The sequence below is a fragment of the Micromonospora gifhornensis genome (assembly GCF_016863515.1).
GTDB classification, from domain to species: Bacteria; Actinomycetota; Actinomycetes; order Mycobacteriales; family Micromonosporaceae; genus Micromonospora; species Micromonospora gifhornensis.
On sequence record NZ_BOPA01000017.1, the window covers coordinates 115,344 to 172,041 of the forward strand.

A 56,698-nucleotide genomic window follows, 5' to 3' on the forward strand; every position below is an offset into this window, starting at 1 on the left:
TCCTACCGGAGGGCTGCCTGGAGCAGATGGTGCGGGTCTCCCACGCCATCGCTGAGATCGCAAACATCGCCCCCGACACCCACCAGGCGTATGCAGGGGCCGCAGCCTTCGCTCACAAGGCGGGACTGCACGCGAGTGCGATCAAGGTGGATCCGCTGCTCTACAACCACGTCGAACCCGAGGTGGTGGGCAACGACATGCGGATCCTCGTCACCGAGATGGCCGGCCGGGCCAGCATCGAGCTCAAGAGTCGCGAGCTCGGGCTGGATCTGGCCGGCCATCCGGAGGCGCTGTCCCGGGTCACCAACCGGGTCAAGGAGCTGGAGGCCGGCGGCTGGTCGTTCGAGGCCGCGGACGCCTCGTTCGAGCTGCTGGTCCGCTCCGAACTGCCGGACGCCGCGCCGGTACGGCCGTTCGCGCTGGAGTCGTACCGGGTGCTGGTCGAGCACCGCGAGGACGGCGCGGTGGTCTCCGAGGCGACTGTGAAGATCCGGGTACGCGGTGAGCGGGTGATCGCCACGGCGGAGGGCAACGGTCCGGTCAACGCCCTCGACGAGGCGCTGCGGGTCGGCCTGGGCCGCCACTACCCGGAGTTGCGGGAGTTCGAGCTGGCCGACTACAAGGTGCGCATCCTGGAGGGCAGCCACGGCACCGGGGCGGTGACCCGGGTGCTGGTCGAGACGGCGAACGGCCGTGGCGGCGGCTGGACCACGGTCGGCGTGCACCCCAACGTGGTCGAGGCGAGCTGGCACGCGCTTGTCGACGCCCTCACCTACGGCCTCGGCAGGGCGTGAGGAAGGGCCAGTTCGGCCAGGATCATGCGGTGGTCGCTGCCGGGCAGCGGGCGGACGCTCACGTCGCGTACCGCGATGCGACGGTCGACCAGCACGTGGTCGATCGTGACGGGCGGGATGCGGTCGCCGTCGTACGGCCCCCAGGTCCCGACGAGCCCGGCTCCGACCGCCGCGGCGGCGTCGACGTAGCCGGTACGCAGCAGCGCACGTAGCGGCCCGTGGTCGAGGGTGGCGTTGAAGTCTCCGGCGAGGATGCTCAGCGCCCCCTGCGGGGTGGCCGGTGGTTGGGCGGCCAGGTCGGTGCGCCAGTAACCGTTCTGGTCCAGCGCGTACGGTGCCGCCGGGTGCGCCGACTCGACGCGTACCTCGGGTGCGCCCGGAACGGCGACCGTCGCGTACGCCTGGGTGAAACCCCAGGCACCGCGCAGCGGGCGGATGCCGCCGCCGCTGATCGGATGCCGGGCGTACAGACCCGAGCCGGGCGTGCCCACCACCGGGTTGAGGTGCCGGTACGGCAGCAGCCGGTCGAGGCCGAGCCGGTCCAGTTCGGCCTGCGCCGACGGGGTGAACTCCTGCACGACCAGCACGTCGACCCGCTCGGTGCGGACCAGGTCGACCACCGCGGCCGGGTCGGCGGCGCCGGCCAGCAGGTTGGCGGTGAGCAGCCGTACCGTCGGACCGGTGACCGCCGGCTGCGTCGACGGCAGCGCCCGGGGCGCCACCACCGCGACAAGCGTCGTGGTGACCACTGCCGCGACCACCGCCGGCCAGCGACGCCGCAGGGCGAGCGCGAGCAGCAGTGGCACCAGACTTCCGAGCAGCGCGTACGGCGTGAACGCCAGCAACTGCACAAGCGCTCCGCGGTCCAGGCCGGCCACTCGGGCGAGGGCCCAGCCGGCGCCCGGTGCCACGGCGAGCCAGCAGATCGCGGTGCCGATCCGTCGGCGTCCCGCGTCGGTGATCTTCACAGCGTGAGGCTACTGGGTCGATGCCGCGCATGGTGCCGACGAGAGAACGGCAGCGGGCGGTCGGGCGCGATCAAACCAATTTCATGAATGAGCGATCCTTCGCTTTTCATTATTGCCACGGGAATTCGCCCGGTTGATTCTGTCCATGATCGAACGTTGACCATTGGCGTTTTCCGGTGTTACGTTTCTGCTGGTCGGGCGGTATGTCGGGGGTGGAAATCCCAGGTCAGGCCCCATGTTCGCCACTATTTGGTCGGTCCTCTGAAGGCGTGATCCCCACCGGGTTTCCGCTCATTGTCGCCCGCCTGGAGTCAGGCAATATCCGATCCCCATCTGGTGGGTCGGCCGCATCCCCACGGTCACAAGGAGATTTGTCATGACCGGTTTTTTCCGACGTAAGGCGGCTGCGGTGGCGATCGCAGCCCTGGCGCTGGCCCTGGCCGGTGGCGGGATCGCTGCGGCGAAGCCCACGACCGGTGCAGTCGAGACGGCCGTTCGTGGTGGCCAGCAGCCGGCGGTCACCGCAGCGTCGCTGAAGAGCGCCAAGGCCACGTTGGCCAAGGGCGACTCGATCAGCACCCAGGCGGTCGGCTTCTACGCCACGGCGGTCAACGGCAACGGCACCAAGGCGCGCGGTGACGGCGTGGTCATCAAGTACGGCGTCGGGCAGTACGAGGTGCAGTTCGGTTCCAACGTCACCGGCGGCGTCTACGTCGCCACGATCGGCCGGCCGGACGCGTGCTGCATCCCGGCGGGTGGGGAGGCCGTGGTGGCCGCTCGCCTGCAGACCCCCAACGGCGTCTTCATCCAGACCCGCAACTCCACCGGCAGCCCCGCCGACCTGCCGTTCCACCTTCTCGTACACCGCTGATCCAGCCGTGCCCGGTTACCTCCTCGACGGTGCTGCCCGACCGGCTCTGCGTGCTCCGGCCCGATCCAGGTCGTAACGGCGTTGCCGCGCGGTCTGGGTGCGTGAAGGCCGGAAATTCCGACGTTTGTCCGACGCCCGGCTCGGGAAGCAAGCACCGTGACGGACATCTCGGACACCATGGCCAGCCTGCCCAGCCCGGCCGATCCGGACGCGACCGCGGCCGAGCTGGAGCAGACGCTCAACGAGGTCAGACGGGTGATCGTCGGGCAGGATCAGCTCGTCGATCGCCTGCTCACCGCCCTGCTCGCCGACGGGCACTGCCTGTTGGAAGGCGTTCCCGGGGTGGCCAAGACACTTGCCGCGCAGACCCTCGCGACGGTCGTCGGCGGCACCTTCTCCCGGATCCAGTTCACCCCCGACCTGGTGCCCTCGGACATCGTCGGCACCCGCATCTACCGGGCCTCGAAGGAGAGCTTCGACGTCGAGCTCGGCCCGATCATGGCCAACCTGGTGCTGGCCGACGAGATCAACAGGGCTCCGGCGAAGGTGCAGTCGGCGCTGCTGGAGGCGATGGCCGAGCGTCAGGTCTCCATCGGTGGGCGCAGCTACCCGGTGCCGGAGCCCTTCCTCGTGCTGGCCACCCAGAACCCGATCGAGTCGGAGGGGGTCTACCAGCTGCCCGAGGCGCAGCGGGACCGCTTCCTCATGAAGATCGTCGTCGACTATCCGGACGGCGCCGACGAGTTGGCCATCCTCTACCGGATGAGCGCCGACCGCCCCCGGCCGCACCAGGCGCTGCGGCCGGACCGGTTGCGGGAACTCCAGCTCCAGGCCCGGCAGGTCTTCGTCCACCACGCCATCGCCGAGTACGTCGTCCGGCTCATCCTGGCCACCCGCGACCCGGCCCGGTACGGCATGCCGGAGATCGTCCCCCTGCTCGCGTACGGTGCCAGCCCGCGCGCCACCCTCGGCCTGGTTGCCGCCGCGCGGGCCCGCGCCCTGCTCCGTGGCCGGGAGTACGTGCTGCCGGACGACGTGCGGGACCTGGCCGTGGACGTGCTGGCCCACCGGCTGGTGCTCTCCTTCGACGCGGTCGCCGACGGGATCAGCGCCGAGTCGGTGGTGCACCGACTGGTCGAGGTGGTGCCGCTGCCGAGGGTGGCCAACGGTCAGCCGGAGTACGTCGCCGATCTGGCGGCCGCGTGATGAGACGCGGGCGCGTCCCGGTGCCCGTGGCGGCGGACCCGACGCTCACCGACCTCACCCCGAACCAGCGGCTGCGCCGGCTCGAACTCACCGTCACCCGCCGCCTCGACGGCCTGCTGCACGGCGAACGTCGGGGGCTGCTGCCCGGACCGGGAAGTGAACCCGCCGGCAGCCGCGAGTACCGGCCCGGTGAGGACGAGGTACGCCGGATGGACTGGTCGGTGACCGCCCGGACCACCGTCCCGCACGTGCGGGAGGTCGACGCCGACCGGGAGCTGACCACCTGGCTGCTTGTCGACGCCAGCCCCAGCATGGAGTACGGCACCGCCGAACTGGACAAGCGGGAACTGGCCGTGGCAGCGGTCGCCGCCATCGGCTTCCTGACCGCCGGGGCGGGAAACCGGCTCGGCGCGCAGGTGCTCACCCCGTACGGGCTGCACCGGGTGCCGGCCCGGGGCGGACGCAGCCACCTGGTCGGGCTGCTGCGCGGGCTGCTGGCCGCGCCCCGACAGGCCGGTGAGCCGGACGGCCACCGGACGGCCGACGAGGTCGACCTGTCCGCGGCGTTGGCGGCGGTGCACCGGACGGCCAACCGGCGAGGTCTGGTGGTGGTGATCTCGGACTTTCTGGACGGGCTGCCCGACGATCCACGCTCACCGGCCACCTGGGAACGTCCGCTGCGCCGGTTGTCGGTGCGGCATCAGGTGCTCGCGGTGGAGGTCGTCGACCCCCGTGAACTGGAACTGCCGGACGTCGGACTGATCACGCTCGCCGATCCCGAGACGGGCCGGCGACGCGAGGTGTGGACCGGCGATCCGGGGCTGCGCGAACGGTACGCGGCAGCCGCCGCCGCGCAGCGCGACCAACTCCGGCAGGCGCTGCGCCGGGCCGGGGCGACCCACCTCGCGTTGCGTACCGACCGGGACTGGGCGGCCGACATCGTGCGGCACGTGCACACCCAGCGTCGCCTGGCCCTGGCGCCGGCCGCACCGAGGCGGGGAGGCGCGGCATGATCTGGGAGTCGCCCATCCGGCTCTGGCTGCTGCTCGGCGTGGCCGCCCTGGCCGTGGCCTACCTGATGGCGCAGCGCCGCCGCAGCCGGTACGCCGTCCGCTTCACCAACCTGCGCCTGCTCGACCGGGTGGCACCCCAGCGCCCGACCTGGCGTCGACACCTGCCGGCCGGTCTCTTCCTGGCCATGCTGGCGTTGCTCGTGGTCGGCTTCGCCCGGCCGACGGCCGAGGTGCGGGTGCCCCGGGAACGCGCCACCGTGATGGTCGCCGTGGACGTCTCCACCTCGATGCTCGCCACCGACGTCGACCCGGATCGGCTCAGTGCGGCAAAGAGCGCCGCCCGGGACTTCGTCGACGGGCTGCCCAGGGAGTTCAACGTCGGGCTGGTGGCCTTCGCCGGCAGCGCCGCCGTGCTGGTCCCGCCGAGCACCGACCGGGAGGCGCTGCACGACGGGATCCGGCGTCTCGCCGAGGGCATCACCGGGGTGCAGGGCACGGCGATCGGGGAGGCGATCAGCACCTCGCTGGGCGCGGTCAAGGCATTGGACGAGCAGGCCACCACGCAACCGCCGCCGGCCCGGATCATCGTGCTCTCCGACGGTGCGAACACCTCCGGCATGGATCCGATGGAGGCCGCCGCCGAGGCGGTCGCCTTGGAGGTGCCGGTGCACACCATCTCGTTCGGTACGCCGGGTGGCTTCGTGGACCGGGGCGGGCGGCCGATCCAGGTGCCGGTGGACGGGGAGACGTTGCAGGCCGTGGCCGAGCAAACCGGGGGCGCCTTCCACCAGGCCGACACGAGCGACGAGTTGCATGCCGTCTACGACGACATCGGCAGTTCGGTGGGCTGGCGCAAGGAACGGCAGGACATCTCGGCCCGGTTCATCGGGCTCGGGTTGGTGTTCGCGATGGGCGCGGCGTTCGGCTCGATGCGCTGGTTTTCCCGCCTGCCCTGACCCGGCTTGACCGGCATCGGCCGGCGGGACCGGTGTCGGCTCGCCGGCGGCAGCGGCCGCAGACGTGAGGAGCGTAGGTATGGCAGTGCAGACCGGGCTGGGCGAGCCCCGTGGGCCCTGGTTCGTCTCGCCGGAATTCGACCCGTACGGCCGGGACGGGGCGGGGCAGGCCGCCGGGACGCGCGACGGGGCGGCGTGGGGTTGGCGTCGTCGGCTGATGGCCGGGCTGGCGGTGCTGGCCCTGTCGACCGGCTCGGGGGCGGTGGCCGGCGGTTGGGTGGCCAGTAGGGGATTGCCCGAACCGGCCGCGGCGTCGGCCGCGCCGGTGCCGGCCGAACTGGTCACCGCCGCCGAGAAGACCGTGCCCGGGGTGGTGTCGGTGCTGGTGGGAGGCGCCACCGGTTCCGGCTTCGCCGTCGACTCCGAGCAGCACATCATCACCAACGACCACATCCTGGCCAAGGGGCGCAGTGGCCCGGTGACCGTGGAACTGCCGGACGGCCGCCGGTTCGGCGCCGAGGTGGTCGGTCGGGAACCGGGCAGCGACCTGGCGGTGCTGAAGGTGCCGGCGTCCGCCGGGCTGGCGTCGCTGCCGCTGGCCAAGCCGGGCTCGACCCGGGTCGGTGAGCCGGTGCTGGCCGTCGGGTCGCCGCTCGGGCTGTCCGGCACGGTCACCGCCGGGATCGTCAGCGCGCTCGACCGTCAGGTGCGCCTCGGCGACAACCGGCACCGGGCGGTGCAGACCGACGCCTCGATCAACCCCGGAAACTCCGGTGGCCCACTGGTCAACGCCCGAGGCGAGGTGGTCGGGGTGAACACCGCCATCGCCACCATCGACGGCAACGGCTCGATCGGCATCGGCTTCGCCATCCCCATCGAACAGGTGCAGCAGACCGCCGACACGATCATCGGCAAGGGCGGCTGAAATCACGGAGGGTAACTGTCCGATTACGGGGAGATCGGGCGAACTGTCGGGTTCCAGCGATCAGTGATCGGAGAATGGAAATATTACGCTGAGTATGGATACTGGCGTGGGTGGAGCGTCCTCTCATCGCGGTCCTCCTGCTGGTGGGCCTCATCATCGGAACTGGCGTGGGCTCGTCGTACGCCCGCGCGCGGCGGGGGTGGAGCGACTACCAGACCGCCAAGAAGACCGTGCCCGGCGCCCGCCGTGCCGCCTGGCTGCTGATCAAAGTGGTCACCACGAAGATCGGGGTGATCCTGCTGCTGCTGATCGGGGCGGTTGCCTACGCCGCAGCCGGTGGCGACGACGGGTCGGAACCCGCGCCACCGAATCCGAGCAGTACTCCCGACGAGCGGCCGGGGCGCTAGCCTCAGGGCGTGGACGACGGACTGCGGGTGACCGATCGGTGGGTCGTGCCCGCCGCTGAGCTGCGGGAGCGCTTCTCCCGGTCATCCGGGCCGGGCGGGCAGGGCGTCAACACCGCCGACTCCCGGGTGGAGCTGAGCTTCGACCTGGCCGGCTCGCCCAGCCTGCCGGAGTCGCTGCGGGCCCGGGCGCTGGACCGGCTCGCCGGGCGGCTGGTCAACGGCGTGCTGACCATCGCCGCCAGCGAGCACCGGGCCCAGTTGGCCAACCGGGAGGCGGCCCGGGAGCGGTTGGTGGCGCTGCTGCGTGAGGCGGTCGCCCCACCACCACCGCCGCGCCGGCCGACCAGGCCGTCGCGTGGGGCCAAGGAACGGCGGCTGGCCGACAAGAAACGCCGTTCCCAGCGCAAGCGCGACCGCCGGGTGGACGGCGACTAGTCACGCGGCGCTACCGGCCAGCTGGCCCCGCAACCTCGGGCCGGCTCGGCGTCGGCGCGACCCGCAGCCTCGGTTCGGCCCGGCGTTCGCGCGTCAGGCCGGCGTCGGTTGCTCCACTGTCTCCAGCAGCGTCGCGCAGACCTCGATCAGCCGAGCCCGGAGTCGACCGGCGCGCTCCGCGAACTCGCGTTGCCGCGTCACGTACTCGGCCTTGCCCTCCGGCGTCTCGATGGCCACCGCCGGCTCCCCGTAGGACGAAAGGTCGTACGGCGACGCCTGCATGTCCAGCAGCCGGATGTCCCGGGCCAGCTCGAAGCAGTCCAACGCCAGCTCGCCAGGGACGGCGGGGCCGAGCTTGGTCGCCCACTTGTGACAGTCCATCGCGGCGTGCAGGCAGCCCGGCTGGTCGAGATCGACCTGGCTGGCGCGGGTGGGCCGCAGCCGGTTCAGGCCGACGGCCTCGGGGGTGAAGAACCGGAACGCGTCGAAGTGCGAGCACCTGATCTGGTGCGCCTCGACCACCGCGTCGGTGCCGTCCTGGCCGAGTCGCAGCGGGAGCGGGTGCCGGTGCTCGCGTTGGCGGTAGACCATCGCCCACTCGTGCAACCCGAAGCAGCCGGTGAAGGCCGGGCGGGTGGCGATCGCGGAGAGCAGGCGGCTGATGAAGCGTACCGATTCGGCCCGGTCGGCGAGGAACGCCGCTGCGTCGAAACCGACCACGCCGTCGGAGTCGGTGACGTACCACCGCCACTGCCCGTTCGGTGCCGGGCCGTCCGGTCCCGGCTCCAGCCGTACGCCCACCCCGGGATGCCAGCGCCGCAGCACCGATGGCCTGGTGCCGTAGTACTCGTACAGGAAGTCGTCGATCGCGTGGCGTTGCCGCGCGGCCCGACGCCCGCGGTGCGCGGCGGTGAGGCCGTCGGCACGCTCCTCGTGCGCCCGTGCGCGGGGCAGCCAGACGGCAGCCGGCAGGCGGTCGGAGCCGGCGGGGGCGCAGGCGGCGGTCACCGTCCCAGGGTACGACCGCCGCCGGCCCGCTGATCAGGGCACGTCCACCCGCACTCCGGCGGAGAAGACCCCGCTGCGCAGTTCCAGTCGCTGCGGCGCCTCGTTGCCGTTGACGGTGAAGACCAGCGGCAGCACCAGCCGGCTACCCGCCGCCATCGGCTCGGCGAAGACGTCCCGCCCCTGGTTGGCCCGCCGGGTGGCCTGCTCGTCGGTGGTCACCCAGTTGCCGTTCGCCAGGTACGCCCGTTGCAGCTTGCCGTGCCAGCTGTGGTGCTCCGGGGCCAGGTTCCGGACCCCGACCGTGGCCTGGCACTGCCGGGCACCCTGACCCGGATCGCAGGTCATCCGGTAGACGGTGAACTCGAACGCGTCCTCGCGCAGCGGCACGCCCAGCCCACCGCTGACCCCGCTGCCCTTCCACGCCCCGTTTGTCGGCTGGCTGTCGGTGTCGATCGCGGCGACCCGCCGGGTGGCGGTCCACGCGGCGGTGCCGAGCGTGGCCGCCAGCACCGTCGCGGCCACCGGCACGATCAACCAGACCGGCGGGGTACGCCGACGTGTGGTGGGTCGGGGCGCGGCCGGTCGGGGATAGATCCGCCCCGGCCCGTCCGAGGCCAGCGCGGCCGCGACCGGGGGCCGCCGACGTCGCCAGGTGACGAACCCCACCACGGCGAGGGCCAGCAGGACGGCCGCGCCGGCCAGCAGCGCGGGGACCTGACCGCGCCACCCCGAGTTCTGCGTCGAGGGGGCCGCCGCGGCAGCGCCCGGGGCCGTCCAGGTGGCGGTCGCACAGTCGTACGGCTGACGACCGTCGACGGCGAAGGCGCACGCCGGGGCGGTCACCGGTTGCCGGGCCGCCGCTCCGGTAAGCGTGGTGTCCAGCGTGGTGGTGCTGCGCGGCGGCAGCTTCACCCGCCAGGTCACCTCCGTCGCTGCCGACCCGCCGGGGCGTACCTCCCGACCGCCGTCGCTGATCGCGGTCGCCGACACCCCCTGGGGTAATTCCTGGCGCACTGTGGTGTCCACCGGGGCGTTGCCGGCGTTGCGCACCTCGATCCGGTAGCCGGGTTGCGGGGTGCTCGCCGGTGCGACCATCACGCTGACCTTCGGCTTCGGCGCCGGCGAGGCGACCCTCGTCGGAGTCGGTACGGCCGGCGGCGCCGAGGGCATCGTGGGTTCCGCCGTCGCCGCTGCCGGGTGCGGACGCCCGGCCGCCGCGGCGTCCGCGGTGGTGAGCGCCGGCAACGCCGGTACGGCGGCGGTGAGAAACCCCACGCAGTGCACGATCGCCGCGAGGGCCCTTTGGTGTCGTGTCGATGCAGGCATACGAACGAACCTCCGCCGCCGACGCTAGGTGGGCGACGTCGTCGGGCGGGTACGAAGCGGTGAATCCGGCACCGAGGGTGACTGTCGGGGGTAAGCTGCCGCAGCTGGTCCGGGGGCGGGGCTAGATTGGCGGGGTGCGTATCGCTCGTTTCGCTCATGCCAAGGGAATGTCGTTCGGGGTCGTCGAGGGAGAGCCGGAGGCGGGTCCGGAAGGGCTCACCATCGCCGAGATCTCCGGGCACCCGTTCGGCCAGATAACGTTCAGCGGCGCCCGGTGGGCGCTGTCCGACGTCCGCCTGCTCTCACCGATCCTGCCCAGCAAGGTGGTCTGCGTCGGCCGCAACTACGCCGAGCACGCCGCCGAGCACGGCAGCGAGGTGCCGAGTGAGCCGCTGCTGTTCCTCAAACCCTCCACCTCAGTCATCGGTCCCCGCGACGCGATCCGGCTGCCCGAGTTCAGCAAGCAGGTCGAGCACGAGGCGGAGCTGGCCGTGGTGATCGGCGCTCCCGGCGCCCGCCGCGCCGATCGGGCCGCAGCCCAGCGGGCCATCTTCGGTTACACCTGCGCCAACGACGTCACCGCCCGGGATCTGCAACGCTCCGACAGCCAGTGGACCCGCGCCAAGGGATTCGACTCGTTCTGCCCGATCGGGCCCTGGATCAGCACCGGCCTCGACGTGAGCGACCTGGAGATCCGGTGTGAGGTGGGACCCGACCCGGAGGAGATGGAGGTCCGTCAGCTGGGCCGTACCCGGGACATGGTCTTCGACGTGCCCGCTCTGGTGTCGTACATCTCGCACGTGATGACCCTGCTGCCGGGCGACGTCGTGCTGACCGGCACCCCGGCGGGGGTTAGCCCGCTCGTGGACGGGGATACGGTGACCGTCCGGATCGAGGGGATCGGCGACCTGACCAATCCGGTGGTATCCGCGACCTGACCGGGGCGTTTCAGCAGGTCAGATGCGGTTTGGGGAAGTCGATTTGGCCTCCCGGTGCCGGGAGGGTAAGGTTTGATCCCGGCGCCGCAAGGGGCCGATGGGGTATGGGGTAATTGGCAGCCCAACTGATTCTGGTTCAGTTAGTCTAGGTTCGAGTCCTGGTACCCCAGCGCAGCCGAGGTTCGTGAGAACCGAGGACGCTGGATTCTGGTAGGAATCCGGCCGAAGATCCGCAAGGGATTCGGCCGGAAGGTCTGGTAGAGTTCGGCGGCACCACCGCTAAGGTGGTGTCGCATTTGTTCTGGCCCCGTCGTCTAGCGGCCCAGGACGCCGCCCTCTCAAGGCGGTAGCGCCGGTTCGAATCCGGTCGGGGCTACAGGTAACAGTCACGGCTCGTCCCACTCGGGACGAGCCGTTTCGCTTTCCGGCCCCCCCAATGCTCCCTGCCCCGACTGGCCAGGTTCCTCGCGTTCCGTTCCCCGGCTGGCCAGGTCCCTCGCCGGATGGGCACGGATGCAGAAAGACCAGCTCAGGCAGACCCTCCGGTACCGCTCACGGCCGGCACGCCGATCCCACCCCACCCCGATGATCCAGCGCGCGGAAACGCCGCTAGACTACTGCCGCACCGCCGGAGACGGCGGTGAACCAGGAAGTTCTGGCCCCGTCGTCTAGCGGCCCAGGACGCCGCCCTCTCAAGGCGGTAGCGCCGGTTCGAATCCGGTCGGGGCTACAGGTAGTAGGTCACGGCTCGTCCCCACCTCGGGACGAGCCGTTTCGCTTCCCCCACCCCACCCCTGCCCACCGCGGACGCCCCCTCCTCCGGCTGAGTTGATCAAGAGGTTTGCGTCTCGAATCGGCTGTTCGTAGACGCAAACCTCTTGATCAACCGGGGTCTGGGTGGGTGGGAGGGGAGGGGAGGGGTGAGGTCGGGTTAGAGGCCGGAGAGGCGTTGGCCGGCTCGGACGACGGCCATGGCGTGGCGTTCGCCGGGGCGACGGCCGAGGCGTTCGATGGGGCCGGAGATGCTGATGGCGGCGATCACCCGGCCGGTACGGTCGCGGATCGGGGCTGAGACACTGGCCACACCCGGCTCGCGTTCGGCGACGCTCTGCGCCCAGCCTCGGCGGCGTACCTCGGCCAGGGTGCGGCCGGTGAACTTGGACCGGGGCAGCAGCGGCATCACCGCCTCGGGTGGCTCCCAGGCGAGCAGGATCTGGGCCGCCGATCCGGCGGTCATCGGCAGCACCGAGCCGACCGGGACGGTGTCCCGTAGGCCGCTGGCCCGCTCGGCGGCGGCCACACAGATCCGTTCGTCCGCTCTGCGAAGGTAGAGCTGGGCGCTTTCGCCGGTGGCGTCCCGCAATGCGGCAAGCAGCGGCTCGGCCGCGGTCAGCAGCACGTCCGGCGCGGCGTTGGCCAGCTCACCCAGGCGTGGGCCGGGGCGCCACCGCCCCTGGGTGTCCCGGACCAGCATCCGATGGATCTCCAGCGCCTGGGCCAGCCGATGTGCGGTGGCTCGGGGCAGCTTGGTGCGTTCAACGAGTTCGGCCAGGCTGGCGCCGTCGACACAGGCGGCCAGGATGACCACCGCCTTGTCGAGAACGCCGACACCGCTCATACTGTGTCCCACAAGCCGAAATTTACCTCCCAGAATTTAGGATGTCCAGATGGTGGGAGCCACTACTCAGCCGAGAACCTTGGCCGAGAAGGTCTGGGACGCGCATGTCGTCCGGTCTGTCGCGGGAGAGCCCGATCTGCTCTTCATCGACCTGCACCTGCTGCACGAGGTGACCAGCCCGCAGGCGTTCGACGGGCTGCGGCTCGCCGGGCGCCCGGTGCGCCGTACCGACCTCACCCTCGCGACCGAGGACCACAACACCCCGACCGGGTACGCCGATCCCTCGTTCCAGCAGCGCCGTGGTGACCTGCTCACCATCGCCGACCCCACCTCACGTACCCAGATCGAGACGCTGCGCCGCAACTGCGCGGAGTTCGGCGTGAAGCTGCACCCCCTGGGCGACGAGAACCAGGGCATCGTGCACGTCATCGGCCCGCAGCTCGGGCTCACCCAGCCCGGCATGACAATCGTCTGTGGCGACTCGCACACCGCCACCCACGGTGCCTTCGGGGCCCTGGCCTTCGGCATCGGCACCAGTGAGGTCGAGCACGTGCTGGCCACCCAGACGCTGCCACAGGCCCGGCCGAAGACCATGGCGGTCACCGTCAACGGTCAGCTCAACCCCGGCGTCACCGCCAAGGACCTGGTCCTCGCGCTGATCGCCAAGGTCGGCACCGGTGGCGGTCGCGGGCACATCGTCGAGTACCGCGGTGAGGCCATCCGGGCGCTGTCCATGGAAGGCCGGATGACCATCGCCAACATGTCGATCGAGTGGGGTGCCAAGGCCGGCATGATCGCGCCGGACGAGACCACCTTCGCGTACCTGAAGGGGCGGCCGAACGCCCCCACCGGCGCCGACTGGGACGCGGCGCTCGCCTACTGGCGGACCCTGCCCACCGACGAGGGGGCGACCTTCGACGCCGAGGTGATCCTGGACGCGTCGGAGATCACGCCGTTCGTGACCTGGGGCACCAACCCGGGTCAGGGCGTTCCGCTGGGCGCGACCGTGCCGGACCCGGAGGACTTCACCACGGACGCGGAACGGGCCGCTGCCCGTCGTGCCCTGGAGTACATGGACCTGCGACCGGGCACCCCGCTGCGGGACCTCGCGGTCGACGTGGTCTTCGTCGGCTCCTGCACCAACGGCCGGCTGGAGGACCTGCGGGCCGCCGCGGACGTGCTGCGCGGCCACCGGGTCGCCGAGGGCGTACGCATGATGGTGGTGCCCGGCTCCGCCGCCGTGCGGGAGGCCGCCGAGGCCGAAGGGCTGGACAAGGTCTTCACCGACGCGGGTGCCGAGTGGCGTTTCGCCGGCTGCTCGATGTGCCTGGGCATGAACCCGGACACGCTCTCCCCGGGGCAGCGCTCCGCCTCGACCTCCAACCGGAACTTCGAGGGTCGCCAGGGTCGGGGTGGGCGTACCCACCTGGTCAGTCCGCCGGTCGCCGCCGCGACCGCAGTTGCCGGCCGCCTGGCTGCTCCCGCCGATCTGTAGAAGGGCTTGCGACAGATGGAGAAGTTCACCGTGCACACCGGCACCGCGGTGCCGCTGCGTCGTTCCGACGTGGACACGGATCAGATCATCCCGGCCGTCTACCTGAAGCGGGTGACCCGTACCGGTTTCGCGGACGGGTTGTTCAGCGCGTGGCGCGAGGACCCGGGATTCGTGCTCAACGATCAATCTTATTCCGGAGCATCGATTCTCGTCGCCGGTCCGGAGTTCGGCACCGGATCCTCGCGCGAGCACGCGGTCTGGGCGCTGCGCGACTACGGGTTCCGAGTCGTGATCGCACCCGGCTTCGGTGACATCTTCCGCGGCAACGCTCTTAAGGAAGGGTTGCTTCCGGTAGAGCTGGAATTGAAAGCCGTCGAGGAGATCTGGGGTCTGGTCGAGGCCGACCCTGGCACCGCGATCACCGTGGATCTGGCCACCCGCCAGGTCCAGGCCGGTGCCGCCACGTGGTCGTTCCCGCTCGACGATTTCAGCCGCTGGCGGCTGATGGAGGGCTTGGACGACATTGGACTCACCCTCCGGCACGAGGCCCAGATCAGTGCCTTCGAGACCACCCGGCCGTCCTTCCTGCCCCGGGTCGCATAGCCCGTTCGCCGCGTTCCATCGCCGATTTCGCCCCCACCGGTGCCACCGGTGGGGGCGAATCCGTTACGACACAAGGGCTTTTTTCCACCGAATGTTTGTGTCCCGGCAGCACAGGGCATACCGTGCGCGCAGAATGGCTCGCGTCGAGTCAGTTGCACAATCAGGAGGAAGTCGTGAACAAGGCCGAGCTCATCGAGGCGCTCGCCGTTCGCCTGGGGGACCGGAAAACGGCGACGGCCGCGCTAGACGCGGTCCTCGCTGAGGTCCAGGCGGCGGTCACCAAGGGCGAGAAGGTGGCGATCACCGGATTCGGAGCGTTCGAGAAGCGCGTTCGGGGCGCTCGAACAGCGCGCAACCCGCGTACCGGCGAGGCGGTGAAGGTCAAGAAGACCTCCGTGCCGACCTTCCGCCCCGGCGCCGGGTTCAAGGAGATGGTGGCCAGCGGCAAGGTGCCGAAGGCCACGGCGGCGGCGAAGAAGGCTGCCGCAGCCACCGCCAAGACCACCGGTGCCAAGGCGACCGGCGCAAAGGCCGCCGGCGCGAAGGCGACCGGTGCCAAGGCGACCGGTGCCAAGGCGACCGGTGCGAAGGCGACCACCGCGAAGAAGACCGCCGCCGCCACCAAGACCACGGCGGCCAAGAAGACCACCGCGACGAAGACGACCGCAGCGGCCAAGAAGACGACCGCGGCCAAGACCACGGCGGCCAAGACCACCGCGGCCAAGAAGACCACCACCAAGAAGGCCGCTCCGGCGAAGAAGACCGCCACCAAGAGCACCACGGCGGCCAGCAAGACCACGGCGGCCAAGAAGGCTCCGGCGAAGAAGGCACCGGCCAAGAAGGCGGCAACCCGACGCTGAGCCGGTCGTACGACGAGGGCGCCCACCATGCCGGTGGGCGCCCTTCGCCGTGTCCGGGCCCGATCGCCTTGCAGGCGTTGACCGACGCGCCGTACGGCACCAGAATCGCCGCACACCCTCGGCGAAATGAGAACCGTGCTGCGCCACCGTCACCTCGCCACCGTCACCCTGGCGCTGGGCCTCGTCGTCCTCACCGACGTGCTCCGCGTCTTCCTGCCGTCGGTCATCACCATCTTCGGGCAGGCCGCGTCGACCCCCGCCGAGCTGCTCGGCGCGTTCGCGCTCGGCTGGTTCGTGCTCGCACTCGCCGCACCGGTCCTCGTCGTACGGGTCGGTGCCCGCCCCGTCGGGCTGGTGGCCCTTGTCGTACTGGGTGCTGCCCGACTGGCCCTCACCGCGGTTCCTGGCGGCCGTACGCAGCTCTGGCTGGCCACCGCCGGCCTGCTGGCCGGACTGGTGTGGCTGGCAGCGGCCGCGAGTCAGGTCACGCATCCGGTGCCCGGACTGGTCTACGGACTGACCGCCGGGGCGCTCGGCCACGCGATGTTCGGCACCCACGACCCGGTGTGGTGGGGACGGTGGGAGGCGTGGCTGCCAAGCGTCGCCGTGGTGGCGCTGCTGCTGGTCGCGGCGGTCGCGTCCGCCCGGCAACCAGACGTCGCCGGGCGGGACGGCGACGCGGCGACAATGCCGCCGGCCCGAAGCTGGCTGCTCGCCGGGCCGTCGTTGCTGCTGGGCGGCATGCTCGCGCTGTCACCGGCGGTCGCCGGCACCGCGAATTCGTTCTGGTTCGGCCACGCCGGCACCGCCGAACCGCCCCTGTTCGCCCTGGCACCGCTGACCGGCGCGGTGGCACTGTTCGTGTTCTGCGCGTTGTTCCCGCCGCCGCAGGGCCGCCTGCGTCTGCTGTTCCCGGTGCTGCTGCTGGCCGGAACGCTGCTGTTCGGGTACGGGCCACCGTCGGCCCTCGGTGTCGCGATGCTGCTCGCGGCAGCCGGTCTCGGTGGCTGCCTGGCCCTCACGACCGTCCAGCGGGGCCCGTCGACCGTTGCCCGGCGCGGGTACGCGGCGATCGGCGGCATGCTGGTCTTCGCCGTCGCGACGGTGCTCTTCTACGCCGCCTACGACATCGGCTACCCCAACGGATGGCTGCCCGTCGTGGTGGCGATGGTGGTGGGTGCCGTCGCGCACGGTGGGCGGCAATCGGCGTCAGGTGCCGCTGTGGCCCCGGTCGACGCCACCACCGAGCTGACGCGGCCGGTGACGGCTGCCCGGCCGGTACGGGCGTTGCTGGCGGCCCTGCTGGCCGCCCTGGTCGCCCTCGTCGCCGCGGTGATGCACGGGCCGTGGTTGACGGCGACCAACCGGCCCGGACCACCGACGCAGGTACGGCTGGTGGCGTACAACATCCGGATGGGCTTCGGCCTGGACGGGCGGCTCGACCTGGCCGCTCTCGACCGGGCGATCGGGCGGGCCGACGTGGTGCTGCTCAGCGAGGTCGACCGGGGCTGGTTGCTCAACGGCGGCCACGACACCCTGCACCTGCTGGCGACCCGCCTGGAGATGCCGTACGTCTTCGCGCCGGCCGCCGGGGCGCTCTGGGGCGATGCGGTGCTGAGCCGCTGGCCGGTCCGGCAGGCGCAGACCCGCGCGCTACCCGCGGTGGGCGCACCCACCGGTGCGCAGGCCCTCGGCGTCACCGTCGACTTCAGCGACGGCGTGCGGCTGGCGGTGGTGAGCACCCACCTGCAACCTCCACCCGGTACGGATCCGGTGGTGCAGGCCCGAGCGGTCGCCGGGTTCGCCACCGCGTACGCCGACGGCAGGCCGCTGGTGGTCGCCGGTGACTTCAACACCGAGCCGGGCGATCCGGCGTTCACAGCGCTCACCGACGCCGGGCTGGTCGACGCCTTCGCGGCCGTACGCCCGCTGCCCACCAGCCCGGCCGACGACCCGCGCCAGCAGATCGACCACATCTTCGTCTCCCCGGACCTGCCGGCCACCGATCCGGTCGCGATCGCCAGCACCGCCAGCGACCACCTGCCGGTCGCGGTGACCCTCAAGCTGCCACCCGGCGAACGGAATTGACGGCAGGAGGGCGTCGCACGACCCCGGACACCTCTCCGCACAGGGGAGTGGGGCTGCCCGCGCTGGCTTCGGTGCGGGGGCGCTCAGAGACGATCGGCGGCGAGCAGCCGGTCGCCGGTGAAGGCGAGCAGCCAGCCGCCGCCCTTTCCGGTGGCGTAGTCGCCGGGCTGGCCGACGAGCCGTTCCAGCGCGCCGGGGATGACCTTGCCCTGGCTGCAGGCGGCCACCGGCTCACCCTGTGCCGCCAGCGCGGTGAGGGCTGCCGCCGTGGCCAGTGCGCACTCGTCGGTCTGCTGGCCGGCGCGCGGCTCGTCCAGGTCACCGCTGATCTCGATCGGCAGGTCGAGCAGCGCGGCTGCCGGATCGAGGGTCTGCACGCACCGGCGGGGCGAGGCGGCGAGCAGCCGGGTCGGGCGGATCAGCGCGATCAGCGGGGCCAACGCGTGCGCCTGGGACCAGCCTCGGGCGTCCAACGGCCGGCCGGCGTCCGGCCCGGACCAGCCCAGCCGCTCACCGGCGTGGCCGTGCCGGACCAGCAGGATCGCCGCGGTGGCCTGGGGCAGCGCGGCGAAAGCGGCAAGCACCTGGGCGTCATGCGGGTAGCTGACCAGCGCCACCGCGTCGTCCACACTCAGCCAGCGCATGTCGTCGACCTCGGTGCCGGGCTGGAAACCGCCGGTGCCCACCGCCCGCATCGCCCAGTAGTCGACCGTCTTGAGCAGGCCCTCGCTGCGGTACTGCACGCTGGGCAGGCGCACCTGCGGTACCGCCTGGGCGTCGGCCTCCTCGGCGACCTCCCGGGCGGCGGCGAGCAGCGGATGCTCGCCCGGTTCCAGCTTGCCCTTCGGCAACGTCCAGTCCCCGTACCGGGGGCGGTGCACCAGGCACACCTGGACGCTGCCGTCCGGGGCCGGCCGCCACACCACCCCGCCGGCCGCCCGGATCACGGCCACGCCGGCTCCCGGGTGCGGGTCCTGCCGGCGGCCGGCGACCGCCAGGTCCTCCTCGTTGACCATCTGCTCAGCCTATGCCCGCACCGCTCACCCGGCGGTGCTGCCGACCCGACGCAGCAACAGATCCTGCAGGTGGACAAGCGGTGCCGTCGGCGTGCCGCTGCGCCGGGTCCAACTGCCGTCGGCGCTCAACTCGAACGCGTCCACGTCCGGGCTCATCGCGGCCTGGAGCACGTGGTCCAGTTCGGCGCGGGCCACCGGGTCGCTGACCTGGACCAGTGCCTCGACCCGTCGGTCCAGGTTGCGGTGCATCATGTCGGCCGACCCGATCCAGAACTCGGCGTCGCCGTTGTTGCCGAAGCGGAAGATCCGGGAGTGTTCCAGGAAACGGCCGAGGATGGAGCGGACCCGGATGTTGTCCGAGAGCCCGGGTACGCCGGGACGCAGCGTGCACATCCCCCGGATGATCAGGTCGACGTGTACGCCCGCCCGGGAGGCCCGGTACAGGGCGTCGGTGACGGCCTCGTCGACCAGCGAGTTGACCTTGAACTGCACCAACCCGGGCATGCCGAGCCGGACCTGGGTGATCTCCCGTTCGATCCGCTCGATCAGGCCGCCCCGGACGCCCTGCGGGGCCACCAGCAGTCGCCGGTACGCGGTCTGCCGGCTGTAGCCGGTGAGCACGTTGAACAGGTCGGTCAGGTCGGCGCCGATCTCCGGGTCGGCGGTGAGCATGCCGAAGTCCTCGTAGAGGCGGGCCGTCTTGGGGTGGTAGTTGCCGGTGCCGATGTGGCAGTAGCGGCGGATCTGGTTGCCCTCCTGGCGTACCACCAGGGCGGTCTTGCAGTGCGTCTTGAGACCGACCAGCCCGTAGACCACGTGGCATCCGGCGCGTTCCAGCGTGCGGGCCCAGCCGATGTTGGCCACCTCGTCGAAGCGGGCCTTCAACTCGACGAGCACCACCACCTGTTTGCCGGCCGCGGCGGCCTCGACCAGCGCGTCCACGATCGGAGAGTCGCCGCTGGTGCGGTACAGCGTCTGCTTGATGGCCAGCACGTGCGGGTCGGCGGCGGCCTGCTCGATGAAGCGCTGCACGCTTGTGGCGAACGAGTGGTACGGGTGGTGCACCAGCACGTCCCCGTCGCGCAGGGTGGCGAAGACGCTGCGCGGCACCTCACCCTCGGCCAGTCGGGGATGGGTGGCCGGCACGAAGGGCGGATCCTTCAGGTCCGGCCGGTCCGCCTCGCCGTAGAGCTGCCACAGCGCGGACAGATCGAGCAGCCCCCGGACCCGCAGCACGTCCTGGGCGTCCATGTCCAGTTCGCGGACCAGCAACTCCAGCATGTGGTCGGAGATCGACGCGGCGACCTCCAGCCGGACCGGAGGACCGAACCGGCGCCGGGCCAGTTCCCGTTCGAGGGCCTGGAGCAGGTCCTCGTCGCGGTCCTCGTCGACCTCCACCTCGGCGTTGCGGGTGACCCGGAACAGGTGGCACTCCACCACCTGCATGCCGGAGAAGAGTTGACCGAGGTGGACCGCGATGAGGTCCTCCAGCGGCAGCATCCGTACGCCGGGCTGGTCCCGGTCGACCCGGACGAACCGGGGCACGTTGTTGGGCACCTTGACCCGGGCGAAGAGTTCGGCCCCACCGTCCGGGTCGCGGACCGACACGGCCAGGTTCAGCGACCGGCCCGAGATGTACGGAAAGGGATGCGCCGGGTCGACCGCCAGCGGGGTGAGCACCGGGAAGATCTGCTCGCGGAAGTAGCTGCGCAGCCGGTCCCGTTCGCTGTCGCCGAGGTCGGACCAGCGCAGCACCCGGATGCCCTCCGCCGCCAGCTTCGGCGACACGTCGTCGATGAAGCAGGCGGCGTGCCGCGCGACCAGGTCGGCCGCCTTCGCGGCGACCAGTTCGAGTTGGGTACGCAGGGGCAACCCGTCGCCGCCGCGTACCGGCAGGCCGGCGGTGAGCCGCCGTTTCAGCCCGGCGACCCGCACCATGTAGAACTCGTCGAGGTTGCTGGCGAAGATGGCGAGGAACTTGGCCCGCTCCAGCAGTGGCGTGCGGTGGTCCTCGGCCAGCGCCAGGACCCGGGCGTTGAAGTCGAGCCAGGACAGCTCCCGGTTGAGGAACCGGTCCTCCGGCAGCGGCCGGTCGACCGAGGTCTCCCGGTCGGCGGGTTCGGGCAGGCCCGCCTCGGCGACCGGGTCCAGCACCTCCTCCAGCCCGGCGGAGGAGGCGGCCGGGTCGGTGCCGGTGGGGTGGTCCGGGCGTTCGCGAGGGGTGCTCACCCGCCCATAATCACCCGACCAGGGTTAACACAAATTGAACTTGAGCTGGGATGTCAGGGCATCGTCGGCAACGTCACCCGTACGACGTCACCGCCGGCGTCGGTCTCCACCCGGACCCGCTGCCCCAGCCGGAGCAGCCGTAGCCCGGAGGCGTCGAAGGCGCGGGCGGGGAAGGGCAACTCGGTGCCGTCGTCGAGCAGCAGCAGTCCGCTGCGGGTCGCCGCGTCGAAGGTCGCCACCGTGCCCTGCATGCCCAGCACCGTACACGGGACGCGGCTCGGCCGGGGTTCAGCGCGTCAGGCAGCCGGCGGCCAGCGCGGCGGTGCGCGGGCCGAGCCCGAGCCGGGCCGCGGCCAGCAGGTCCTCGGCGGTGTCCACATCCCGACGCAGGCTGGGCCAGTCACCGGCCAACGCGCGGGCACCGCTGGCCGTGTGTGCCGTGGCCGAGTCGGGTCCGAACCGGGGATCCAGGGGTACGCCGGGAGGTGCGGCGAGCAGCACCGTACCGCTGCCGGGGGCGTCGCTGACGAAGGACCGTACGCCTGCCGGGGTCTTGCGGGCCTCGGCCAGCGCGGCGGCCAGTTCGGCCGGGCGCAGGGCGGGCAGGTCGGCGGTGAGCCCCGCCACCCACCCGGCGGCTCCGGTCGCACCGTGCCGGAACGCGGCGTTCAGGCCGGCGTCCGGGGCGTCGGGCAGCACCTGGGCGCCGGCCAGCCGGGCCAGCGCGCTCACCCGGGGATCGTCGGTGACCACCCGGATCCGCACCAGCGGCGAACAGGCACCCACCGCGGCCAACGTGTCGGCGGCCAGCGCCAGCGCCAACTCCTCGTGCGGCACGCCGGGCAGCCCGCCGCGCAGCCGGGTCTTCGCGGCGGTCAGACGCTTGACCGGTACCACCACGGTCCATGGCTGACTCACACTGTCATCCTGCCAGCCGGCGTCGGTACCCTCACTGGCCGTACCAGGGGCGAGCAGGCATGATTTCGGCTGCGGGTGTCACCGGTTCCTCCGGTGGACGGGGCGGGCACGAGGAGGCACGGTGGGTCGGCGCAGGCTGGGGTTCTGGCAATGGTTGGCCGTGGTGCTGGTCAAGCCGGTGATGACGATCTGGACCCGGCGCACCTGGCGGGGGATGGAGCACCTCGGCACCGAGGGCCCGATGATCATCGTGGCGAACCACATGTCGCACGCCGACCCGCTGGTCGCCGCCCATTTCATCTACGACTCCGGCCGTTGGCCGCAGTTCCTGGGCAAGGCGAGCGTGTTCAAGGTTCCGGTGATCGGCTGGATCCTGCACCGGTGCAAGCAGATCCCCGTCGAGCGGGGGACGGTCGACGCGGCCAAGTCGCTGGACGCCCTGATCAAGGCGCTCGGCGAGGGTGATGCCGTGATCATCTACCCGGAGGGCACCATCACCCGGGAACCGGACCTGTGGCCGATGAAGGGCAAGACCGGGGCGGCCCGACTGGCGTTGGCGACCGGCGCCCCGGTGGTGCCGGTGGTGATGTGGGGGCCGGAGCGCATCTTCGACCCGCGCCGCTCCCGGCTCAACCCACGGCCCCGGATCCCGGTGACCGTGGTGGCCGGGCCACCGATCGACCTGAGCCAGTGGACCGGTGCCGCCCCCAGCCGCGCGGTGCTGGAGGAGATGACCGATGTGATCATGCTGCGGCTGCGGGACATGCTCGCCGAGATCCGGGGCGGCACCCCGCCGCCGCTGTGGCAGCGTAATGGTCGGGCCAACGTCGAGCAGCGTCCGGAGGCGACGGCGTGAGTGGGCACGTGGCGGTGCTGGGCGCCGGGTCCTGGGGTACGGCGTTCGCGAAGATCCTGGCCGACGCCGGGCGGGAGGTCACCATCTGGGCCCGCCGGCAGCCGATCGCCGACGTCATCCGCACCGAGCGACGCAACCCGGAGTACCTGCCCGGAGTGGTGCTGCCGGAGCGGGTCACCGGCACCGGCGACGCCGCCGAGGCGATCAAGGGCGCGGAGATGGTGGTGCTGGCGGTGCCGTCGCAGACGCTGCGGGGCAACCTCGCCGATTGGGTCTCGCACCTGCACGCCGACGCCACGCTGGTCTCGCTGATGAAGGGCATCGAGCTCGGTACCACCAAGCGGATGAGCGAGGTGATCGTGGAGACCGCGCAGGTGGCCGCGGATCGGGTGGTGGTCGTCTCCGGCCCCAACCTGGCACCGGAGATCGCCGCCGAGCAGCCGGCCGCCACCGTGGTCGCCTGCACCGACGTCGACCGGGCCACCCTGGTGCAGCGCTCCATCACCACGCCGTACTTCCGGCCGTACACCAACGACGACGTGGTCGGCTGTGAGCTGGGCGGCGCGGTGAAGAACGTGATCGCCCTGGCGTACGGCATCGCCACCGCGATGGGCTTCGGTCACAACACGCGGGCCATGCTTGTCACCCGAGGGCTGGCCGAGACCGCCCGGCTCGGGGTGGCGCTGGGCGCGGACCCGCTCACCTTCGCCGGGCTGGCCGGCATGGGTGACCTGGTGGCCTCCTGCTCGTCGCCGTCGGCACGTAACCGCACCTTCGGTGAGCACCTGGGCCGGGGCGCCACCCTGGAGGAGGCGCGAGTGGCCACCCGGCAGACCGCCGAGGGGGTCAAGAGCGCGTTGGCCATCCGCGACCTGGCCCGCGCGCACGGCGTGGAGATGCCGATCACCGAGCAGGTCGAGCTGGTCTGCCACGAGGGCGTCGACCCGCGGGTCGCGGTACGCGCCCTGATGAGCCGCACCACCAAGCCGGAGTGAGCCGATGAGCGAGGACGAGGTACCCCAGCGGCTTCCGGCCGGCGGTGACGGCACCCGGTGCGTGCACGCCGGCCTGCCCGCCCCGGCACCGGGGCAGCCATTCCTGCCGGGGCCGGTCTTCGCCGCGCCGTACCATCTCGATCCCCGACACGGGCCGGAGGCGGCGCCGAACGGGTACGGACGCCCGGACAACCCCACCCGGCGGTTGCTGGAGGCGGCGATCGGCGAGCTGGAGGGCGGCGAGTGTCGGGTCTTCGCCAGCGGCCAGGCGGCCATCACCGGGCTGCTGCTGGGGCTGCTGCGCGCCGGTGACACGGTGGTGCTGCCCGCCGACGGATACTTCCCGGTCCGCACGTTCGCCACCGACACACTCGCCGGCAACGGGGTACGGGTGCTGCTGGCACCGACCGCCGGGCCGTACCCGTCCTTCGACGGGGTACGCCTGGTGCTTGTGGAGACGCCGGCCAACCCGGGACTCGACGTGGTGGACCTGCCCGCGCTGGCCGAGCAGGTGCACGCCGCCGGTGCCCTGCTGGCGGTCGACAACACCACCGCGACCCCGCTCGGGCAGCGCCCGTTGGACCTCGGCGCGGACCTGGTGGTCGCCTCCGGCACCAAGGCCCTGACCGGGCACTCCGACCTGCTGCTGGGCTACCTGGCCACCCGCTCATCGGAGCTGCTGGAACGGCTCACCGCCTGGCGGACCACCACCGGGGCGGTGCCCGGCGCGTTCGACGCCTGGCTGGCACACCGCTCGCTGGCCACCCTCGACCTGCGCCTGGCCCGGCAGAGCGCCAACGCCGAGGCCCTCGCCCGGCTGCTGGCCGACCGCACCGACGTGACCGGGCTGCGCTGGCCGGGCCTGCCGGACGATCCGGCCTACCCGGTCGCCTCGCGTCAGCTGCGCCGGATGCCGGGGGTGCTCTCCTTCGACCTGGGCGACGCCGAACGGGTCGCCCGGTTCCTCGACGCGGCCCGGCTGGTCTCGGCGGCCACCTCCTTCGGCGGCCTGCACACCACCGCCGACCGGCGCGCCCAGTGGGGTGACGACACCGCCGCCGGCTTCGTCCGACTCTCCTGCGGTGTGGAGGACACGGTGGACCTGACCGCCGATGTGTCGGCCGCGTTGGATGCCAGCGCCTAGATGATCGCCGTCTCCTCGGCGGTACGGGCCGCCACGGTCGACCGGCTACGCCGGGCCGGCTGTGTCTGGGCCGAGGACGAGGCCCGGTTGCTGGTGGAGGCGGCCGACGACCCGGGGGCGCTCGCCGCCCTGGTCGATCGGCGGGTGGCCGGGGAGCCGCTGGAGTACCTGCTCGGCTGGGCGGAGTTCTGCGGCGAGCGGATCACCGTCGTACCCGGCGTCTTCGTGCCGAGGGCGCGGACCGCGGCGCTCGTCGCGGCGGCCGAGGCGGTGGCCGGGCCGGCGGCGAGGGTGGTCGAGCTGTGTTGCGGCTCGGGCGCGCTCAGCCGGGCGCTGGCGCGTCGACTCCACGCCCCGCGGCTGCTGGCTGCGGTGGACGTGGACCCGACCGCGGTGGCCTGTGCCCGAGGCAACCTCGCCGAACTGGCCGTGCCGGTCCTCGCCGGTGACCTGTTCGACGCGCTGCCGGCGACGTGGCGCGGCACCCTGGACCTGGTGGTGGCGAACGCGCCGTACGTGCCGACGGCGGCGTTGGACCTGTTGCCGGCCGAGTCGCGCCGGTACGAGGCGTTGGTGGCGCTCGACGGCGGCCCGGACGGGTTGGCGGTGCTGCGCCGGCTCGCCGCCGAGGCGACGAGTTGGCTCGCCCCCGGCGGGCACCTGGTGGTGGAGGTCGGCGAGTCGCAGGTCGACCTGCTCGCTTCGGTGCTGGCGGAGGCGGGGCTGCTGCCGTCGACGTGGCGCGACGAGTCCCTGGCGGCCACCGCCATGACGGCCCGACGGCCGGTCGGCATGGCGGGGCAGGGGAGCGAGAACTAGCCTCACGACTCGTACGCCATGACGTGACACCAGTGACACGCGGAGTATTCCGATCGAAACGGGTGGGAGGCGGTTGACCGGTGGCTGACACAACTGTGGTCGTGGGTATCGACAACGGCGGTACGAGCAACAACGCCACGGTGCTCACGCTCGATGGACGCTTCCTGGTCGACCAGCTCGTGGAGACCCCCAGCGAGGTACGCGCCGGTCCGCAGGCCGCTGTCGAGGCGATGGCCCGCTCCCTCGACGGTGTCCTGGCCCTGACCGGGCTGTCCCGCGACCAGGTGCGCGCCGTCGGGCTGGACACGCCCGGTCCGGCCAGCGCCACCGGGGTGATCTCGTCGAAGGGGTCGACGAACTTCTCCCAGCCGGCCTGGCGCGGCCACGACATCCGGGGTGCCCTGGAACGCCGGCTCGGGCTGCCGGTGATCTATCACAACGACGGCAACGCCGCCGCGCTCTACGCCCACCACGTCCACTTCGGAGTCGACGCGATGCACCGGTCGTCGGTGTCGGCGATCGTCGGCACCGGGCTGGGCGGTGGGCTGGTCGAGTACGGACGGGTGATTGCCGGCGCGGCGGGGATGGCCGGTGAGCTGGGGCACGTGCACGTCCCGCTGACCGACGTGCTCGCACCGGGGCAGCCGGTGCCGGTCTGCGCCTGCGGCTTCGCCGGGGACGTGGAATCCGTCGCCTCGCTGACCGCGATCGAGCGCAACCTGCTGCCGTACTGGCTCACCCGGTTTCCGGACCATCCGCTGGCCGGTGAGCCGCCGGCCCGGGCGGCGAAGCTGGTGCGCGGCTACGGCGAGCGGGGCGACGAGATGGCCCGGGAGATCTTCGCCCAGCAGGCCCGAGCCCTCGGGGCGTTGTTCACCATCGCGGCCAACTTCACCGATCCGCACGCCTACTTCGTGGGCGGTGGGGTGGTGGAGACCGTCCCCGAGTTCCGTGACTGGTTCCTGGCGACCGTACGCGAGCACACCGTGCTGCGGGACGAGCAGGCCGCGTCGGCCACCTTCGCGCTGGTGCCGGAGCGGGACATGGCCGGCGCTCGGGGTGCCGCCCTCGCCGCCCTGGCGGCGGCCCGTGAACTGCCGGTGCCGCCGCCGCTTGTCGGCCACTGATCGCTCGGGTGGGCTGACCGGGCCGGTGGTGCCCTTACCGGCCCGGTCAGCGGCTCATGGGTTCACCCGTGGATCAGCGCAGCGGCGGTGCCTCGGCGAAGGCGGTCCAGGCCGACGGCGCGAAGAGCAGCAGCGGGCCGTCCGGGTCCTTGGAGTCGCGTACCGCCACCGTGCCGGGTACGACCGCCACCTCCACGCAGGCGCCCTCGTCGCCGCTGTGGCTGCTCTTGCGCCATCCGGCCACCGCCGGGGTGGCGTTGGTCGTCGGTGTCATCGTCTACCGTCCCTTCAGGATCTTGATCAATGCGTCGCGGCTGGCCGACGGGCTGAGCGCGACAGTCCGCAGATGTTCCATGATCTTGGTGCAGGTTCGCAGGTCGCCGGGCCGGTCGAGGACCATCTGCCCGGCGACCGTCTCCACCGAGGCGATGATCGGGTCCTCCGGGTCGGCGAATTCGAGGATGTGCAGCGAGCCCCGCGTGCCCCGGTGGTAACCGGCGGCCAACGGGATCAGCTGCACGGTGATGTTCGGCAGCTCGCTCATCTTGAGCAGGTGCCGCAGTTGGCCCTGCATCGCGGCCTCGTCGCCGACCGGGCGCAGGAGCGCGGCCTCGTCGAGGATCGCGTCGAAGATCGGTGGGTCGTCACCGGTGAGTCGTTGCTGGCGGTCCAGTCGCAGGTGGACCCGCTCCTCGACGTCGTTGTCGCTGAGCGTGTGCGGGCCGCCCCGCATCACGCCCCGGATGTAGTCGGCGGTCTGCAACAACCCCGGCACCACTGACGGTTCGAAGTTGGCGATGCCGGTGGCCTCGGCCTCCAACGCGATGAAGTCGATGGTGCGTCGGTCGAGCAGGTACGAATAGGACACCCACCAGCCGGGCTTGCGCGCGTCCTTGGCCAACGCGACAGCCGCCGCGACGTCGTCCGCTCCCACCCCGTAGAGGGTGAGCAGCGCGCGTACGGTCGCCGGGCTGACAAGCGTCTGCGCGTTCTCGTAGCGGGACAGCGTGCTGCGGGTGCTGTTGATCTCGTCGGCTGCGGCCTCCAGGGTGAGGCCGGCGGCCTCACGGTGCTGGCGCAGGGCGATGCCGAGTCGTCGGGCGCGGGCGGTCTTCGGTGCCATGCATCGATGGTCGCATGTATTCGGGATCGTGTACATGAGAAAACGTAAGTGGGAGTTGCATTCATGGCGGTGAAGGTGTCAGGCTGTCATCACGTCCTCACCGCCGGTTGTCGTGGCGACGGTGGCGGTGAGCGACCGGAGGGGATGGGGCGCGCGGCGGTCGGGTTATTCCCCCGTACCCGGCCGCCGCGTGCCGCGCCACGAGCCTTTGAGTCGGCACCGGAGGGAGAGCGACGTGCGTAGATACTGTCCGGCAGTCTCGCGGCCGCTACGACGGGCCCGACCGGCGGTGGGCGGCGCGCGGCGATGACCCGATTCCTGGTGGTGCTGACCGACGTGCGCCCCTGCGAGGGCGGTGCTCGCAACGAGCGCATCGCTCCCGAACGTCGCCGCCAGGTGGTCGGCGCGAGCAGCCGTGAGGCGGCCGAGCGGATCGCGGGCGCATTCATGGCCCTGGGCATGGTGCGAGCCGGTCGGCAGCGCGTCAAGGTGATCGCGATCGGCCGGCGGCACGCGTTCGGCGAGCGGCAACTGGCCGGCTGACGCACCCGTCTGGTCACGTACGGTATAGGGCTTCTTGACCGATTGCGCCCGCCTTACGGTCTCGTGGGGTATCGACTTCCCGATCTCGCCACGCACAGTAAGGTCATCCGGGAGAGCGCCAGCAGTGCGTCCCGGAAAGGTGACCGCAGTGACCACCCCAGGCAAGACCCGCGTGGCGATCGTCTTCGGCGGCCGCAGCCCGGAACATGGCATCTCCTGTGTGAGCGCCGGCAGCGTGCTCGGCGCGCTCGACCCCGACGAGTTCGAGGTGGTGCCGGTCGGCATCACCCGCGCGGGTCAGTGGGTGCTGACCAGCGGCGACCCGACCGAGTTGGCGATCAACTCGCGCCGGCTGCCGGAGATCACCGCCGAGTCGGGGGCCGACATCGTGCTGCGAGCCGACCCGACCGGCAGCGGCCTGCTGGTGCTCGACCCCACCGAAGGGCCTCGGGCACTTGCCAACGTGGACGTGGTCTTCCCGGTACTGCACGGCGCCTACGGCGAGGACGGCACCATCCAGGGCATGCTGGAGATGGCGGGCATCCCGTACGTGGGGGCGAAGGTCTTCGCCTCGGCCGCCGCCATGGACAAGGAATTCACCAAGAAGATCTGTGCCGCCGAGGGCATCCCGATCGGCCCGTACGCCGTGCTGCGTAGCGGCATGACGTTGAGCGAGGAGGACAAGCAGCGCCTCGGCCTGCCGGTCTTCGTCAAGCCCTCGCGGGCCGGATCGTCGTTCGGCGTCAGCAAGGTCAGCGACTGGGCCGACCTGGAGGCCGCGATCGCCATCGCCCGGGAGATCGACAGCAAGGTGCTGGTCGAGGGCGCGATCATCGGCCGGGAGATCGAGTGCGGCGTGCTGGAGGGCGAGGCCGGCGGCACGCCCGAGGCGTCCGTGCTGGCCGAGGTGCGGGTGGTCGGCGACTACGACTTCTACGACTTCGAGGCCAAGTACATCGACGCGGAGTCCGCCTGCGAGTACGACGTCCCGGCCGACCTGCCCGAGCGGGTCGCCCGGCAGGTGCGTGACTACGCCGTACGGGCCTTCACCGCGCTGGACTGCGCCGGACTGGCCCGGGCCGACTTCTTCGTCACCCCGGAACTGGACGTCTACCTCAACGAGATCAACACGATGCCGGGCTTCACCCCGACGTCGATGTTCCCCCGGATGTGGGCGGCCTCCGGGCTGGAGTACCCGAAGCTTGTCGACCGGCTCATCCGTACCGCCCTGACCCGGGGCACCGGCCAGTACTGACCGGCCTGGCCCGGCCGACGCCGACCGCGGGCGGCCGGGTCAGGAGGTGCAACCGGACGGGACCGGGCCCGCCGAGGGGACCGAGGCGACGACCGTGGTGGCGATCGGGGCGGCCCACTGCAACGCCTCGCCGTAGAAGTGCGGCACCCGTACGGTCACCGCGGTCTCCCGGTCGAGCGTGGTCAGCACCGTGGCGTCCGCCTCCTCCACCCCGTGCCAGCACACCGCGTTGACCAGGTAGATGTGGTCGGTGGGTGCCACCTCGGGCTCGGACCCGCCGCAGGCCACCGTCAGGGCCGGATCGCCGTACGCGGCGTTCTGCTCCGGCCCGGCGCTCACCGGCCGCTGCGGCAGGTCGCGGATCGAGGCGGGCAGCTGCGACAGCAGGGCGCGGCAGACGGTCGCCGGCCGCTCGGCCAGCGCCGGGGCGGCCATCTCGACCGGCGCGGTGGACTGCGGCCGAGGCGCGCTCGGCGAGGGCTCCGGCGTGGCGGTCGAGCCGTCCGGGGCGAGATTGACGAAGGCCAGGGTGCCTACCAGGAGAGCCACCGGCAGCGCCACGGCCGTGGCGACCAGCGCGGCGGTGCGGCTGGTCCGGTCGGCTGCCGGTGCGGCGTCCTTCGCACGCCGGGTCTCGCCGGGGGATTCGGAAATCCTGGACACTTACAACCGCACCACCGAACACGTGAGTGTGCGGGTGATGCCGGGCACCATCTGCACGTTGCTGACGATGAGTTTGCCGAGCTCGTCGACGGTGTTCGCCTCGGTGAGCACGACCACGTCGTACGGCCCGGTCACCGCGTCGACCCGGACCACGCCGGGGAGATCCGCGATGAGACCGGCCACGTCACGCGCCCGGCCGACCTCTGTCTGGATGAGGATGTACGCCTGTACCACGACTCGACCTCCCTCCGTCGCCGCCTGCCAGACGGCCTGAAGGGAGAAAGTACCTTACGGACCAGGTGTGATCCCTATCGGTGGTCAAGGAGAAGCGGTGAGCGAGCGGGGCGACAGCGGCGCTGTGGACGTCGCACAGGTCGGGGAGTTCGGCCTGATCGACCGGGTCACCGCCCGGTTGTCGTACGGATCGACGGTGCTGCTCGGCCCCGGCGACGACGCGGCGGTGGTCACCGCGCCGGACGCCCGGGTGGTCGCCTCGACCGACGTTCTGGTGGACGGGCGGCACTTCCGCCGGGACTGGGCCGGGGCGCACGACATCGGCCGCCGGGCGGCGGCGGCGAACCTCGCCGACGTGGCGGCCATGGGCGCCGAGCCGACGGCCCTGCTGGTGGCGCTCTGTGTGCCGGCCGACGTGGATACCGGCTGGGTCGAGCAGCTCGCCGACGGGCTCGGTGCCGAGGCGGCGAGCGTGGGCGCCAGCGTGGTCGGCGGCGACATGTCGGCAAGCCCCACCCTGACCATCGCGGTCACCGCCCTGGGCGACCTGGCCGGCCGGTCGCCGGTCACCCGGTCCGGTGCCCGGCCGGGCGACCTGGTGGCCCTGGCCGGGCGTACCGGTTACGCGGCGGCCGGGTTCACCGTGCTGTCCCGCGGCTTCCGGACGCCCCGGCTGCTGGTCGAGGCGTACCGGCGACCGGAGGTGCCCTACGCGGCGGGTCCGGCGGCCGCCCGGCTCGGCGCCACCGCCATGATCGATGTCTCGGACGGGTTGCTCGCCGACCTGGGGCACGTGGCGAAGGCCAGCGGGGTCGCCGTCGACCTGCGCCGGGACGCCTTCGAGGTGCCGCCGCAGATGCGGGACGCGGCGCAGGCGCTCGGTGTCGACCCGTACGCCTGGCTGCTGGCCGGTGGCGACGACCATGCGCTGGTCGCGACCTTCCCGTCCGCGACGGTGCTGCCTGACGGGTGGCGCGAGATCGGCCGGGTCGCCGAGGGCCGGGGCGTGACGGTGGACGGCGCGCCGTTCGACGGCCCGAGTGGCTGGGACCATTTTCGCTGAGTGAGTGATCGGTCACTGCCGAACGCTGTCCGCCCAGGTCGGCGGCGGTGACGGGCCGCTTCGGTCGTACGCTTCACCGGTGCAGGAAATCGAGATTCACGTGGTGCCGTTCGACTCTCCGGTGGCGCAGCAGCTGATCACCTCCGCGCTTGCCGACCTCGGCGCCCGGTACGGCGGTGACGGCGACGAGACGCCTGTCGACGCGCGCGAGTTCACCTCGCCGCACGGCACCTTCCTCGTCGCCCACCTCGACGGGCAGCCGGTCGGCTGCGGCGGCTGGCGCAGCCACGGCAGCGACGGCGAGACCGCCGAGTTGAAGCGGATGTACACCGCTCCGCAGGCCCGTGGCCGCGGCGTGGCCCGTACGGTGCTCGCGGCCATCGAACGCTCCGCCCGCGAGCAGGGCCGCAAGCGGCTCATCCTGGAGTGCGGCGACCGGCAGCCCGAGGCGATCGCGATGTACACCTCGGCCGGCTACGAGCGCATCCCCAACTTCGGCTACTACGCCGACGAGCCCGGCTGCCTCTCCTTCGGCCGCACCCTCTGAGGTGAAAGGAAGGGCACCTTCTTAACGCCTGCGGTAGAGGAAGGGCCCCCTGTTAACAGCCGCTCCGACTGACGCGGAGATGCGGACACGACGATGCCGGCGGGCCACCGAGGGCCCGCCGGCATCAACAGATCGTGGGTGCTACCGCGTCAGGCGCGGGTGACCTTGCCCGCCTTGATGCAGGACGTGCAGACCTTGAGCTTCTTGGTCGTGCCGCCACCGGCCGGGGTACGCACCGACTGGATGTTCGGGTTCCAGCGGCGGTTGGTCCGCCGGTGCGAGTGGGACACGTTGTGGCCGAAGCCCGGTCCCTTGCCACAGACGTCGCACACGCTAGCCACGGGATACTCCTGGGATTGAAACGTTCATGAGGTCGCCGCCAGGCGCAGCCCGGGCAACCTGGCCAGGTTACCCGATGGTGGAAGGCCCCGCCCAACCGGGCTCGGCATCGGCGGTCACGCCTCGCTGCGACGGTCACCGCCGCCAGGCAGGGGCGGGGAAACGGACGACGCCCGGCCTCGCGGCGCCTGCCGGACACGCCCGGCCTTGCGGCGACTGTCAGCGTACGCCAGTAGGCTTCCCAGCGTGCTGGACACCCTCGATGCCGCCGCCGTGCGCCGCTGGTGCGCCAGCGGGCTGGCCGCGTTGCAGCGGCACCAGGGGGAGATCGACGATCTCAACGTCTATCCGGTGCCCGACGGCGACACCGGCACCAACCTGGTGCTGACGCTCACCTCGGCGCAGCAGGCGCTGGCGATGGACCTCGACACCGTCGCCGACGGCGCCGCGACCCCGCACGGGCACGCGCTGCGGCTGATGGCCCGGGGGGCGTTGCTCGGCGCCCGGGGCAACTCCGGCGTCATCCTGTCGCAGATCCTGCGCGGCTTCGCCGACGCGCTGGCCACCACCCCGACGGTCGGGGGTCCGGAGTTGGCCACCGCGCTGCGTGCCGCGACCAGCGCGGCCTATGCGGCGGTGGCCCGCCCGGTGGAGGGCACCGTGCTGACCGTCGTCGCCGCCGCCGCCGGCGCGGCCGAGCAGGCCGACAGCGAGCAGTTGCCGGTCGTCGCCCGGGAGGCGGCCGGAGCCGCGGCGCAGGCGCTGGCCCGTACCCCCGAGCAGTTGCCGGCGCTGGCCCGCGCCGGCGTGGTCGACGCCGGTGGGCGGGGGCTGTGCCTGCTGCTGGACGCCCTGGTCGAGGTGATCACCGGGGAGAGCCCGGAGCGACCCGGGCTGCCGGCACCCACCGCCGCTCGCAGCGTGCCGCCGCCGGCCACCGCCGCCCGGGAGACCGGTTCCCCGGAGTACGCCTACGAGGTGCAGTTCCTGCTCGACGCCGAGCCCGAGGCGGTGGCCCGGCTGCGCGACACGCTTGACGCCCTCGGTGACTCCCTGGTGGTGGTCGGCGACGAGGACACCTGGCAGGTCCACGTGCACGTCAACGACGTCGGGGCGGCGATCGAGGCGGGTGTGGTGGCCGGCCGCCCGTACCAGATCTCGGTGACCCGCTTCGCCGACCAGCGCCCACCCGCCCCCGCACCGGTGTCCGACGGCCGGGCCGCCGTGGTGGTCGCCGCCGGTGCCGGGATCGCCGAGCTGTTCGCCGGGGAAGGCGCGGTCGTGGTGCCCGGCAACCCCTCCACGGGGGAACTGCTGGAGGCGGTGCTCGGCACCGGGGCGGCCCAGGTGGTGGTGCTGCCCAACGACCCGGACGCGCAGGCGGTGGCGAACCAGGTCGCCGAGGAGGCGCACCGGGCGGGCGTCAAGGTCAGCGTGGTGCCCACCCGGTCACCGGTGCAGGCGTTGGCCGCCCTCGCCGTACGCGATCCACGCCGCCACTTCGAGGACGACGTGATCGCGATGGCCGAGGCCGCCGGGGCCTGCCGGTACGCCGAGGTGTGCCACGCCGGGCGCGATGCGCTCACGGTCGCCGGCCCCTGCCGCACCGGCGACGTGCTCGCCCTGGTCGAGGGGGAGGTGCACCTGATCGGCACCGACCTGATCGACACCTGCGTCGCCCTGGTCGACGGCATGCTCGGTGGCGGCGGTGAAATGGTCACCCTGCTCGTCGGCGCGGACGCGCCGGACGGGCTGACCGACGCGGTGTGCACGCACATCACCCGACGGTGGCCGTTCGTCGAGGTGCAGACGTATCCGGGCGGGCAGCCACGCTATCCGTTGCTGGTGGGTGTCGAATGACCGCAGAGGCGTCGACCATGGACACACCGCTGAAGAAGCTGGTCGGCGAGAAGACCGCGAAGGCCCTCGCCGGCCACCTCGACCTGCACACCGCCGGTGACCTGATCTACCACTTCCCGCGCCGCTACGACGAGCGTGGCGAACACACCGACATCAAGGCGCTCGACGTCGGCGAGCAGGTCACAGTGCTGGCCCAGGTGCAGCGCACCGCCGTACGCCCGATGCGGCAGCGCCGGGGCAACCTGCTGGAGGTCACCGTCGGTGACGGCTCCGGCGGCACCCTCACCCTCACCTTCTTCGGCAACCAGGCGTGGCGCGAACGGGAACTGCGGCCCGGCCGGTGGGGACTGTTCGCCGGCAAGGTCACCGACTTCCGGGGCAAACGGCAGCTCAACGGGCCGGAGTACGTCCTGCTCGGCGACCAGACCGACGGCGAGGCGGCGGCCACCGAACAGATCGAGGAGTTCGCCGGGGCACTCATCCCGGTCTACCCGGCTGCCGCGGCCGTACCGACCTGGGTGATCGCCCGCTGCGTCCGGGTGGTGCTGGACACCGTGGCACCGCCGGAGGATCCGCTGCCCGCGGGCGTACGGGCCAGCCGGAACCTGGTCGGGCTGGGCGGCGCGCTGCGGGAGATCCACCGGCCGTCCAGCCGCGAGGAGCTGTACCGGGCCCGTCGGCGGTTGAAGTGGGACGAGGCGTTCGCCGTGCAGCTGACCCTGGTCCGGCGTAAGCATCAGGCCGCCGCCTCACCCGCACGGGCCCGGCCGGCGCGTCCGGGTGGCCTGCTCGACGCCTTCGACGCCCGGCTGCCGTACGAGCTGACCGGTGGGCAGCGCGACGTGGGGGCGGAGATCGCCGCCGACCTGGCCCGCGAGCATCCGATGCACCGGCTGTTGCAGGGCGAGGTCGGCTCCGGCAAGACCGTGGTGGCGCTGCGCGCCATGCTCCAGGTGGTCGACGCGGGCGGGCAGGCCGCGCTGCTCGCCCCGACGGAGGTGCTCGCCGCCCAGCACTACCGGGGCATGCTCGACCTGCTCGGCCCGCTCGCCCAGGCCGGTGAGCTGGGCGCCGCCGAGCACGCCACCCGGGTCGAGCTGGTCACCGGCTCACTCGGCGCGGCGGCCCGACGGCGCGCGCTGGCCGAGGTCGCCAGCGGTGCCGCCGGCATCGTGCTGGGCACCCACGCCCTGCTGTACGAGGGCGTCGACTTCGCCGACCTCGGTCTGGTGGTGGTCGACGAGCAGCACCGGTTCGGGGTGGAGCAGCGCGACGCGTTGCGGGCCAAGGCGGAAAAGCCCCCGCACGTGCTGGTCATGACCGCCACGCCGATCCCTCGGACGGTCGCCATGACGGTCTACGGCGACCTGGAGATCTCCACCCTCTCCCAGCTGCCCCGGGGTCGGTCACCGATCGCCTCGCACGTGGTGCCGGCCGCCGAGAAACCGGCCTTCCTGGACCGGGCCTGGCGTCGGTTGCGCGAGGAGGTCGCCAACGGCCATCAGGCGTACGTGGTCTGCCCGCGCATCGGTGACTCCACGGCCGGTGCCGAGGAGGAAGCACCGGCGGTGGACGACACCGGTCGACGCCCGCCCCTGGCGGTGACCGAGGTCGCGCCGTTGCTGGCCGAAGGACCCCTGCACGGGCTGCGCATCGGCGTGCTGCACGGCCGGCTGCCCGCCGACGAGAAGGACGCGGTGATGCGTTCCTTCGCCGGCGGTGAGCTGGACGTGCTGGTGGCCACCACGGTGGTCGAGGTCGGTGTGGACGTACCCAACGCGACGATGATGGTGGTGCTGGACGCCGACCGGTTCGGCGTCTCCCAGCTGCACCAGCTGCGCGGTCGGGTGGGCCGGGGCAGTGCCCCCGGGCTCTGCCTGCTGGTCACCGAGGCGACCGAGGGCACCAGCGCCCGGGAGCGGTTGGACGCCGTCGCCTCCACCACTGACGGCTTCAAGCTCGCCGAGCTGGATCTGGAGCAGCGGCGCGAAGGCGACGTGCTGGGTGCCGCCCAGTCCGGGCGGCGCTCCCACCTGCGGCTGTTGTCGTTGCTGCGGGACGCCGATCTGATCCGCGACGCGCGGGCGGAGGCGATCACGCTTGTCGAGGAGGACCCGGAGCTGACCCGCCAGCCGGCGCTGGCCGCCTCGGTGGCGGCCCTGGTCGACGCCGACCGCGCCGAGTACCTCGAAAAGGGCTGACCCACCCGTCTCCCGCTTGGGCGTTGTGTGATCGCACTCGATCCCGGATCGAGCGACTGCCGTCATGGGGCGGGAACGCCGAAGGCGCGTCGACCACCGGTCGACGCGCCTTCGGGTCAGGTGTTGCGGGGTGTCCTCAGTGCGGCGAGGGCACCCTCAGGGGCGGCTCAGGCGGTGAAGTGGATCCGCCGCCGCCGGGCCATGACGAACAGCACCGCGCCCACCGCCAGCAGGACGATCGCGCCTGCGGCGATGCCACCGGCCGCGACACCGGTCACCGGCAGGCCGGGCGGCTCCTCGCCACCTCCGCCACCCCCGCAGCCCTCGGGCGCGTAGACGACCTCCAGCTCCAGCTCCAGCTCCGGCAGGGAGACCAGCGCGGCCTCGTCGTCGCCGGCCGGGAAGGTGACGGACTCCGACGAGCCCGGCTTGACCGTACGGCTCTCGGTCTTGTCGCCGTAGGTGAAGTCCACCTTGACCGGCTGGGCGCCCTCAGGGTTCGACGCGGTCAGCGCGAAGGTCTCACAGGTGGCGTCGGCGGTGATCGTCGGCAGCGGGCAGTCCTCCGGGCGCTCCCACTTGTAGCTGCCGTTGTCGATCACCTCGCCGTCGACCAGCACCTCGATCGCGCCGGCGTGCTCGGCCGGCACCACGGTCTCGTTGTTCGCCTTGCCCGGCTCGACGGTGACCTTCTCGGAGAAGCCGTTCTCGCCCCGGACCTCGAACTCGACCGGGTACTTGGAGATCGAGCCGTCGTTGCTCAGGGAGACGGTGACGGTGCCGTCGCAGGCGGAGGCGAAGGTGGCCGCCGGAGTGGTGCAGTTCTTGTCACCGCCGTTGTACCAGCCCTGCGGGCCGGTCGAGCGGTTGCCGGGAGCACCCCGGTCGCCGAGCTTCTTGGAGCCGTAGCGGGGGCCGTTCTCCACAAGCGGGTCGATGACCTCGTCGACCCCACCCCAGATCAGGTCGACCTGGGTGTGGCAGTCCGGAACGTCGACCTTCAGCTCGATCTCGGTCTGGGTGCCGCCGAGGAAATCGCTGTCCGGCGTGCCGTAGACGTACTGCGGGGTGGCGAACTGCGGGCGCGGCGCGAAGTACGACACCAGGGTGAAGTACTGCTTCTCCTCGCCGCACAGCGGCAGGTCACCGGCCAGCTTCACCGTCGCGGTGCCCTTCGGGCCGTCGAAGGTGTGGCTGTACTTGGCGTCGCCGGCGTCGACGCACTTCGGTGCCGGCGCACACGCGCCGTCGGCGCCGAGCTCGATCGTCTTGTGGTCCTTCGACGTCGGAGGCTTCTTGCGCTGCGAGTCGCCCTTCTGGAACCAGGCGGCCTCCACAGTCAGCGTGGCGCGCTGGGTGTCGCCGGGGACCCGCTGAACCCCCTGGACCTGGCCGGCCTTCGGAATCGGCGTGCCCTTGAGCTCGGCGGTGCCGTCGGTACCCTCAGCTACGAGCAGGACCGGGGTCGCCGGATCGGCCGTGACACTGGTGATGGTGGCGGTCTTGTGGCGCTCGCTGTTGACCACGGTCCACGTGATCACCCGCTCGCCGGTGAGTCGGTCACAGTCGACGGTGCCGGTGATCGTGGTGTGGTGGGCGCTGGCCGGAGTGGCCGCCACCACCGCTGCACCGGTCGAGCCGATGATGGCGGCTGCCAGGACAGCCAGCGGTCGCCGTAGCGACAGCTTGGGTCGGAACACGCGTACTCCCGGGGTGAAGAAGCGTCAGGGGCGGCGCGGGAGGAACGGACGGCGTCGGCGGAGCTGTGCCGCGCCGGAGAGGGTGCCTCCCGTGCGGTGATCCGGCATCGATGAGCCGGTTATCGGGCAGACCCTAGCGAGATCGTCGATATCGAGACAGCCCTCAGCGATCACTAAGGATGATGTGATGAACATGAAATGCTTGATCTACGTAGAGTGATTTGCCGGGGGCGGTCTGCATCGCGTGCGATCGATCTGACCGACTTCGGGCGGTGTGGTCCGTTGCGGGGGTCACCCGGGGGTCGCGTAGCGTCGGCGCCATGAGCAGAAGCAGGCTCGACGGCGTGCGCGGGTGTGGGGGCGGCCCCCGAGGCATGGTCGGGAGGCGGCGATGACCCGGATCGTGGCCGGCAGCCTCGGTGGTCGACGCATCGCCGTACCGCCGGGTTCCGGCACCCGACCCACCGCCGATCGCGTACGCGAGGCGCTCTTCAGTTCGGTGCAGGCGGAGTTCGACCTGGTCGGGGCGCGCTTCGCCGACCTGTACGCGGGCTCGGGCGCGGTCGGCCTCGAAGCGTTGTCCCGGGGGGCCGGGCATGTGCTGCTTGTCGAATCCGACGCCCGGGCGGCCCGGGTGATCCGGGAGAACATGGCCATCCTGCGGGCGGCACCCGCCGCTCGGCTGGTCACCGGGAAGGTCAGCACCGTGCTGGCGGCCGGCCCGGACGGCGGCGAACCGTACGACGTCGTCTTCGCCGACCCGCCGTACTCGCTGTCGGACGACGGGGTGCGTGCCATGCTCACCGCATTGGTCGACGGTGGCTGGTTGGCCCCGGACGCGATGGTGGTGGTGGAGCGCTCCACCCGCAGCGGGCCGGTCGACTGGGTGGAGGGGATCACTGGCCAGCGCAGTCGTCGGTACGGCGAGACCACGCTTTGGTACGGTCGCCGATCATGAGACGTGCGGTGTGCCCCGGCTCGTTCGATCCGGTCACCAACGGTCACCTCGACATCGTCGGCCGGGCCAGCCGGCTGTTCGACGAGGTGATCGTCGGCGTACTGATCAACCAGTCGAAGACCGGACTGTTCACCGTCGAGGAGCGGATAGCCATGCTCCGCGAGGTGACCGCCTCCTACGACAACGTCCGGGTGGAGTCCTTCCGCGGGCTGTTGGTGGACTTCTGCCGAGCCCAGCAGGCAAGTGTGCTGATCAAGGGAATCCGAGCGGTAAGCGACTTCGACTACGAGTTGCAGATGGCGCAGATGAACATCGGCCTGGCCGGCGTCGAGACCCTGTTCATGCCCACCAACCCGCTCTACTCCTTCCTCTCCTCAAGCCTCGTCAAGGACGTGGCCAAATGGGGCGGCGACGTAACCCCCCACGTCCCCGACATAGTCCGCGAAGCCCTGAAAACCCGCCTGACCCCCCCACCCCCGGCCTGACCTCCCCTTCCTCCCTCACCCTCACCCACCCTCTCCCCGTCGATCTTGCACTTCTGGTCGGGGATATGCCCCGTGTGCGGCTTTTGGGGGGACGGAAAGTGCAAGATCGCGGGGGAGGAGGGGTGGGCGACTCGCCGGAGGGAGGGGGTGGCGGTTGGGTGGGGTGGGGGACGACATCATTGGGTGAGGCGGGAGACTGGCTTCAGCCCGCATGATGTAGGTCGGTCTGACCAACGACAGGAGTGAGGTGCCGGTGGACCCGCTCGACCGCATCGAGGAACTGATTGCCATGGTGGAGCAGGCGCGCTCCGTCCCGATGTCGCGCAACAACTGCATGGTCGATCGGGGCGAGATGATCGCTGCTCTCGACGAGCTGCGCGCCGAGCTGCCGGCAGATCTGCGCCGGGCTGCGGCACTTCTCGAAGAGCGCGACAAGATCATGGAGGCCGGCAAGCGGGAGGCCGACCGGATCATCAGTGAGGGTGAGGCGGAGCACGCCCGCCTGGTCTCGGTGAACGAGATCACCGTCTCCGCCGAGCACGAGGGCGCCCGGATCATCGCCGAGGCCCGCGCCGAGGCGCAGCGCCTCCGCGAGGAGGTCGACGACTACGTCGACACCGCGCTGGCCAACTTCGAGCAGTTCCTCACCCGGGCGCTGGCCTCCATCGAGCGCGGGCGGGACAAGATGCACGCGCTACGGGAGATCGGCACCTTCGGTGGCGAGGAGACGGAGCGGCCGCTACCGTTCTGAGCGGCGCGACCGCATCGGTGCCGCGACCCTCCCGCCACACCGACCAGAGCCGGTGACCGACGGAGAACCGGCAGCCGACCGGAGTCCGGCGGCCGTCCGGGAACCGGCGATCGTTCGGAGTTGGCCTGCCACCCGCATCCGCCCCGCCGCCAGCGGTGGGGCCGCCCCCGGTTCGACGTTCGAGTGCCTGTCCAGGTAACCTCGTTTGTCGGCCTCTCACCGGCCGGAGTCTGACTATGCCCAAACACACGCCTTCTTCACTCGACCCCAGGTCGCCGCTGGTCCTCGACACGAGGGAGCTGCCGCGCCGACCTGGTGCGTTGCGTACCGTCGAACGGGTGGTTCAGGCACCGTCGGACCTCGGCGTTGAGTTGATCGGCGTGCCGGAAGGCGCGGACCTCGAACTCGATCTGCGGATGGAGTCGGTGTCCGAGGGCGTGCTCGTGTCGGGGACCGTCAGCGGTCCGGTCCGGGGCGAGTGCGGTCGGTGCCTACGCGGGATCGACGACTCGGTGACGGTGACGATCCAGGAGCTGTACGCGTACGAGAACAGCACCACGGACGCCACCACCGAAGAGGACGAAGTTGGTCGATTGCAGGGTGACCTGATCGACCTGGAACCGGCGCTGCGGGATGCGGTGGTGCTCGCACTGCCGACCAACCCGCTCTGCCGCCAGGACTGCCCGGGACTGTGCTCCGAGTGTGGGGTGCACTGGGACGATCTGCCGGCGGACCACAGCCACCAGCAGGTCGACCCGCGTTGGGCGGGCCTGTCGCAACTGACCCGTACAGAGGAGTAAGAACCGTGGCCGTCCCCAAGCGCAAGATGTCGCGCAGCAACACCCGGTCCCGCCGGGCGAACTGGAAGGCCGCGGCGGTCGCGACCGTGGCCTGCCCGCAGTGCAAGTCCCCCAAGCTGCCGCACGCTGCCTGCTCCGTCTGCGGCACCTACAACGGCCGCCAGGTCCTCGAGGTCTGACCCGGACGCCGCGTGACGTCTCCGACCACAGGTCGGGCGACGCGCAAACCCCGGCGATCGCCTGCTGCTCCCGTCGACGCCGGCCGGCTCTCACCGGCCGGCGTCGTCACGGAGCCGGGAACCGCACGGATCGCCGTTGACCTCCTCGGCGGGGACGACGCTCCCGACGTGGTGGTGGACGGCGCTCTACGGGCGGTGCGCGCCGACCCCGATCTGCACCTCCTGCTCGTCGGCCCGACCAGAGCCGCCGGTGCGCTCGTCGACGCCCTCGACCCGGCCCAACGTGCCCGGTTGACGCTGCGACCTGCGCGCACCGCCGTCGACACGGCCGACGATCTCACCGCGGCCCGCGCCGAGAACACGGTCCGGGCGGCCGTCGCCGCGATCCGCGCCGGCCAGGCCGACGCGCTGGTCTCCGCCGGGTCCACCGGCGCCACGGTGACCGCTGCCGCCCTCGGCCTCGGCCGCTGGCCGCAGATCCGACGGCCGGCCCTGGCCGCCACCCTGCCCGGCGTCTCCGGACCTGTCGTCCTGCTCGACGTCGGCGGCTCGATGGAGCCGAGTCCGGCGACCCTGACCCGGCACGCCGTGCTCGGCGCCGCGTACGCCGCCATCGCCCACGGCCTCGACGCCCCTCGGGTGGGGCTGCTCTCCGTGGGCACCGAACCGGGCAAGGGTGACCGACCCCGCCGCCTCGCCGACCCGATGTTGCGCGCTACGGAACTGCCCGGTGACGCTCGGTACGTGGGCCTGGTCGAGGGGTACGACGTCTGCCTCGGCACGCGCGCCGATGTGGTGGTCACCGACGGGTTCACCGGTAACGTGCTGCTCAAGGCGATCGAGGGCGCGTACGCCATGGCGGGCGGGCCGCCGCCCGACGGGGGCGCGCCGCGGGCAGCCGCGCTGCTCGGGGTGGCGGGCACCGTGGTGGTCTGTCACGGCGCCGCTCGCCCGGCCGACATCGCTTCCGGCATCGCGCTGGCTGCCCACCTCTGGCGGCGAGCCGCCACCGACCGGGTCGCCGCGCTGCTTGCCACCGAACGCACCGACCGCACCGATCGCACGACCGACACCGAGGTACGCACATCATGAGCATCGACAAGCGACGACGGCCCTCCATCGGCCACCTCGAGGCAGCCTTCGGCGTGTCAATGGACCCGGAGTTGCTGGAGCGGGCCCTGACCCACCGCTCGTACGCGTACGAGAACGGCGGCCTGCCGACCAACGAGCGGCTGGAGTTCCTCGGCGACTCGGTGCTCGGCGTGGTGATCACCACCGCGCTCTTCCACAACCACCCGGACCTGCCCGAGGGGCAACTGGCCAAGCTGCGGGCCAGCGTGGTCAACATGCGTGCCCTGGCCGACGTGGCGCGCGGTCTGGGCCCGGACGGGCTCGGCCCCTACCTGCTGCTGGGCAAGGGTGAGGAGACCACCGGCGGCCGGGACAAGGCGAGCATCCTCGCCGACACCCTGGAGGCGCTGCTCGGCGCGATCTACCTCCAGTACGGGCTGGACATCGCCGCCGAGGTCATCCACCGGCTGTTCGACCCGCTGATGGCCGAGTCGGCCGGCCGGGGCGCCGCCCTGGACTGGAAGACCAGCCTCCAGGAGTTGACCGCGGCGCTGGGTCTCGGTGTGCCGGAGTACCGGATCGAGGGCGCCGGCCCGGACCATCTGAAGACCTTCACCGCCTGGGTGGTGGTGGCCGGTAACCGGTACGGCGGCGCCGACGGGCGTAGCAAGAAGGAGGCCGAGCAGCGGGCCGCGGAGTCGGCCTGGCGGACCCTGAACGCGCAGGCCGAAGCCGACGACGAAGCCGACCGGGCCGAGCCGGAGCCGCTTGACGAGCCGTCCGACGCCGCGGTGACCGTCGAGCCGGCGGGGATCGTCGAGCCCGCGGCGATCGCGGACGACGACGGGCGGGCCGTCGTGGACGCCGGCCGGCCGGAGGTGCAGGCGCCCCGTGCCTGAACTGCCCGAGGTGGAGACCGTCCGGCAGGGGCTGGCGCGCTGGGTCACCGGCCGACGGATCGAGTCCGTCGAGGTACGCCACCCGCGTGCGGTGCGTCGGCACGTGGCCGGTGGCGCCCACTTCGCCGACGTGCTGGCCGGCCGGACCGTGCTCGACGTGTGCCGGCGCGGCAAATATCTCTGGTTGCCGCTGGACAGCGGTGACGCGGTGATCGGGCATCTCGGCATGTCCGGGCAACTGTTGCTGCAACCGGCCACCGCCCCGGACGAGCCGCACCTGCGGGTCCGCTTCCGGTTCACCGACGACGGTCCCGAACTGCGCTTCGTCGACCAGCGCACGTTCGGTGGGCTCTCGGTAAGCGAGGGCGGCGCGACGCTGCCCACGGAGATCGCCCACATCGCCAGGGACCCGCTGGATCCGCAGTTCTCCGACGCGGACTTCGTCACCGCGATGCGCCGCCGCCGTACCGAGGTCAAGCGCGCCCTGCTCGACCAGACGTTGATCTCCGGGGTGGGCAACATCTACGCCGACGAGGCGCTGTGGCGCGCCAAACTGCACGGCACCCGGCCGACCGACGCGTTGACCGGCCCGGCCGTACGGCGGTTGCTCGGCCACGTACGCGACGTGCTGACCGAGGCGATCACGGCGGGCGGCACCAGCTTCGACGCGCTGTACGTCAACGTCAACGGGGAGAGCGGTTACTTCGACAGGTCGCTGAACGTCTACGGCCGTGAGGGGCAGCCCTGCCGACGATGCGGTGCGCCGATCCGCCGGGAGGCCTTCATGAACCGGTCGTCGTACAGTTGCCCGCGCTGCCAGCCCCGCCCCCGCGCCACCCTGCGCGGCTGACCTCGATCACGGTACGGGGCCTCGATCACGGTACGGGGCAGGGCAGCCGCCAGGCGTCCAGGCTGCGGTGTTTGCGGATGGAGGCGAACCCGTAGCCGACGCTCGTGACACAGAAGTCGGTGAGCCCGCCGGTGTACTCGACGTGGAACACCGGCTTGCCGGCGTCGACGAACGGCAGTAGCTTGTCGCACCGGTTGAGCCGTACGCACTCCTCGTCGACCGCGAAGTCGAAGTCCGGCGCCAGCGCGGCGACCTGCCCGAGGTTGCCCCGCAGCCCGGGAGACAGATCCAGTGAACGGGCCAACGCCGCGACCCGACGGTTGAACTGCAACTGGTCGTCGAAATCCAGCGGGAAGCCGGGGGAGTTGGCGTAGCCGTCGGCGTCGGCGAGCAGTACCGCGCCGAAGCCCTTGCCGCGGCAGAGCCGGAACCGGTCGGCCAGCACCGGCCGCAGGGCGTCCCACCGGCGTACGTCCAGCCAGGTGCGGCCGGAGCGGGTGGCCGTCGGGCCGCGGACCTGGGGCGGGAACCTGGTCGCGTCCGGATCGTCCGGGTGGACCGTGCCGGCGTGCACCTGGCAGACCAGTCGACGGTGACGGGCCCGCAGGTCGGCGGTCTGCGCCGCGGTGGTGTTGGCCGGATCGAGGACGAACACGTCCGCCTCGACCGTCACGTCGAGCACCCCGTCGAGTTGCCACTGCCATCGCCACAGCCGGGCCGAGGCGGACGGCCAACTTGTCGGTGCGCCGGGCGGGGTGAGATCCGGCCGGCAGGCGGCCAGCGACACGAGCACGGTGCAGGCCAGGCCGGCGCGCATCGCCCGTCGTACCTGTGCCCCGCCCAGCCCGATCCGCATCGCCAGCTCCGCAGGTTGCGCCGGCGGCGTGACGCCGCCCGAGCCGGTACGCCGTCGGCGTACCTCACCCACTCAAACGAGCGCAGACCCGACAAGGACTCGCGGCTGGACGTGGCGCGGCACTCAGAACGCGACGAGTTCCGGTGCCGCGCCCGCCGCACTCAGCGTGGCGCGGCGAAGACCTGCGTCCAGTACGGTCCGTTGCTGCTCGCCACGCCGACGCCGATCTCGGTGAAGGCGCAGTTCAGGATGTTCGCCCGGTGACCGGGGCTGTTCATCCAGGCGTCCATCACGGCGGCGGGCGACTGCTGGTTCCAGGCGACGTTCTCGCCGTACGTGCGCCAGGCGTACCCGACCCGGTCGATCCGCTCTCCCGGGTCGCTGCCGTCGCTGCCGGTGTGCGACATGTTCCGGTTGTCGGCCTGGTCCTGGCTGTGCCGCTGGGCCGCGGTCGTCAGCTTCTCGTCGACGGTCAGCGCGCCGCAGCCGGCCTTCGCCCGTTCCGCGTTGACCAGGTCGACCACCTGGGCGGCCTGCGAGGCGCCGGCCGGGTTGGACGGCGAGGTGGTGACCGTGGCACCGCGACTCGGGCTGCCCCGACGCTCGGCGCTCTGCCGGGAGGGTGCGGTGCTGCTGCGCGCGGGCGTGGGCTTCGGCTTCGCCGCTTGACTGGGCGACGGCGAGGGCGTGGCGGCGCTTGGCGAGACGCTCGGGCTCGGGCTGGGGCTCGGGGAGTCGAGTGGGTCGAGGACGTCCACCGACTCGTCGGCGTCCAGCAGCGCGGGTCCGGTGGCCACCGGACGCTCACCGGCGGTGGTGCTGGTCGGCGCGTCGTTGCCGGGCAGCGCGAGGGCCGCCACGCCGATGCTCACCGCGAGGGTGGCCGCCGCGGCGGCACCGCCCATCACCAGGGGACGCGACAGGCGACGACGGGACGGCCGGGCGTCGGTCCCGGGCGCATCGGCCACCGCCTCGGTCCGGGCGGTGGCCCGATCCTCCGGTACGCCGTAGGCCCCTTCCCCGTGCCACCGGCCCTCGTCACCCCGCCCGTAGTGCTGCTGACCGGCGTAAGACTGGTCACCGTAGGGCTGGTCACCGTAGGGGGCCTGGCCGGTGTAGGGCGGCTGGGTGTCGGTGTACCCCTGGTTGTCGTACGCCTGGTTGTCGTGATGCGGGTCGGGGGCGGCGTGCCGCGCGGGCTGCTGTCCGTCGTGCTTGTCGGACCAGCGGCTGACCTGCGTGGTCGGCTCGTCGGCGCGCCAACCGCCGTCGTGCCGACCGTGGCTCGGCGCGCCGTAGTGCCCCTCGGTCGACCAGGCGGTGTCCCGGTGGTGCTGGCCGGCGCCGGGGTCCTGGTCGGCCCAGTGGGGGTGGGCCGGTGCCGGATAGGTCGTCTCGGCGGGCCGGTGCGGGCGGTGCTGCCACTGCTCGGTGGGCTGGTCGTGGTACCACCGGTCGGACGAACTCTCCGGTTCGTCGCCGAACAGGTACGACGAGCGCGGTGCCGGGCGGTCGGTCAGCCAGGCCGGGTCGTCGGTCGATGGCGCTGGTCGCCGGGTGGAATCCGGGTCGAGCGGGTCGTTCCAGCCGTGCACGCCTGTCGCCTCCACGGGTCGGTAAGGGGCCGGGGTGACGCTACGTGGTCGGTCTGAGCAGCAGCAATGTGGCTAAGGAAGAGTTAAGAGGACCCTGTACATCCGGGTGAGGTATTCCGGCGATTCGGTGCGTAGAGTTGGGGTGTCCGGACAGAGTGTGTCCGCGCCGTGTGGCAGCCTCCCGCGACGGGTCGGGTAGACGTCGAAATGATCTACGGCCTGCGTGAACTTGACGAAACAGGGGCTGTCGGCTCAATATAGAGATGTCGCCAGTCGCGCCCGGCCGTGCCCAGAATTCGTGGGAATGGTAGTCGCGTATACAAGGGCGCGCGTTGGCCGGCCTCTCCGGCAGCGCAATTCAAGGAGTCAACATGGCGAAGGCCCTCTTCGGCCACGTAGGTGCAGCGCCCGACCGGCGCCTGCTCGACGAGGTCACCCGACTGCGTGCCAGGGTTCAGTCACTGGAGTTCGAGATCACGCGGCTGCGTGCCGAGAACGATCGGCTCGCGGCGGCTGCGGCAGAGGCGGATGATCTGCTCCGTCTTGCCGAGCCCGCGCTGACCTGATCCACCTGGCCGCCACAACCGAATAGCACCACCGCACAAAAGCGCGCCGACACGAAGTGCCGGCGCGCAATTCTGTGCACCATTGATCGACTTTGTGGCCGGGATGATCGACTGGATCGTCCGGTGTCGGTGCGTAACCGTCTGACACCTGTGAAATGGAACGCTCGCGGCGTGCCGGCGGGTGGGTCGCGTCGCGCAGCACACCTGGTGCCGGGTTACTCTGCGGGTTTACCAGGGTCCGCGCAGCCGGGCGACGGTACGGCGGCCACCGGACGAGGATCGAGAAGGTGCATCTCAAGAGCCTGACGGTGAAGGGCTTCAAGTCCTTCGCCTCCGCGACGACGCTGAAGCTGGAGCCGGGGATCACCTGCGTGGTGGGCCCGAACGGGTCCGGCAAGTCCAACGTCGTCGACGCCATCGCCTGGGTGCTCGGCGAGCAGGGCGCCAAGGCGCTGCGCGGCGGCAAGATGGAGGACGTCATCTTCGCCGGCACCGCCGGTCGGGCCCCGCTCGGTCGGGCCGAGGTGACCCTGACCATCGACAACACCGACGGCGCTCTGCCGATCGAGTACACCGAGGTCTCCATCACCCGCCGGATGTTCCGCTCCGGCGAGAGCGAGTACGAGATCAACGGCGACACCTGCCGCCTGCTCGACATCCAGGAACTACTCTCCGACTCCGGCATCGGCCGGGAGATGCACATCATCGTCGGGCAGGGGCGGCTCGACGGCATGCTGCACGCCAAGCCGGAGGACCGGCGCGCGTTCATCGAGGAGGCGGCCGGCGTCCTCAAGCATCGCAAGCGCAAGGAAAAGGCGCTGCGCAAGCTCGACGCGATGCAGACCAACCTGAACCGGCTCACCGACCTCACCGCCGAGCTGCGGCGTCAACTCAAGCCGCTCGGCCGGCAGGCCGAGGTGGCCCGCCGCGCCGCGGTGATCCAGGCCAGCCTGCGTGACGCCCGCCTGCGGCTGCTCGCCGACGATCTCGCCACCCTGCGGACCACTTTGGACCGGGAGATCGCCGACGAGACCGCGCTGCGACAGCGGCGCGAGGAGGTGGAGGCCGAGCACACCGAGGTGCAGGCCCGCCTCGGGGAGCTGGAGGAGGCGCTGGCCGCCGACGCACCGCTGCTGGCCGCCGCCCAGGACACCTGGTACAAGCTCTCCGCGTTGCAGGAGCGGTTCCGCTCGATCGAGCAGCTCGCGGTGGAGCGGCTGCGACACCTCAGCTCCACCCCGGACGACGAGCGACCGGGCCGCGACCCGGACCAGTTGGAGGCCGAGGCCGAACGGGTCCGGGAGCAGGAGGAGGAGCTGCGCGCGGCGCTCACCGACGACCAGATCCACCTCGCCGAGGCGGTGGAGCACCGGCAGGAACTGGAACGGCAGCTCGCGGCGGCGGAACGCGAACTGGTCGCCGCGGCGAAGGCGATCGCGGACCGGCGCGAAGGGCTGGCCCGGCTGACCGGTCAGGTGAACTCGGCGCGCGCCCGGACCACAAGCGCCGGTGAGGAGATCGAGCGCCTCGCCGCCGCACACGCCGACGCGATGGCCCGGGCCGAGCGGGCCCAGGCCGACCTGGACGCCGTCGCCGAGCAGTCCACCGAGGCCGACCGCGACAACGCAGACCTGGACGCCCGGCACGCCGAGGCGGTAAGCGTCCAAGAACAGGCGCAGGCGACGGTACGTTCGCTCTCCGACGCCGAGCGGGCGGCGGAGAAGGACGCCGCCACCTGGAAGGCCCGCGAGGAGGCGCTCGCCCTCGGCCTGCGCCGCAAGGACGGCGCCGGTGCGTTGCTGGCCCGCGCCGACCAGGTGCCGGGGCTGCTGGGCAGCCTCGCCGGTCTGCTCACCGTCGCCCCCGGCCATGAGGCGGCGCTTGCCGCCGCGCTCGGCGGGCTCGCCGACGCGGTAGCGGTAAGCGGGGTGGACGAGGCGGTCGAGGCGATGCGACTGCTCAAGATCTCCGACGCCGGACGGGCCGGACTGCTGGTGGGCAGCCCGGCCGGGCCGGGGATGTCCGGCTCCGCCGACGCGCTGCGTCCCAAACTGCCCGACCGTGCGCACTGGGCGCCCGACCTGGTCGAGTGCGACGCGCGGATCCGACCGGCGGTGCACCGGGCGCTGCGGGACGTGGTGCTTGTCGACGACCTCGCTGCCGCGGCGGAGGTGGTCGCCGGCAACCCCGAGCTGCGCGCGGTCACCCGGGAAGGGGACGTCGTCGGGGCGTACGCGGCGGCCGGTGGGTCGGCGAAGGCACCCAGCTACATCGAGGTGCAGGCAGCCGTCGAGGAGGCCCGCGCAAACCGGCTCGCCGCCGAGCGCACCAGCGCGGAACTGCGCGAACAACTGGTCGAGGCGCGGGCGGCGGTGGCCGAGGCGAAGGAGCGGGTGCAGCATGCCGCCGCGGCGAAGCGGGAGGCGGAGAGCCACCGCAACGCCGCCGCCCGCCGGCTCGCCGAGTTGGGTGCCGCCGCCCGCTCCGCCAAGGCGGAGACCGACCGGCTGGGCGAGTCGCGGGCCCGCGCCGAGGCGGCCCGGGAACGGGACCTGACCGCCCTGGCCGAGTTGGAGGAGCGGCTGCGCCTGGCGGAGGCGACCCCGATCGACGCGGAACCCTCCACCGAGGAACGCGACCAGCTCGCCGCGATGGTGCCGCAGGCCCGGCAGAACGAGATGGAGGTCCGGCTCGCGGTGCGTACCGCCGAGGAGCGGGTGTCCTCCATCGCCGGGCGGGCCGACTCGCTGCGCCGGCAGGCCGCCGCCGAGCGGGCCGCGAGGGAGCGGGCCGCGGCACGGCGGGCGGCGCGGGTGCGTGGCGCGGGCATCGCCCGGGCCGTGGCCGGCGGTGCCCGGGAGGCGCTGACCCGGCTGACCACCAGCATCGCCCAGGCGGAGGAGCAGCGTGACGCGGTGGCCCGGGCACGGGCCACCCGCGAGGCGGAACTTCAGGAGGTGCGGGCCGCCGCGAAACGACTCGGCGCGGAACTGGAGCGACTGACCAGCCAGGTGCACCGCGACGAGGTGGCCCGGGCCGAGCAGCGGCTGCGCATCGAACAGTTGGAGGCCAAGGCCGCCGAGGACTTCGGGTTGACCATGGAGACGCTGATCGCCGAGTACGGCCCGAGTCAGCCGGTGCCGCCCACCGAGGCCGAGGTGGCCGCCGCCGAACGCGACGGCCTGCCGGTGCCCGAACCGGTCCGCTACGAGCGCCCGGTGCAGGAGAAGCGGGCCGCGAAGGCCGAACGCGAACTGACCCTGCTCGGCAAGGTCAACCCGCTGGCGTTGGAGGAGTTCGCCGCGCTGGAGGAGCGGTACAAGTTCCTCTCCGAGCAGTTGGAGGACCTCAAGGCGACCCGGCGTGACCTGCTCACCGTGGTCAAGGACGTCGACGAACGGATCCTGGAGGTCTTCGCCAGCGCCTTCGCCGACACCGCCCGGGAGTTCGAGCAGGTCTTCACTGTCCTGTTCCCCGGCGGGGAGGGGCGGCTGGTGCTCACCGACCCGGACGACCTGCTGACCACAGGTGTCGAGGTCGAGGCCCGCCCGCCCGGCAAGAAGATCAAGCGGCTGTCGCTGCTCTCCGGTGGTGAGCGGTCGTTGACCGCGGTGGCGATGCTGGTGGCCATCTTCCGTGCCCGGCCCAGCCCGTTCTACATCATGGACGAGGTCGAGGCGGCGCTCGACGACGTGAACCTGGGTCGGCTGATCACCCTGCTCGCCCAGTTGCGGGAGAAGAGTCAGCTCATCGTCATCACCCACCAGAAACGCACAATGGAGATCGCCGACGCGCTGTACGGCGTGACCATGCGTGGCGGAGTGACCCAGGTGATCAGCCAACGGCTCAACCGGGCCGGTACGGACGACGAGCGGCGAAGCCGCGGCGAGGAGAACGGTTAGTGGCTCGGGAACGCGCGACAGCGCTGTTGGTGGACTTCGACGGCGTACTGCGGCGTTGGGACCCGGCGGTCGCCGCCGAGGTGGAACGCGAGTACGGCCTGTCCACCGGCGTGCTCGGCGAGATCGCCACCTCCTGGGGGCTGCTTCAGCCGGTGCTCACCGGCCGGCTCAGCCACGCCGAGTGGATGTCGAGCGTCGCCGACGCGCTGACCCCCTCGGTGGGCGACCCGGAGCGGGCCCGGGCCGCCGTGGAGCAGTGGCAGCGCTACCGCGGTGAGGTCGACCCCCAGGTGCTGTCGTTCATCCGCGAGGTGCGGGCCGCCGGCATCCGGGTCGGGTTGGGCACCAACGCCACCGACCTGCTCGACGCCGACCTGGCCGCGCTGGACCTCACCGACGAACTCGACGTGGTGGTCAACTCCTCGGCCATCGGCGTCCACAAACCGGCCAAGGAGTACTTCCAGGCCGCCTGCGTGGCGCTGGAGACCCCGCCGGACCGGGTGCTCTTCGTCGACGACGAGGACCGGGCGATCAACGGGGCCCGGGTGGCCGGGCTGTCGGCGTACCGCTGGAACGGGCCGGACGACCTGCGCTACCTGCGCGCCGCGCTGGCCTCCTGACGGTCACTCGCCGGTCACCCCGTCGATCGCTTCGCGGATCAGGTCGGCGTGCCCGTTGTGCCGGGCGTACTCCTCGATCATGTGGAGGTAGATCCAGCGCAGGCTGATCTCGTTGGCGGTGCCGTCGCGGCGCTTGACGGTGCAGACCTCGTCCAGGTCACGGCCGGCGGTGGCCGCGTCGACGGCCGTGATCTCGGCGCGGAACGCCGCGAAGTCGGCCTCGGCGTCGGCGGTGTCCACGGTGTTGAACTCGGCATCCGGGTCGGCGTCGAAGTCGTACAGCTCGGGCAGGTCCGCACCGGCGAAACGTTGCCGGAACCACGACCGCTCGACGACGGTCATGTGCCGGACCAGACCGAGCAGGGTGAGCGTCGATGGTGACGCGCTCGCGGTCCGTAGCTGCTCGCCGGTCAGCCCGGCGCACTTGAGCAGCAACGTGTCCCGGTGATAGTTGAGCCAGCCCTCCAGCATGGTGCGCTCGTCGGCGCGGTAGGGCTCGTGTCGGCGGTCGATGGCAGGTGCAGTCCACGTCGTCATGCCGGTCATCGTGCTGTCCGGGTACGACAAGTGCGAGCGAGTTCGTGGTTGCGGTTTCACGGCACCACGACGACGGGCCAGCGGCCGGTACGGACCAGGCGGGTGGCGACCGAGCCGACCAGGCGATGCCCGGCCTGCTCGGACGAGCCCACCACGACCAGGTCCGCCCGCGTCTCGTCGGCCGCGGCGGACAGTTCGACGTACGCGTCACCCCGTCGGCAGAGGAAGGTCACCGGCACGTCCAGCTCCTCGGCGCTGCGCCGGCACTCCTGGCGCAGATCCTCGGCCAACTCGTCATGGCTCTGCTGCACTGCGTCGGCCACGACGTCGGACAACAGCGCGGCGTAGGTGGCCGGCGAGCTGACGAAGACCACCACCAGCCGGGCACCCTGTCGGCGGGCCAGCCCGGCGGCGTACGAGGCGGCGCGGAGCGAGGTCCGGGTGCCGTCCACACCGACCAGGACGACCCGTGGCCCGTCGGTGCCCCGCTCAAAGGGCACCGGCCGGGCCTGCGGGCCGTACTGCTGACGATCAGCGGTGTTCATCGGGTCAGTCCCGGACCCCGGTGCGGATCACGGCCGTCGCGCCGCCGGTGGCCACCGTCGACTCCTGCTCCACCTCGTCGGTGAGCGGGCCACCGGTGTGCCGCAGCAGCGGCACCTCCTTGATGAACAGCACGGCGATCAGGGCGATCAGCCCGAACGGTGCGGCGGCCAGGAAGATGTCTCCGGCCCCGTGCCCGTACGCGGACTCCACCACGGCCCGGATCGGTGCGGGCAGCGCGTGTACGTCGGGCAGCGTGCCGCCGCCTGCGCCCGCGGTCGGTAGGCCGAGCGCGGCCAACCCCTCGCTGAGGTAGCGGGTGACGTTGTGACCGAGCAGGGCGCCCAGGGCGCTGACGCCGACCGCGCCGCCGAGGCTGCGGAAGAACGCCACCACCGAGCTGGCCGCGCCGAGTTCGTGTGGTTCGACGGTGTTCTGCACGGCGAGCACCAGGTTCTGCATGGACATGCCGACGCCGAGACCGATGATCGCCATGTAGATGCTGACCTGCCAGTACGGGGTGTCCGCCCGCAGCGTGCCCATCAACGCGAAACCAACGGTGAGCAGCGCCGAGCCGGCGACCAGGTAACGCTTCCAGCGGCCGGTGTTGGTGATGATGCGGCCGACCACGGTGGAGGAGACCAGCAGGCCGAGGATCATCGGCAGGGTCATCAGGCCGGACATGGTGGGGCTGGCCCCACGGCTGATCTGGAAGTACTGGCCGAGGAAGACCGAGGCGCCGAACATGCCCACACCGACGGCGATGCTGGCCACCACCGACAGGGTGATGGTGCGGTTGCGGAACAGTCGGGGCGGGATCAGCGGCTCACTGGCCTTGGTCTCCACCCGCACGGCGGCGGCACCGAGCAGCAACGCGCCGGTCACCATCACCGCGGTCTGCCAGGAGGCCCAGTCGAACTGGTTGCCGGCGAGCGACACCCAGATCAGCAGCAGCGACACGGCGGCGGTGATCAGCGTGGCACCCCACCAGTCGATCTTCACCTTGCGGCGGACGACCGGCAGGTCGAGGGTCCGCTGGAGCACGACCAGAGCGGCCAGCGCGAACGGCACGCCGACGTAGAAGCACCAGCGCCAGCCGAGCCAGGAGGTGTCGACGATCACGCCGCCGATCAGCGGCCCGCCGATGGTGCCGACGGCCATCACCGCGCCGAGGTAGCCGCTGTAGCGGCCCCGTTCCCGCGGGGAGATCATCGTCGCGATGATCACCTGAACCAGCGCGGTGAGACCACCGGCGCCGATGCCCTGGACCACCCGGCAGGCGATCAGTTGCCCGGTGGACTGCGAGAGCCCGGCCAGCACCGAGCCGAGCACGAAGATGGTGAGGGAGAGCTGGACCAGCACCTTCTTACTGGTCAGGTCGGCGAGCTTGCCCCACAGCGGGGTGGTCGCGGTGGTGGCCAGCAGCGTCGAGGTGACCACCCAGGTGTACGCGGACTGACTGCCGTTGAGTTCGGTGATGATCCTCGGCAGCGCGTTCGCGACGACCGTGCCGGACAGGATCGCGACGAACATGCCCAGCAGCAGACCGGAGAGGGCCTCCAGGATCTGTCGGTGACTCATCTGCACGGGCATCGCTCGGGCGGGAGCACTCGCCTGAGTCATGGGAGAAGCCTCCAAGCGGAGTGGATATTGTTGCCGGAGGCAACCGTACGACTTGGTTGCCTGAAGCAACAACTTGCTCGGCAGGGGCTCTATTCCACCCGCCTGGCGGGAGAGTGTCGCTGAAAGCGCCGTTACATCGTAATTGCGGTAAAAGTCCGACCTGGTTACCGCTGGATCGCCGGAACGGGGTCAGGTGGGACGGCGTTCAGGTGGGACGGCGTCAGGTACGACGGCGACAGGTGGGACGGCGTCAGCCCCAGGCGTCGTTGAAGCGGCGGAGCAGCCGGGCCAACTCCTCGACGTCACGTTGCGGCCAGGTCTCCAACGCCCGACGGATCTGTCCGAGCCGGGGGGCCCGAGCGGCGTCGAACCGGCGCTGCCCCTCCTCGGTGAGGCTGAGTTGCGCGGCCCGCCGATCGTTCGGGTCCGGGTCTCGTCTCACCAGACCGAGGGTCTCCAGGCTGTGGATCTGCCGGCTGAGCGTGCCCTTGCCGACCCCGAGTCGGGCGGCCAGATCGGTGAGCCGGATCGCGCCGGAGCGGCGCAGCCAGAGCAGCAGTCCGTACGCGTTCGGCTCCAGATTCGGGTGCACCTCGCTGGCGATCTCCCACGAGAGGGCCCGACCGCGCCGCAACAGGGCGGTCAGTTCGTCCTCGACCTCGCGCAGGCGCTCCGGCAGCTCGTCGTCCACGCCGACGAGACTACGGAGCCGCAGTGACCGTCCGCTGACTGCCCCGCACCACAGCGTCAGTCACCCCGCATCGCCCCACAGTGTTAACAAGGGGCCCTTCTACTACGCCAGGCGTTAACAAGGTGCCCTTCCTTTCACGGGGTCAGGCGGTGGTGGGCGACTTGGCGCAGGTGGCCGTCGTTTGTGGTGCCCTCGATGACCACGTCGGCGCTCCGGCTGGCGTGGGTAAGCGTGGCCACCGCGTTGCCGAAGTACGGGCCGGCGAGCTTGCGCCAGCGGAACTGCGGCCGGGGTACGCCCGCGGTGCGGGCCAGCGTCCGGGTCGCCCCGGCCGGCCCACGGGACCAGCCCAGCCGCATCAGCGGACGCATCCCGGCGGGCACCTGATTGTGGATCGGCGAGCAGGTCAGCTGATGCACCGGGGTGCGTACGCTCGGGTCGGCGAACCGGACCCGGGCCACGTACGAGTGGTGCACGTCACCGGAGAGAACGTTGATCGACGCCGGGGGCGGGTACGCCGGCCCGGCACCCTTGCGGTCGTCGGGTTCACCCGGTGTGCCGCCGCCGACGCGGGCGAACAGTGCACCCATGGCGTCGAACGAACGACGGAACGCGCCCCAGTGTTCCAGGTCCAGCCCGCGGCGAAGGCGTTCGGAGAGGGCGGCGAGCCACGGCCGGGACGAGTCGGCCAGCTTCTCGTTCCACGCCTCGACGTGGTGGATGCCGGGCGGCAGCAGCCAGGGCAGCGAGGAACCGACGACCAGGTGGTCGTAGTCGCCGTGCACCCGGTCGACGAACCAGGACCATTCGCCCGGCGGCAACATCGCCCGGTGGCTCGGTTGCAACACCCGGCTGCACCGGGTGTCCAGCATGACCAGGCGGGTACGGCCCAGGTCGAGCGAGTAGCTCCACTGGTACTGCACCGCCTGCCACCGCTCGATGTCGTGTGCCAGGTCGGCCTCGGTGTCCACCCGCTTGCCGAATTCGCGCAGCACCTCGGTGGCGTCCCCGGCCGTGGTCACCTTCGCGAAGATCGGGTCGGCGGCGATCTCGTCGGGGGAGAGGTTGCCCAGGTGCTGGTACACCCAGTAGGACGCCAGGCCGCTGGTGATCCGCTCGGCCCACCAGGGCTGCTCGCGCATGTCCGCGCGCCAGGACGCCGAGGTGTTCCAGTCGTCGATGATCTCGTGATCGTCGAAGATCATCACGTTCGGCACGGTGGAGAACAGCCAGCGGATCTCCGGGTCGCCCCAGGACTCCAGGTAGAGCTTCGTGTACTCGTCGAAGCTGACCACCTGGTCGCTGGGCGCGCCCGCCGGGCGGCGTCGCCGTCGGCGCAGCAGGCGCTTCACCGTCGGTGACGTCTCGTCGGCGTAGACCTGGTCGCCGAGGAGCACCAGCAGGTCCGGCAGGGCCGCCGGGTCCGGGTCGGCCAGGATCCGCCGGGCGTACGCGTCGAGCGCGTCCGGGGGCAGCTTGCGGGTGGTGGCGTGCTGGGTGGTCTCCCGGCAGGAGCCGAAGAGCAGCCGTACCGGCTGATCCCGGTCGTCGGCGGCGCGGGTGCGGATCACGCTGGGCGGGAAACGCCCGTCGGGCAGCGGCCAGACCTCCCGGTCGTCGACGAAGACC

The 56,698-nt window shown here is 71.8% G+C and carries 56 protein-coding genes and 3 tRNA genes (2 of these 59 only partly in view); 38 read left to right on the forward strand and 21 right to left on the reverse strand.

The genetic code is table 11. The features are described from left to right. Window positions 1-794, forward strand: the 3' portion of a protein-coding gene (gene cimA / locus Vgi01_RS11905) for a citramalate synthase (protein ID WP_204291043.1). The gene continues 784 nt to the left of window position 1, outside the view; the window shows 794 of its 1,578 coding nt (coding positions 785-1,578); the start codon falls outside the window, past its left edge; its stop codon occupies window positions 792-794. Here cimA and Vgi01_RS11910 read toward each other — a convergent pair. Next, a complete protein-coding gene (locus tag Vgi01_RS11910; RefSeq protein ID WP_204291044.1) occupies window positions 773-1,762 on the reverse strand; it encodes an endonuclease/exonuclease/phosphatase family protein in 990 nt (329 codons plus the stop codon). The genes cimA and Vgi01_RS11910 overlap by 22 nt on opposite strands. Before the next feature lie 376 nt (window positions 1,763-2,138). Here Vgi01_RS11910 and Vgi01_RS11915 point away from each other — a divergent pair, with 376 nt between their 5' ends. The 7 genes from Vgi01_RS11915 to arfB all read left to right on the forward strand — a co-directional run bounded on the left by Vgi01_RS11915 (window position 2,139) and on the right by arfB (window position 7,575). Next, window positions 2,139-2,633, forward strand: a complete 495-nt coding sequence (locus tag Vgi01_RS11915) for a hypothetical protein (RefSeq protein ID WP_204291045.1) — start codon at window positions 2,139-2,141, stop codon at window positions 2,631-2,633. Between the two features lie 156 nt (window positions 2,634-2,789). Next, a complete protein-coding gene (locus Vgi01_RS11920) occupies window positions 2,790-3,839 on the forward strand; it encodes an AAA family ATPase (RefSeq protein ID WP_204291046.1) in 1,050 nt (349 codons plus the stop codon). A 26-nt stretch (window positions 3,840-3,865) separates the two neighbouring features. After that, a complete protein-coding gene (locus Vgi01_RS11925; protein ID WP_204291112.1) occupies window positions 3,866-4,852 on the forward strand; it encodes a DUF58 domain-containing protein in 987 nt (328 codons plus the stop codon). After that, window positions 4,849-5,808, forward strand: a complete 960-nt coding sequence (locus Vgi01_RS11930) for a VWA domain-containing protein (RefSeq protein ID WP_102659538.1) — start codon at window positions 4,849-4,851, stop codon at window positions 5,806-5,808. Before Vgi01_RS11925 ends, Vgi01_RS11930 begins: the two co-directional genes overlap by 4 nt. Before the next feature lie 79 nt (window positions 5,809-5,887). After that, entirely contained in the window at window positions 5,888-6,733 is an 846-nt protein-coding gene (locus tag Vgi01_RS11935; RefSeq protein ID WP_204291047.1) for a S1C family serine protease, read from the forward strand. 110 nt (window positions 6,734-6,843) lie between these two features. Next, window positions 6,844-7,140 carry a hypothetical protein gene (locus Vgi01_RS11940; protein WP_102659540.1) on the forward strand — a complete coding sequence of 99 codons (297 nt, stop codon included), beginning with the start codon at window positions 6,844-6,846 and terminating at the stop codon, window positions 7,138-7,140. Window positions 7,141-7,149: 9 nt separating this feature from the next. After that, the gene (gene arfB / locus Vgi01_RS11945; RefSeq protein WP_013732046.1) at window positions 7,150-7,575 is read left to right on the forward strand and encodes an alternative ribosome rescue aminoacyl-tRNA hydrolase ArfB; all 426 of its coding nucleotides are present in this window, start codon (window positions 7,150-7,152) and stop codon (window positions 7,573-7,575) included. Window positions 7,576-7,668: 93 nt separating this feature from the next. On the opposite strand, the gene Vgi01_RS11950 is transcribed toward arfB, so the two are convergent. Together Vgi01_RS11950 and Vgi01_RS11955 are read right to left on the reverse strand one after the other, a co-directional pair. After that, window positions 7,669-8,583, reverse strand: coding sequence for a 3-methyladenine DNA glycosylase (locus tag Vgi01_RS11950; RefSeq protein ID WP_204291048.1), 915 nt, complete (start codon window positions 8,581-8,583; stop codon window positions 7,669-7,671). 33 nt (window positions 8,584-8,616) lie between these two features. After that, window positions 8,617-9,909 carry a hypothetical protein gene (locus Vgi01_RS11955; RefSeq protein ID WP_204291049.1) on the reverse strand — a complete coding sequence of 431 codons (1,293 nt, stop codon included), beginning with the start codon at window positions 9,907-9,909 and terminating at the stop codon, window positions 8,617-8,619. A 134-nt stretch (window positions 9,910-10,043) separates the two neighbouring features. Here Vgi01_RS11955 and Vgi01_RS11960 point away from each other — a divergent pair, with 134 nt between their 5' ends. The 4 genes from Vgi01_RS11960 to Vgi01_RS11975 all read left to right on the forward strand — a co-directional run bounded on the left by Vgi01_RS11960 (window position 10,044) and on the right by Vgi01_RS11975 (window position 11,577). Continuing rightward, complete coding sequence (locus Vgi01_RS11960) at window positions 10,044-10,847, forward strand: fumarylacetoacetate hydrolase family protein (RefSeq protein ID WP_102659543.1); 804 nt, start codon at window positions 10,044-10,046, stop codon at window positions 10,845-10,847. A gap of 98 nt (window positions 10,848-10,945) precedes the next feature. Then, window positions 10,946-11,017: transfer RNA gene (locus tag Vgi01_RS11965), tRNA-Gln, on the forward strand. A 133-nt stretch (window positions 11,018-11,150) separates the two neighbouring features. Further along, window positions 11,151-11,223: transfer RNA gene (locus Vgi01_RS11970), tRNA-Glu, on the forward strand. 281 nt (window positions 11,224-11,504) lie between these two features. Then, window positions 11,505-11,577 (forward strand) — tRNA-Glu (locus Vgi01_RS11975). Window positions 11,578-11,778: 201 nt separating this feature from the next. Here the strand turns inward: Vgi01_RS11975 and Vgi01_RS11980 are convergent. Further along, window positions 11,779-12,465: an IclR family transcriptional regulator gene (locus Vgi01_RS11980; RefSeq protein WP_013732051.1), complete on the reverse strand. Its 687-nt coding sequence runs from the start codon at window positions 12,463-12,465 to the stop codon at window positions 11,779-11,781. A gap of 49 nt (window positions 12,466-12,514) precedes the next feature. On the opposite strand from Vgi01_RS11980, the gene leuC reads away from it, so the two are divergent. The 4 genes from leuC (at window position 12,515) to Vgi01_RS12000 (ending at window position 17,511) form a co-directional block, all read left to right on the forward strand. Further along, complete coding sequence (leuC, locus tag Vgi01_RS11985) at window positions 12,515-13,960, forward strand: 3-isopropylmalate dehydratase large subunit (protein WP_102660132.1); 1,446 nt, start codon at window positions 12,515-12,517, stop codon at window positions 13,958-13,960. A gap of 15 nt (window positions 13,961-13,975) precedes the next feature. Next, the gene (gene leuD / locus Vgi01_RS11990) at window positions 13,976-14,563 is read left to right on the forward strand and encodes a 3-isopropylmalate dehydratase small subunit (RefSeq protein WP_102660133.1); all 588 of its coding nucleotides are present in this window, start codon (window positions 13,976-13,978) and stop codon (window positions 14,561-14,563) included. A gap of 173 nt (window positions 14,564-14,736) precedes the next feature. Then, window positions 14,737-15,423, forward strand: coding sequence for an HU family DNA-binding protein (locus Vgi01_RS11995; protein ID WP_204291050.1), 687 nt, complete (start codon window positions 14,737-14,739; stop codon window positions 15,421-15,423). 126 nt (window positions 15,424-15,549) lie between these two features. Next, the gene (locus Vgi01_RS12000; RefSeq protein WP_239088910.1) at window positions 15,550-17,511 is read left to right on the forward strand and encodes an endonuclease/exonuclease/phosphatase family protein; all 1,962 of its coding nucleotides are present in this window, start codon (window positions 15,550-15,552) and stop codon (window positions 17,509-17,511) included. Between the two features lie 83 nt (window positions 17,512-17,594). Here Vgi01_RS12000 and Vgi01_RS12005 read toward each other — a convergent pair whose 3' ends face one another. The 4 genes from Vgi01_RS12005 to cofC are packed head-to-tail and all read right to left on the reverse strand — an operon-like array spanning window position 17,595 to window position 21,674. Further along, window positions 17,595-18,527, reverse strand: a complete 933-nt coding sequence (locus Vgi01_RS12005) for an NUDIX hydrolase (protein ID WP_233197002.1) — start codon at window positions 18,525-18,527, stop codon at window positions 17,595-17,597. A 24-nt stretch (window positions 18,528-18,551) separates the two neighbouring features. Beyond that, the gene (locus Vgi01_RS12010) at window positions 18,552-20,756 is read right to left on the reverse strand and encodes an RNA degradosome polyphosphate kinase (RefSeq protein WP_204291051.1); all 2,205 of its coding nucleotides are present in this window, start codon (window positions 20,754-20,756) and stop codon (window positions 18,552-18,554) included. A 53-nt stretch (window positions 20,757-20,809) separates the two neighbouring features. Beyond that, entirely contained in the window at window positions 20,810-21,007 is a 198-nt protein-coding gene (locus tag Vgi01_RS12015) for a cold-shock protein (protein ID WP_199180320.1), read from the reverse strand. Window positions 21,008-21,044: 37 nt separating this feature from the next. Then, window positions 21,045-21,674 carry a 2-phospho-L-lactate guanylyltransferase gene (cofC, locus tag Vgi01_RS12020; RefSeq protein ID WP_204291052.1) on the reverse strand — a complete coding sequence of 210 codons (630 nt, stop codon included), beginning with the start codon at window positions 21,672-21,674 and terminating at the stop codon, window positions 21,045-21,047. 121 nt (window positions 21,675-21,795) lie between these two features. Here cofC and Vgi01_RS12025 point away from each other — a divergent pair, with 121 nt between their 5' ends. From Vgi01_RS12025 to Vgi01_RS12045, 5 genes are all read left to right on the forward strand, one after another. Continuing rightward, a complete protein-coding gene (locus Vgi01_RS12025; protein ID WP_102660138.1) occupies window positions 21,796-22,530 on the forward strand; it encodes a lysophospholipid acyltransferase family protein in 735 nt (244 codons plus the stop codon). Further along, a complete protein-coding gene (locus Vgi01_RS12030; protein ID WP_204291053.1) occupies window positions 22,527-23,525 on the forward strand; it encodes an NAD(P)H-dependent glycerol-3-phosphate dehydrogenase in 999 nt (332 codons plus the stop codon). The genes Vgi01_RS12025 and Vgi01_RS12030 overlap by 4 nt, the downstream gene beginning before the upstream one ends. Window positions 23,526-23,529: 4 nt before the next feature. Then, window positions 23,530-24,669, forward strand: coding sequence for a cystathionine gamma-lyase (locus Vgi01_RS12035; protein ID WP_102660140.1), 1,140 nt, complete (start codon window positions 23,530-23,532; stop codon window positions 24,667-24,669). Continuing rightward, on the forward strand, window positions 24,670-25,488 hold the full coding sequence (locus Vgi01_RS12040; RefSeq protein WP_204291054.1) for a putative protein N(5)-glutamine methyltransferase: 819 nt from the start codon (window positions 24,670-24,672) through the stop codon (window positions 25,486-25,488). Between the two features lie 80 nt (window positions 25,489-25,568). Beyond that, window positions 25,569-26,615, forward strand: a complete 1,047-nt coding sequence (locus Vgi01_RS12045) for an ROK family protein (RefSeq protein WP_239088911.1) — start codon at window positions 25,569-25,571, stop codon at window positions 26,613-26,615. A gap of 73 nt (window positions 26,616-26,688) precedes the next feature. Here Vgi01_RS12045 and Vgi01_RS12050 read toward each other — a convergent pair whose 3' ends face one another. Both Vgi01_RS12050 and Vgi01_RS12055 read right to left on the reverse strand, forming a co-directional pair. Beyond that, window positions 26,689-26,889 carry a DUF397 domain-containing protein gene (locus Vgi01_RS12050; RefSeq protein ID WP_102660143.1) on the reverse strand — a complete coding sequence of 67 codons (201 nt, stop codon included), beginning with the start codon at window positions 26,887-26,889 and terminating at the stop codon, window positions 26,689-26,691. A gap of 3 nt (window positions 26,890-26,892) precedes the next feature. Continuing rightward, window positions 26,893-27,738, reverse strand: coding sequence for a helix-turn-helix domain-containing protein (locus Vgi01_RS12055; protein ID WP_013732064.1), 846 nt, complete (start codon window positions 27,736-27,738; stop codon window positions 26,893-26,895). Window positions 27,739-28,044: 306 nt separating this feature from the next. Between Vgi01_RS12055 and Vgi01_RS12060 the strand changes: the two genes are divergently transcribed. Both Vgi01_RS12060 and Vgi01_RS12065 read left to right on the forward strand, forming a co-directional pair. Then, a complete protein-coding gene (locus Vgi01_RS12060; protein WP_102660144.1) occupies window positions 28,045-28,281 on the forward strand; it encodes a hypothetical protein in 237 nt (78 codons plus the stop codon). 148 nt (window positions 28,282-28,429) lie between these two features. Beyond that, a complete protein-coding gene (locus tag Vgi01_RS12065) occupies window positions 28,430-29,536 on the forward strand; it encodes a D-alanine--D-alanine ligase family protein (protein WP_204291055.1) in 1,107 nt (368 codons plus the stop codon). 39 nt (window positions 29,537-29,575) lie between these two features. Here the strand turns inward: Vgi01_RS12065 and Vgi01_RS12070 are convergent, their stop codons facing one another. Both Vgi01_RS12070 and Vgi01_RS12075 read right to left on the reverse strand, forming a co-directional pair. Continuing rightward, complete coding sequence (locus Vgi01_RS12070) at window positions 29,576-30,190, reverse strand: DUF3515 family protein (RefSeq protein WP_233197003.1); 615 nt, start codon at window positions 30,188-30,190, stop codon at window positions 29,576-29,578. A 9-nt stretch (window positions 30,191-30,199) separates the two neighbouring features. Then, a complete protein-coding gene (locus Vgi01_RS12075; RefSeq protein WP_013732068.1) occupies window positions 30,200-30,433 on the reverse strand; it encodes an Lrp/AsnC ligand binding domain-containing protein in 234 nt (77 codons plus the stop codon). Window positions 30,434-30,530: 97 nt separating this feature from the next. Here Vgi01_RS12075 and Vgi01_RS12080 point away from each other — a divergent pair, with 97 nt between their 5' ends. Then, window positions 30,531-31,496 carry a thiamine-phosphate kinase gene (locus Vgi01_RS12080; protein ID WP_204291056.1) on the forward strand — a complete coding sequence of 322 codons (966 nt, stop codon included), beginning with the start codon at window positions 30,531-30,533 and terminating at the stop codon, window positions 31,494-31,496. A 79-nt stretch (window positions 31,497-31,575) separates the two neighbouring features. Then, window positions 31,576-32,043 carry a GNAT family N-acetyltransferase gene (locus Vgi01_RS12085; RefSeq protein ID WP_204291057.1) on the forward strand — a complete coding sequence of 156 codons (468 nt, stop codon included), beginning with the start codon at window positions 31,576-31,578 and terminating at the stop codon, window positions 32,041-32,043. Window positions 32,044-32,192: 149 nt separating this feature from the next. Here Vgi01_RS12085 and rpmB read toward each other — a convergent pair whose 3' ends face one another. Then, window positions 32,193-32,384: a 50S ribosomal protein L28 gene (gene rpmB / locus Vgi01_RS12090; RefSeq protein ID WP_007075181.1), complete on the reverse strand. Its 192-nt coding sequence runs from the start codon at window positions 32,382-32,384 to the stop codon at window positions 32,193-32,195. A gap of 244 nt (window positions 32,385-32,628) precedes the next feature. Between rpmB and fakA the strand changes: the two genes are divergently transcribed. Next, window positions 32,629-34,242 (forward strand): DAK2 domain-containing protein, encoded by a 1,614-nt coding sequence (gene fakA, locus Vgi01_RS12095; RefSeq protein WP_204291058.1) that lies wholly within the window; start codon window positions 32,629-32,631, stop codon window positions 34,240-34,242. Next, entirely contained in the window at window positions 34,239-36,443 is a 2,205-nt protein-coding gene (gene recG / locus Vgi01_RS12100; protein WP_204291059.1) for an ATP-dependent DNA helicase RecG, read from the forward strand. Before fakA ends, recG begins: the two co-directional genes overlap by 4 nt. Before the next feature lie 167 nt (window positions 36,444-36,610). Here recG and Vgi01_RS12105 read toward each other — a convergent pair whose 3' ends face one another. Beyond that, window positions 36,611-38,143, reverse strand: coding sequence for a cell wall anchor protein (locus Vgi01_RS12105; protein ID WP_204291060.1), 1,533 nt, complete (start codon window positions 38,141-38,143; stop codon window positions 36,611-36,613). Between the two features lie 391 nt (window positions 38,144-38,534). On the opposite strand from Vgi01_RS12105, the gene rsmD reads away from it, so the two are divergent. The 8 genes from rsmD to mutM all read left to right on the forward strand — a co-directional run bounded on the left by rsmD (window position 38,535) and on the right by mutM (window position 44,136). Further along, window positions 38,535-39,101, forward strand: a complete 567-nt coding sequence (gene rsmD, locus Vgi01_RS12110; protein WP_102660151.1) for a 16S rRNA (guanine(966)-N(2))-methyltransferase RsmD — start codon at window positions 38,535-38,537, stop codon at window positions 39,099-39,101. Further along, window positions 39,098-39,586, forward strand: a complete 489-nt coding sequence (gene coaD / locus Vgi01_RS12115; RefSeq protein WP_043719906.1) for a pantetheine-phosphate adenylyltransferase — start codon at window positions 39,098-39,100, stop codon at window positions 39,584-39,586. The genes rsmD and coaD overlap by 4 nt, the downstream gene beginning before the upstream one ends. A gap of 253 nt (window positions 39,587-39,839) precedes the next feature. Continuing rightward, a complete protein-coding gene (locus tag Vgi01_RS12120) occupies window positions 39,840-40,337 on the forward strand; it encodes an SPFH domain-containing protein (protein WP_102659891.1) in 498 nt (165 codons plus the stop codon). 236 nt (window positions 40,338-40,573) lie between these two features. Next, window positions 40,574-41,137 carry a YceD family protein gene (locus Vgi01_RS12125; RefSeq protein WP_102659874.1) on the forward strand — a complete coding sequence of 188 codons (564 nt, stop codon included), beginning with the start codon at window positions 40,574-40,576 and terminating at the stop codon, window positions 41,135-41,137. Window positions 41,138-41,142: 5 nt separating this feature from the next. Continuing rightward, complete coding sequence (gene rpmF, locus Vgi01_RS12130; protein ID WP_013732077.1) at window positions 41,143-41,316, forward strand: 50S ribosomal protein L32; 174 nt, start codon at window positions 41,143-41,145, stop codon at window positions 41,314-41,316. A gap of 129 nt (window positions 41,317-41,445) precedes the next feature. Further along, window positions 41,446-42,408: a phosphate acyltransferase PlsX gene (locus Vgi01_RS12135; RefSeq protein ID WP_102659892.1), complete on the forward strand. Its 963-nt coding sequence runs from the start codon at window positions 41,446-41,448 to the stop codon at window positions 42,406-42,408. After that, window positions 42,405-43,286 carry a ribonuclease III gene (gene rnc, locus Vgi01_RS12140; protein ID WP_102659875.1) on the forward strand — a complete coding sequence of 294 codons (882 nt, stop codon included), beginning with the start codon at window positions 42,405-42,407 and terminating at the stop codon, window positions 43,284-43,286. The genes Vgi01_RS12135 and rnc overlap by 4 nt, the downstream gene beginning before the upstream one ends. Next, entirely contained in the window at window positions 43,279-44,136 is an 858-nt protein-coding gene (gene mutM, locus Vgi01_RS12145) for a bifunctional DNA-formamidopyrimidine glycosylase/DNA-(apurinic or apyrimidinic site) lyase (protein ID WP_204291061.1), read from the forward strand. The genes rnc and mutM overlap by 8 nt, the downstream gene beginning before the upstream one ends. Before the next feature lie 25 nt (window positions 44,137-44,161). Here the strand turns inward: mutM and Vgi01_RS12150 are convergent, their stop codons facing one another. Further along, the gene (locus tag Vgi01_RS12150) at window positions 44,162-45,064 is read right to left on the reverse strand and encodes an endo alpha-1,4 polygalactosaminidase (RefSeq protein ID WP_239088912.1); all 903 of its coding nucleotides are present in this window, start codon (window positions 45,062-45,064) and stop codon (window positions 44,162-44,164) included. Window positions 45,065-45,153: 89 nt separating this feature from the next. Beyond that, window positions 45,154-46,587, reverse strand: a complete 1,434-nt coding sequence (locus Vgi01_RS12155) for a CAP domain-containing protein (protein WP_239088913.1) — start codon at window positions 46,585-46,587, stop codon at window positions 45,154-45,156. 371 nt (window positions 46,588-46,958) lie between these two features. Between Vgi01_RS12155 and Vgi01_RS12160 the strand changes: the two genes are divergently transcribed. The 3 genes from Vgi01_RS12160 to Vgi01_RS12170 all read left to right on the forward strand — a co-directional run bounded on the left by Vgi01_RS12160 (window position 46,959) and on the right by Vgi01_RS12170 (window position 51,675). Beyond that, window positions 46,959-47,153 carry a hypothetical protein gene (locus Vgi01_RS12160; RefSeq protein ID WP_013732083.1) on the forward strand — a complete coding sequence of 65 codons (195 nt, stop codon included), beginning with the start codon at window positions 46,959-46,961 and terminating at the stop codon, window positions 47,151-47,153. A gap of 287 nt (window positions 47,154-47,440) precedes the next feature. Beyond that, window positions 47,441-51,055, forward strand: coding sequence for a chromosome segregation protein SMC (gene smc, locus Vgi01_RS12165; RefSeq protein WP_204291063.1), 3,615 nt, complete (start codon window positions 47,441-47,443; stop codon window positions 51,053-51,055). After that, complete coding sequence (locus Vgi01_RS12170; protein WP_102659878.1) at window positions 51,055-51,675, forward strand: HAD-IA family hydrolase; 621 nt, start codon at window positions 51,055-51,057, stop codon at window positions 51,673-51,675. Before smc ends, Vgi01_RS12170 begins: the two co-directional genes overlap by 1 nt. 3 nt (window positions 51,676-51,678) lie before the next feature. Here the strand turns inward: Vgi01_RS12170 and Vgi01_RS12175 are convergent, their stop codons facing one another. The 5 genes from Vgi01_RS12175 to Vgi01_RS12195 form a co-directional block, all read right to left on the reverse strand. Further along, window positions 51,679-52,212 (reverse strand): DinB family protein, encoded by a 534-nt coding sequence (locus Vgi01_RS12175; protein WP_204291064.1) that lies wholly within the window; start codon window positions 52,210-52,212, stop codon window positions 51,679-51,681. Between the two features lie 56 nt (window positions 52,213-52,268). Continuing rightward, entirely contained in the window at window positions 52,269-52,757 is a 489-nt protein-coding gene (locus Vgi01_RS12180) for a universal stress protein (RefSeq protein WP_102659879.1), read from the reverse strand. Window positions 52,758-52,761: 4 nt separating this feature from the next. After that, complete coding sequence (locus Vgi01_RS12185) at window positions 52,762-54,378, reverse strand: MDR family MFS transporter (protein ID WP_204291065.1); 1,617 nt, start codon at window positions 54,376-54,378, stop codon at window positions 52,762-52,764. Between the two features lie 250 nt (window positions 54,379-54,628). Continuing rightward, a complete protein-coding gene (locus Vgi01_RS12190; RefSeq protein ID WP_233196983.1) occupies window positions 54,629-55,069 on the reverse strand; it encodes a MarR family winged helix-turn-helix transcriptional regulator in 441 nt (146 codons plus the stop codon). A 134-nt stretch (window positions 55,070-55,203) separates the two neighbouring features. Continuing rightward, window positions 55,204-56,698 carry the 3' portion of an alkaline phosphatase D family protein gene (locus tag Vgi01_RS12195; RefSeq protein ID WP_204291066.1) on the reverse strand. The gene runs 209 nt beyond the window's last position, so the window shows 1,495 of its 1,704 coding nt (coding positions 210-1,704); the start codon falls outside the window, past its right edge; the stop codon is at window positions 55,204-55,206.

Bases quoted from the DNA above. Each gene is read 5' to 3' on its own strand.
- Vgi01_RS12060 (WP_102660144.1), top strand. From the start codon at position 28,045: ATGACCCGATTCCTGGTGGTGCTGACCGACGTGCGCCCCTGCGAGGGC.
- Vgi01_RS12125 (WP_102659874.1), top strand. From the start codon at position 40,574: ATGCCCAAACACACGCCTTCTTCACTCGACCCCAGGTCGCCGCTGGTC.
- Vgi01_RS12185 (WP_204291065.1), bottom strand. From the start codon at position 54,378: ATGACTCAGGCGAGTGCTCCCGCCCGAGCGATGCCCGTGCAGATGAGT.
- Vgi01_RS12040 (WP_204291054.1), top strand. From the start codon at position 24,670: ATGATCGCCGTCTCCTCGGCGGTACGGGCCGCCACGGTCGACCGGCTA.
- leuD (WP_102660133.1), top strand. From the start codon at position 13,976: ATGGAGAAGTTCACCGTGCACACCGGCACCGCGGTGCCGCTGCGTCGT.
- rnc (WP_102659875.1), top strand. From the start codon at position 42,405: ATGAGCATCGACAAGCGACGACGGCCCTCCATCGGCCACCTCGAGGCA.
- Vgi01_RS11930 (WP_102659538.1), top strand. From the start codon at position 4,849: ATGATCTGGGAGTCGCCCATCCGGCTCTGGCTGCTGCTCGGCGTGGCC.
- rsmD (WP_102660151.1), top strand. From the start codon at position 38,535: ATGACCCGGATCGTGGCCGGCAGCCTCGGTGGTCGACGCATCGCCGTA.
- recG (WP_204291059.1), top strand. From the start codon at position 34,239: ATGACCGCAGAGGCGTCGACCATGGACACACCGCTGAAGAAGCTGGTC.
- Vgi01_RS12000 (WP_239088910.1), top strand. From the start codon at position 15,550: ATGAGAACCGTGCTGCGCCACCGTCACCTCGCCACCGTCACCCTGGCG.
- Vgi01_RS11980 (WP_013732051.1), bottom strand. From the start codon at position 12,465: ATGAGCGGTGTCGGCGTTCTCGACAAGGCGGTGGTCATCCTGGCCGCC.
- leuC (WP_102660132.1), top strand. From the start codon at position 12,515: ATGGTGGGAGCCACTACTCAGCCGAGAACCTTGGCCGAGAAGGTCTGG.
- Vgi01_RS12160 (WP_013732083.1), top strand. From the start codon at position 46,959: ATGGCGAAGGCCCTCTTCGGCCACGTAGGTGCAGCGCCCGACCGGCGC.
- coaD (WP_043719906.1), top strand. From the start codon at position 39,098: ATGAGACGTGCGGTGTGCCCCGGCTCGTTCGATCCGGTCACCAACGGT.
- Vgi01_RS12055 (WP_013732064.1), bottom strand. From the start codon at position 27,738: ATGGCACCGAAGACCGCCCGCGCCCGACGACTCGGCATCGCCCTGCGC.
- Vgi01_RS12005 (WP_233197002.1), bottom strand. From the start codon at position 18,527: ATGGTCAACGAGGAGGACCTGGCGGTCGCCGGCCGCCGGCAGGACCCG.
- Vgi01_RS12035 (WP_102660140.1), top strand. From the start codon at position 23,530: ATGAGCGAGGACGAGGTACCCCAGCGGCTTCCGGCCGGCGGTGACGGC.
- Vgi01_RS12015 (WP_199180320.1), bottom strand. From the start codon at position 21,007: ATGCAGGGCACGGTGGCGACCTTCGACGCGGCGACCCGCAGCGGACTG.
- Vgi01_RS11955 (WP_204291049.1), bottom strand. From the start codon at position 9,909: ATGCCTGCATCGACACGACACCAAAGGGCCCTCGCGGCGATCGTGCAC.
- Vgi01_RS12180 (WP_102659879.1), bottom strand. From the start codon at position 52,757: ATGAACACCGCTGATCGTCAGCAGTACGGCCCGCAGGCCCGGCCGGTG.
- Vgi01_RS11935 (WP_204291047.1), top strand. From the start codon at position 5,888: ATGGCAGTGCAGACCGGGCTGGGCGAGCCCCGTGGGCCCTGGTTCGTC.
- Vgi01_RS11915 (WP_204291045.1), top strand. From the start codon at position 2,139: ATGACCGGTTTTTTCCGACGTAAGGCGGCTGCGGTGGCGATCGCAGCC.
- Vgi01_RS12050 (WP_102660143.1), bottom strand. From the start codon at position 26,889: ATGACACCGACGACCAACGCCACCCCGGCGGTGGCCGGATGGCGCAAG.
- Vgi01_RS12175 (WP_204291064.1), bottom strand. From the start codon at position 52,212: ATGACGACGTGGACTGCACCTGCCATCGACCGCCGACACGAGCCCTAC.